The sequence below is a fragment of the Dactylosporangium aurantiacum genome (genome assembly GCF_000716715.1).
Taxonomy (GTDB): Bacteria; Actinomycetota; Actinomycetes; order Mycobacteriales; family Micromonosporaceae; genus Dactylosporangium; species Dactylosporangium aurantiacum.
This window is the reverse complement of sequence record NZ_JNYJ01000086.1, coordinates 1-49,578: the sequence shown is the minus strand read 5'-3', so window position 1 is coordinate 49,578 and position 49,578 is coordinate 1. Positions and strand designations below refer to the sequence as shown.

The window sequence follows — 49,578 nt, the reverse complement described above, 5'->3', positions numbered from 1 at the left end:
GCCGGTGACCGTACCCGTCGAAGCGTTCCACGCCAGGGAGAAGCTCGTGTTCGTCGTCGCGGTCACCCGGAAGTTCCCCGGCACACCCGGGGTCCCCGCCGGCGTGGTCGGCGGCGGTGTGGTCGGGCCGCCACCGCCGGTGCACGCGCCGAGATCCGCCCACAGCGCCGGCGTGGTCGACGGGGTCCAGCCGGCCCCGGGGTAGGCGGTGTGCGTCTGCAGCGCCTGGTACGTGTGGCCCTGGTACGTGACCTGGGTGCCCACCGTGTACGTGTTGCCCTCCGCCCAGGCCGGCGCGGTGCACGCGGCCTGGACGGCGGCGCTGCCGGCCTGCGCCTGAATCGTGGGCACCAGCACCATCGCCGAGGCGATGGTCAGGGCCACACCTGCGGCCAGTGCGAACTTGCGACGTTGAGCGGTCATCGGACTCCTCGTCATCGACGGGTCGGGGGAAGGTGGGAGGTGCTCAGGTGGGTGACAGGCCGGCGTCGGCGAAGACGTGCCGGGCCAGGGCGGAGCCGAGGAAGGCCACCAACGCGTCCGCGCCGACCGGGTTGCGGCCGGAGGAGACCTTGATGGCGGTGTACTGGTCGGCGATCAGCAGTGCCTGGGCGAAGTCGAGGGCGCGCAGGTCGGCACCGGACGCGACGACGTCGGTGCGGTAGACGAGCGCGGCGTCCGCGGCACCCGCGCGGACCTGGGCCAGCGCGGCGGCCGGGTCCGGCTCGACGGCGGAGGGGCGCACGTCGACCGCGGCGGCGGTGAGCGCGGCACGGCCTACCCGGCCGCACGGGATGCTCTCGGCGCACAACGCGACCCGGGTACCGCGAAGGTCGGCGACCCCGGCGATCCCGGTGCCCGGTGGGACGGCGATGACGATCGGGTTGCGCGCGACGACCGCCGGTGCGCCACGGGCGTGGCCGGCCGCGACCTGCGCGACGGCGACGGAGTCCCCGGTCACGAACACGTCGACCGGCGCACCGGCGAGGATGTGCCCGGCGTGCTCGGCCGCCGGCCCGTACTCCACCGCGACCCGGACGTCCGGGAACGCCTCCTCGAACTTCGGCACGAGGACGGTCAGCGTCGCGCGCAGTTCGTCGGCGGCGTGCACGACGAGCGTCCCGCCCGGCGCGCCGGTCCCGGCCGGGCCGCCGGCGGGGTGCTGGTGGTCGTGGCCGGCCGAAGCCGTCGCCGCGGCAGGGGCCGGCGCGCCGGAGCACGCCACCAGGACGGGACCGGCGACGGCCATCGCGGCCACGGCCACGACACTCACGCTGCGCAGGTGCATCGGGGCGGGCTCCGCTCGTTCGGATGCTCGGAGCCGTCCGGCCCCGGGGTGCCCGGGGCCGGCGGTCCTCTTCAGGAGGTGCTGCGGATCAGCAGGCGCCGTTGTCCTGCCACACGCCCCACTCGCCGGTGGTCCCGGGCTCCTCGCCCTGGGTCCACCACCGCGCGGTGTACTTGCGGCTCTTGTGCGAGACCGTCATGCCCCCGGTGTAGACCGCCGAGGCGCTCCACGCCGCGGGGCAGTTGCCGGTCGGCGGCGGCGGGGTGGTGGTGCCACCGCCGCTGCCCACGTTGACGTCGACGCACGCGTAGAACGCCATCGCGGTGTCGTAGATGTTCCAGACGGCGAGGATCTTGTGCCGCCCGCTGGGCAGGCCGGTCACGTTGTGGTTGACGACCTGCGGCGGTTGCGTGTTGCCGTTGGTGAACGTCTGGTGCAGGTTGCCGTCGACGTAGTACTGCCAGTTGAGCGTGCGGTGCATGGCGGTGTTGCGCCACGAGAACGTCGTCGAGCTGTTGATGTTCGTGACGCGCCAGCCCTTGTCGTCCTGGTCGAGCACCGTGTAGCTGCTGCCGCCGCTGCACAGGCGGGATCCCTTGGGGGCCTCGACGCTCTGCGGCTCGTACTGGATCTGGCCGCAGTTCGCCACGACACCGGTGGCGCACTGGTCCTGGCGGCTCGGTGGACTCGTGACCCAGCCGTGGGCGCTGGCCGGCGAGGCCGAGACGATCACGGTGATCAGCGGGGCGGCGAGGAGGGCGGCGGCGAGGACCGCCAGTCTTCTTCGGAGGGTCATGTCGCTCCTTCGGCAGGCGAGAGCCATCTGTTGACGACCGGTCCGCCCACCGGCGTCGACCTTTCCATCAGGGAACGTCAATCAGTAAGGTTTGTCAACAGTTAGTTCTCCACGCGGGTGCGCGAAGATGGTGGCGTGCAGGCGATGTACCCGGACGACAGCGACGGCGACCCGCGGGCCGTGCCCGGCGTGTGCCCGGAGCCCGGCGACGCGGCCGGGTCGGTCACGCTCGACGTCGACGGCGAACGGTTCGCCCTGCGCCCGAACGCCTTCGGAGGCACCGACTACACGTGGCTGAGCGGCCCGAATCCCGGCTACGGATTCGGCGTGAGCCCGACCCCGGACCCGTCGCTCGACGAGCACCTGGAGCACATCCGCGGCTTCCTGGCCCAGATCGACCCCGCCACCGGCTACCTCGGGGACGACTGAGCCGTCCAGCCGGCGCCGTGCCGCGCCCCGGTTCCTGCCCGGCGAGCGCGTGCCAGCTGTGCAGGTTGGTGGTGCCGATCGCCGTCCCCTCGGCCAGGCTCAGCACGGCGAACGCCACGCGCCTGCCGTCCTCGACGTCCTTGCGCCGGCGGGCCCGCGGCGTCGCGACTAGGATGGGCTCCATCTCGGCCTGCGGTCGGCAGGGACCATGGCCCTTCCGGTGATTTCGGAGGCACCGTGAAGCTCCTGCTCACCTCCGGTGGGGTCACGAACCCGAGCATCCGGTCGGCGCTCGTGCGGCTGCTCGGCAAGCCGATCGCCGAGTGTCACGCCCTGTGCGTCCCGACCGCGCAGTGGGGGCACCCGATGTGCGGTCCGGCAACGGTCCGGAGCTTCGTGGCCGCCGGGCCGGGGTTCGACCACCTGTCCGGCCTGGGCTGGGCGTCGCTCGGGGTGCTGGAGCTGACCGCGCTGCCCAGCGTCGGCGCCGAGCGGTGGGTTCCCTGGGTCCGGCAGGCCGACGTGCTGCTGGTCGACGGCGGCGATGCGACGTACCTGTGCCACTGGATGCGGGAGTCCGGCCTGGCCGAGCTGCTGCCTGCACTGCCCGACAAGGTCTGGGTGGGAGTGAGCGCCGGCAGCATGGTGATGACGCCCAGGATCGGTGGCTCCTTCGTCGAGTGGCCGTCGGCGCCGGACGACCGCACCCTGGGGGTCGTCGACTTCTCGATCTTTCCGCACCTGGACGCGTTCCCGACGAACACCATGGCCCACGCGGCGCGGTGGGGGGCCGACATCGGCGGTCCGGCGTACGCCATCGACGAGCAGACGGCGATCGCGGTCGTCGACGGCGCCGTCGAGGTGGTCTCCGAAGGGCAGTGGACGAAGTTCGGGTGACGCCCGGCACCGCCCACCGGGCCGGTCGGCGCCGGCGGGCGGGGGTCAGCGGGCCAGGATGAGGGTGATGCCGGCCAGGACGACGGCCGCCGCGACGGCCCTCGGTGCGCCGAAGCGCTCCCGGAAGCAGAACGTGGCGATGGCCGCGCCGACGAGGATGCTCGACTCGCGCAGCACCGCGACCGGCGCCAGCTGCGCGTTCGCCTGTGCCCACAGGATCAGGCCGTAGGACAGCACGGACAGGGCACCGGCGGTGAGGCCCTTGGCGGCGACCGGACGGGCCCGGCGGACCATCGCCGTGCCGTGCCGCGCGAGGGCGTAGGCGGGCACCGCGACGCCGTCGCTGATCATCAGCCAGGCCACGTAGCCGGCGGTGGCGACCGCCGCGCGCACGCCCACGCCGTCCACGACGGTGTACGCCGCGATGGTGAGCCCGGTGCCGAGCGCCGCCACGATCCCCGGCCACGACGGCGGGGCGTCGGCCTGGCGGGCGCGGAAACCCCACACGGCGAGCCCGACCAGGCCGGCCATGGTCACCGCGACCCCGGCGAGCGTCAGCGGGTGCAGCCGCTCGCCGAGGACCGTCGTGGCCACCAGCGTCACCACGATCGGCGCCGTGCCGCGGGCGATCGGGTACACCTGCCCGAAGTCGCCGAGCGCGAACGAGCGCACCAGCAGCACCTGGTACACGACGTGCAGCAGCGCCGATGCGGCCAGCCACGGCCACGACGCCGGGTCGGGTGCCGGCGCCGCCGCCGCGAGGGCGAGACCGCACACCACCCGCCCGGCCCCGACGAGGCTCAGCCCGGCCAGCTCGTCGTCGATGGTGTGCGCCACCGCGTTCCAGCTGGCGTGGACGACCGCCGCGACCAGCACCGCCAGCAGCACCGCCGCCGTCACGCGGCCACCAAGCGCGACACCAGGCCCGACACCAGGCCCGACACCGAAAGCGACACCGAAAGCGACACCGAAAGCGACACCAAGGCCGACACCGAAGGCGACACCAAGCCCGACACCGGAGGCGACACCAGCAGCACGCCGCTCACGGCAGCGGCGCGGCGAGCTCGGCGAGCACGGCGGCCCGGTGCGTGGCGTCGTGCATGTCCACCGTGGCCCGGTAGCAGCGCGCCGCCGACACCAGGTCGTGCAGGCGGCGGCGCATGTCCCGCACGATGCCGGCGAAGCGCAGCGCGTCACCGCCGCCGTGCGCCAGCACGTCGTCCTTCAGCCCGTACATCGTCAGCGCCGAGGCGAACTGCTCGCAGAACGCCTCCGCGTCCGCCGCGCCGATCCGGTCGAACGCGAAGGGCGCCCCCGGCCGGTAGTTGGCGATGACGACGTTGCGGACCGGGGCCGAGGCGACCGGGTCGCCGCCGAACAGCTCCGCCGGGTCCACGATGTAGTCGCCGGCCTCGATGTGCCGGCGCGCCCGCCCGGACGCCAGCAGCTCCGGTGCGACCTCGCGGACCCGTACCGCCGACGGCACCCCCACCGCGACGCCCGCCCCGGGACCGGGCAGGACCAGCGTGTGGGTGTTGCTCAGGAAGCGGGCGCCGGCCCGGCACGCCTGCTCCAGGAACACCGTCTTGCCGCCGGCGTTCGCGCCCACCAGCAGGGTCGCCGCCCCGCCGGCCGTGAAGCCGGCGGCCTTGAGGTGCAGCCGGCCGTGGTCGATGGCGTGCGCGGTGAGGATGGTCTTGACGAAGTACGGCCACACCGTGCGTTCCAGCCGGCGGCCGAAGACGAACCGGCGCCGCCCCCGGGTCACGAGGTAGGCGGGTGCGCCGAAGACGTGGCTGAGGTAGTAGCCCGTCCGGAAACGTTTGGCGCGCAGGGTCCGGTCCGCCAGCGCCTCGAGCTCGGCGACGTCCACCGGGTCGCGGTCGAGGTCGACGCAGACGAGCTCCTCGTCGGGCTCCGCACCGGGGACCGCCGGTCGGGGGAAGTACGCGTACCCGTCGAACTCCTCCAGGTTGGAGGAGATCCGCAGCGTCAGCACACCCAGGTCCACGGTCCTCGACGAGCGCAGCACCGGGTCGAGCACGTCCACGCCGACCCGCATCAGGCAGCCGCCTCGGCGAACCTGGCCACGATCTGCTGCGGCGTCCACCGCACCCGCGCGCCCGCCGACTTCCCGCGCGGCGTGCACCGGATGTGCACGAGCGTCGGGCCGTCCGCGGGGGTCAGCGCCTCGAGGGCGTCGAGGCTGTCGATGGTGTACGCGGCGGCGTACCCGGCCGCGAGGGCGAGCCCGGCCGGGTCACCGACGTGGACCGGCCGCTGGCCGCCGGTGCTCTCGTGCACGCCGTTGTCCAGCACCACGTGCACGAGGTTGGGCCGGTGCTCGGCGAGCATCGGCAGCACCGACAGGTTCATCGCGAACGAGCCGTCGCCGTCGAGCACCACGACCTGCCGCCCGGGGACGGCCAGGGCGATGCCGAGCCCGACCGGCGCGGCCATGCCCATCGAGCCGACGAGGTAGAAGTTCTGCGGCCGGTCCGCGACGTTGTACAGGTCACGGGTGATGAAGCCGCAGGTGGACACGGTGAGCGCGGCCGGGAACCGGCGGGTCACCGCGAGGATCGCCTCGGTGATGCCTGGCGTGGTCATATCCTCTCCTTGACGATGAGCACCGGGGTGGCCTTCCCGTCGGCGGTCGCGGCGAGGCAGTCCAGCACGCTGTCGTGCGGGCGGGCCGGGTCCAGCACGCTCCAGCGCAGCCCGAAGACGTCGAGCAGGTTGGTCAGCTCCCGGCCGATGATGTCGTGCTCGACGGCGTCGTTGCCGTCGTGGCCGCGCCAGCTCACGATGAGCGGCACGTGCACGTCGTAGATGAGGTTGAGCGAGGTCAGCACGTTGAGGCAGTAGCCGAGGCCGGAGTTCTGCATCATCACGACCGGCCGGGCGCCGGCGACGGCGAGGCCGGTGGCGACGCCGACGGCCGCGTCCTCGCGGGGCGCCGGCAGGTAGGTCACCTGCCGGGTCAGCTCGGTCGGCGGGCCTTCCAGCAGCTTGAACAGGCCCTTGAGCAGCGAGCACGGCACCCCGGTGAAGTGCGTGTACCCCTGCCCGGTATAGGCCCTGACCACCTCCTCGGCGGTGCTCAGGGCTGGCGGCGCGGCCGCTTGCAGTGCGTCAGTGGGCACGGTGAACCTTTCGACGAGGGGTTGGTCACGGCCAGGCGTGCAGCAGCGGCAGCGGCCCGGGCGGCGTCACCGTCGGGGCGACCCCCGGCCGGCCGGAGATCCAGGCGGCGAGCGCGGTCAGCGGCGCGGTGACGGTGACGGCGCCGTCCGGGTTCCAGGTGAGCCCCGCGTCGGTGGCGTCCATGCGCACGCCGGTGCCGGGGCCGAGCCGCGGCTGGAGGTAGGTGACGACGTGCTCGGCCAGCGCGGGGCTCCACTGCTCGCTGGTGCGGCCGAGGGCGAGGTCCACACCGTGCAGCTCCGACTCCCGCCACCACGCGTACTGGGTGGCGATGAGCGGCGAGTCGCGGTACGCGCACGGCCGCTGCCAGTCCTGCGGCGTGAGGCCGGACCAGGCGTCGCGCAGGTCCGCGAGACCGGAGACGGCGTGCTCGACGAGCCAGGCGGCGTCGCGGGTGTGGTTCTCCTCGATCGACTTGTCCCGGGTGGACCGGCCGCCGTCGTACACCTCGATGGTCTCGCCGCGCACCGCGTAGCGCGCCTGGCGGGCGAACGCCCGGGACAGGTCGCCGAGGTGGACCAGCACGTGCGCGCGGGTCCAGTCCGGCAGGCCGCTCGGGGCGCGGACACCGTCCTCGTCGAGCCCGGCGGTCGCCGAGCGGATCCAGGCGTGCACGGCGTCGATCTCGGCCAGCCGGCCGGCGATGTCCTGGCCGGGCTGTTGGTCGGTCATGGTGAAACCCTTTCCGGGGTGCGGGCCGCCGCGTGCGGCAGGAATGCGTTGGTCCAGCTGAGGATGTCGCGGATCACGTGGTGGTCCTTGTTGGGGCGCAGTGCGCCGATCTGGTGGTACATGACGCCCTCGCTCGGCGGGCCGAGCACGGTGACGCGCCGTTCGACGGTGCCGTCGGCGCGCACCGGGTGGAACTGCGGCGTCAGGTCGAGCCCGCCGGGGGTGAAGTCGGGTTCGTCGATGCCCGGGTTGGTCCACTGCCGGATGAGGCCGCGGCGCAGCAGGTTCGGGTAGAGGGCGCTGACGTCGCGGGCGGCGTCGAAGCGCTGCACGCGCGCGTCGACGAGCGCGTCGGCGAGGCGGTGCACGCCGGTGACCGGCCCGCTGATGCGGAACTTGCCGGTCTCCTCGTCGCAGGTGACCCGCGCCTGCGGGCCGACGGTGACGTCGACGTAGCCGGCACGGATGAGGGCGACGACCTTCTCCATCGCCTCGCAGGAGGCGCCCTGGCAGAGCCGGTTGTGGTGGCCGGTGTACACGTCGAGGAAGACCCGGTGCGAGCCGGCGCGCAGCCCGCCGAAGTCGACCGCGTCGATCATGACGCCGCGCAGGTCGCGCCAGACGGCGTCGGCGGCGGCCTTGCCGGGGTTGCTGAGGTTGCCCTGCGCGGCCCAGCGGATGTCGGCGTCGAGGAAGTCCAGGAACTTGCGGTGGTACTCCTCCGCGGTGGCGTACCCGTTCGCCGGCACCGGTTCGATGGCCTCGGCCCAGGAGAAGCGGTGCCGCGCCGCCGACAGCGGATGCCGGTGCGGCGAGCCGGCGGCGGCGACCGCATCGGCCAGCGCGGCGGGCCGGTCGGCGTGGGCGAGCAGCTCGGCGGCGCGGGCGGGGTCGTGCAGGACGGTGAGGAACGCGGTCACCGCCTCGCGCAGCGCGGCGTCGTCGCCGAGGACCCGCCGGCCGGTGAGGACGGCGTCGACGTCGGCGGCGACGGCCGCGGCGAGGTCCTGCACCGGCGCGGTCAGCTCGGCGCAGGCGGCGTGGTGGTCGGGGTACTCGTCGGCGGTGGCGAGGAACCGTTCGTAGGCGGGTCCGGCGGCGGCGATCGCGGCGGCGCGGAACCGGTCGCCGTACAGGGTGCTGTAGTAGATGAGCGCCATCTCCAGCACGGCGAGCGGGAACACGTGCCGTTCGAAGTCCAGCTGCGGCCGGGTGAGCGTCGGCACCGGGTGCACCAGCCCGAACGCGTCGCGCAGCCGCTGCACGGCGGCGTTGGTGAGGAACACGCCGCGGTACTCGTACTTGGCGATGTCGCGTTCCTTCTGGTTGTACGGCCGGGCGAAGGTGAACAGCCCGTTGCGGCTGAACGCGACGATCTCGTCGGGCTCCTGGCCGCACGGCTGGTACCTGAGCGTGCCGTCCTCGCCGCGGGTGAACCGGCCGCCGCGGCCCTCGGTGAGGTACAGCAGCACGTCGATGCCGGTGAGGCCCATGCCGAGGCAGGCGACGGTGGAGCCGGGTCCGGTGTGCGGGCCGTGCAGCGTCTCCTCCATCGGGTACGCCGACGGGATGAGCCGCGCGTCGTGGCGGGCCGTGAACCGCGCCCATTCGGCCTGCATGGGGTCGGTCTCGGGGCGGTTGGTGGAGTGCCCGGTGAGCAGCAGCACGTAGTCGGCCCGGAAGGGGTCGTCGCCGTCGGCGGTGACGACGAGGAACCCGTCGCCGTCCTCGACGAGGTCGGTGACGTCGGCGCGGCGCAGGTCGACGCTGACGCCGGGGGCGCCCCGCAGCATGTCGATGTAGCAGGTGAACTGGTCCTGCAGGGCGAGGCCGTGCAGGTACCGTTTCGGCCAGTCCTCGGCGACGAGGTCGTAGGCGGGGTCGCCGGTCGCGGCGTACCTGGCCCGGCACCAGTCCAGCAGGGTGGGCCGGGCGTCGCGGGGCAGCAGCGGACCGGCGTCGATGACGCTCTCGTCGGCGGCGAAGGCGACCTGCCCGACGATCCGGTTGAGGTAGCTCGTCGTGGTCTGTTTCGGGCTGTGGACCGCGCCGGAGCCGAACTCGCCGGAGTGGTCGTAGATGACCAGGTCGAGGGCGAGGTCGCCGGACCGGTCCAGGGTGAGCGCGGCGAGGCGCTCCAGTACGTAGGTGCACGTCGGTCCGCCGCCGACGATCGCGAGCCCGATGCGGGGCATGGTGTCCTCCCTCGTGCCGGTCACTGTCCGGCCCCCACGGCCGCGACGGTGGGCCGGGCGGTCACGGCGTCGAACGCGGTGAAGAATCGGTCGATGTCCGCCGCGGTGAGCTGGCCCATGTTGGCCAGCCGGAACGAGCCCGCGACGCGGTCCTGGACGGCGTAGATGACGAACCCGTGCTGTTTGAGCCCGTCGTGCAGCTGGTCGTAGGTGAGGTCGCCGCCGAGCCAGGCGTTGGTGATCGAGGCGGCCCGGTGCGGTGGTGGCAGCAGCAGCGCCACGCCGCGGTCGGTGAGCCCGGTCCGGAGCTGTTCGGCGCGGGCCCGGTACCGTTCGCCGCGGCCCGTGACCGTCTCGGCGAGGGTCAGGTCGAGGGCGACGTCCAGGGCGCGCAGCACCTGCAGCGCCGGGGTGAACTGGGGCGCGCCGCCGGCGACCTGCGCCCGGTAGCCGGCGTGCAGGTCCAGGTAGAAGGTGCGGGCCGGGATCGCGGCGAGCGCGTCGAACCCGGCTCGGGTACCGAGGACGAAGCTGATGCCGGGCAGGCCTTCCAGGCATTTGTTGGCCGTGCCGACGCACCAGTCGACGTGGTCGGCGACGACGTCGAGGTCCTCGGCGCCGATGCTGGAGATGGCGTCGAGGATGAGGGAGCGGCCGTGCCGGGCGGTGAGCCGGCCGACGTCGCCGGCGGGGTTGAGCATGCCGGTGCTGGTCTCGTGGTGGACCAGCCCGACGTGGCTGAGCCACGGCTCGGCGGTCAGGGCCCGCTCGACGGCGTCGAGGTCGACGGGGTTGGCCCAGCCGAACTCGAGGCGCCGCACGGGAATGCCGTGCACCTGGGCGATGCGGTGCAGCCGCTCGCCGTAGTGGCCGTTGTCGAGCACGAGGAGCCCGCCGGTGGCCGGCACGACGGAGGAGACCGTCGCCTCCAGCGCGGCGGTGCCGGATCCGGTGAGCAGCACCGCGGTGTGCGCGTCGCCGCCGCCGGCGACGGTGGCGAGCTTGCCGCGGACCCGGGCGAGCAGTTCGCGGGTCTCGGGCTCGCGGTGGCACTCGTCCGGCGAGGCGATGGCGGCCCGGACCCGTTCGTCGACGTTGACGGGTCCGGGGTTCATCAGCACGACACGGGTCATCGGTGCGCTCCAACGGCGATCAGGGTGCGAGGGGTGGCCGGCGGCCACTCGGACATGGGGGCGAGCAGGTGCCGCATCGGGCGGGTCCGCTCGCCGCGGGCGATGACGCATTCGACGCCGTCGCGGGCCAGCGCGGCGAGTGCGGCGACCTTGCCGTCCATGGCGCCGGTGGCGTTGCCGGGCTTGTTCCACAGCAGGCCGCGGATCTCGTCGAGCCGGTGCGGGTCGACCTCGGGAAGGACGTCGCCGCCGCCGGTGAGGATGCCGGGCACGTCGCTGAGCGCGACGACCCGCAGCGGCCGGAACCGTTCGGCGGTGAACAGCGCGGGGACCTCGTCGCTGCTGAAGATGCGCAGGGTGCCGCCGGCGGTGACGACGAAGTCGCTGGACAGCACCGGCAGCGCGCCGGCGCGCAGGAGCCGCTCGACGGCCTCGGTCTGCACGACGGTGCCGTCCGGGCGTTCGGTGTACATGGCGGACACCTGCAGCGGCACCGCCCGCACGCCGTGCGCCCGCAGCCGGGTCGTCCACGCCCACCGCATCGCGAACGCGGGCTCGGTGAGGGCGACGGCGGCGTACGCGTCGGCGCGGTCGGCCTTGATGCGCATGCCGACCGGGTGGCACAGCGGCCCGCCGCCGGTGACGAGCACGATCCGGCCGGGCTGCTCGGCGTGCAGGTCGGCGATGCGGGCGGCGAAGTCGTCGATCGCCGCGTAGTCGGTCCCGCCGGTGCTGTACTTGTCGGTCAGGACGCTGCCGCCGACCTTCAGCACCAGCAGTGTCGGTTCCCCCGTGATCCCGCTCATGTCGTCTCCTCCGCTGCGCTCCGGCGCCGACCTGAGCTCCACCCTGCGCCGCTCATGTCGTCTCCTCCGCTGCGCTCCGGCGCCGACCTGAGCTCCACCCTGCGCCCATGATTCGCAGCCCTCCGCTCCGCTGCGGGCCGCTCATGTCCGCGGCACGTTCGAGGCGGCGGCGCCGGTGTGCCGGTGCACGTCGAAGAGACGGGCGAGGAACGGCTGTTGCCAGGTCGCGGTCCGGCCGTCCATGGCGCCGTAGCTGTCCAGGTAGGACAGGTCGGCGGGGCGCAGCACGTCGAGCACGTCGGCGGGGATCGAGGCGGGGAACAGGATCGCGGTGAAGTGCAGCGCGTAGTACGCGATGGCCTCCGCGCCCAGCTCCTGGACCCGCTTGACGAACTGGGCCCAGTCGTCGGGCCCGCGCTGCGCGGCGACGAGGCTCAGGTCCAGGAACTTGCTGAGCTGCAGGTCCTGGCTGTCCTCGATGAAGTGCAGGCTGGTGGCCTCCTTCTGCAGGTGCGAGCACAGGTCCAGCAGCCGGTCGTCGGGGGCGGGCACGGCGGCGAGGGTGCCGCACAGCACCGCCGGGACGGCCCGGTCCAGCAGCTCCGCGGCGGTGGCGGAGATCCCGGAGCGCTGCTGGAAGATGTCGTGGCACAGGTCGACGTTGAAGTCGAGCACGTCGGGGCGGCCGGCCGGCTTGCGGTAGGGCAGCTGGTTGCTGAGGTTCACCCGCCAGAACACCTGCGTCTGGCGGCTGAACGGCTCGATGCGTTCGCCGTCGTCGGCGACGGTGCCCTGGGCGTACCCGAGCCGCACCAGGACCTCGTGCGCGGCGGGGGCGTCGGCGCGGTCGATGAGCACGTCGAGGTCGGCGATGCGGCGCAGCGCGGGGTCGTGGTACTCCCCTTCGCCGAGTGAGAAGCCCTTGCGCACGGCGAAGCGGATGCCGGCGGCGTTGAGCTCGTCGAAGACCCGGCCGAACTCGTCGGCGAGGGCGAGGTTGCGGGTGCGGTTGCCCAGGTACGCGGTGGTGAACACCCACGGGTAGGGGAACGCTCCGCCGGCGGCGGTCTTGCGGTCCAGGCGGTGCCGGTCCACGAGCCGCCCGACGAGCGGCAGCATCTTGTGCCGGGCGGACGCCTCCAGGAACGCGCCCCAGTCGAGGTCGGGGCGGGCGGCGAGGGCGCGCACGGCGGCGACCTCGTCCGGGGTCAGCCGCAGCGTGGCGAGGGCGAGCAGGAGCTGGGCGTGCGGCGGCAGGCCGGACACGGTCAGTTCAGCGGTGTGGTCGGGCATGGTCACTGCGCCTCTCGGGTGACGAGCCCGGCCAGGGCCCGGTGGTCGGTCTTGCCGTTGCCGGTGAGCGGCAACGCGTCCAGCACGAGCAGGTGCTTGGGCACCATCGCGTCGGGGAGCTCCTCGGCGAGGAACTTGAGCAGCTCGGTGTCGTCGGTGCCGGCGGTGCGCAGCGTGACGAACGCGGCGAGGGCGGGGCGCCCGTCGGCGGTGGTGACGACGGTGACGGCGCACGCGTCGACGGCGGCGTGGCGGCGCAGGACGACCTCGATCTCGTCCAGTTCCATGCGCACGCCGGCGACCTTGACCTGCCGGTCGATGCGGCCGAGGTAGAAGACCAGGCCGTCGGCGATGCGGGCGGCGTCGCCGGTGCGGTACAGCCGGCCGGTCGGCGAGTGCGGGTCGAACGGGTCGGCGAAGAACGCGCCGGCGGTGGTGTCCGGGTCGTTGACGTAGCCGAGGCCGACGGCGACGCCGCCGACGAACAGCTGCCCGGTCTCGCCGGGTTCGGCGGCGCGCCAGCCGGCGCTGTCGTCGTCCTCGGTGAGCAGGTACAGCACGGCGTTGGGCACGGGGGCGCCGACCGGCAGCCGGGGCAGGTCCAGGTCGGCGGGGCGCACCTCGTGGTGGGTGACGTCGTCGGAGCATTCCGTCGGCCCGTACGCGTTGAGCAGCCGTACGTGCGGGGCGATGGTGAGCACCCGCCGGGCCAGTCCGGGGTGCAGCTCCTCGCCGGTGGAGATGAGCCAGCGCAGCCGCGCCAGCGACCCGGCGCCGCGCCGCTCGGCGTCGTCGGCGACCCAGCCGACCATCGTCGGCACCAGCTCCACGACGGACACGGCGCCCCGGTCGAGCAGGCCGGTGAGGCGGCGCGGGAACGCCAGGTCGGCGTCGCGGGCGACGACGACGGTGGCGCCGGCGACCAGCGGGGTGAGCATCTGCCAGATCGAGATGTCGAAGACCAGCGGCGCGCTGAACGCGACCCGGTCCCCGTCGGTGATGCCGAGGTCGTGGACCTTCGCCCACAGGTGGTTGGCCATCCCCTGGTGCTCGACGAGGGCGCCCTTCGGCCGTCCGGTGGTGCCGGAGGTGAAGATGCAGTAGCGGGGCTCCCGGGCGTGGTCGCGCCGCGCCGGGCGCGCCGGCTCGTCGCCGGGCGCGCCGTCGCGGATCAGCTCGCCGAACACGTGCACGGTCGCGCCGGCGTCGGCGGCGGCCGCCCTGGCCGCGGCGGTGTCGGCGGTGCCGTCGGCGTAGTCCAGCAGGTGCCGGGCGCCGCTGACGGTGAGCACGGCCGCGGTGCGCCGCTGCGGCCACTGCGGGTCCACCGGCAGGTAGACGGCGCCGAGGCGCTCCAGGGCCAGGAACGTCACGATGGTGTCGGCGCTGCGGGGGCCGGCGGCGGCGACGAGGTCACCGGCGTGCACGCCGGCCGCGGCGAGCGCGCCGGCCAGCCGCCGGGCGTGCCCGGCCAGTTCGGCGTAGCCGAGCACCCGGTCGCCGTCGGTGACGGCGGGCGCGTCGGGGCGGGCGGCGGCGTGGCGGGTGACGTGCTGCAGGACGCCGGTGGTGAGGTCGACGTCGAGCGGGTTGCGCAGGGCGAGGGCGGTGGCCCGGCCGGCGGCGCCGGGGGTGAGCGGCAGGGCGGCGCACACGGCCGTGCCGGGTGCGGTGGCGGGTGGCGGCGGGTTCATCGGGCCGCCCCGTGCCGGCTCAGCTCGTGGAAGAACCCGTCGACGGTGGTGACGTCGCCGTGGTCGGTGGCGTGGCGGTGCACGGTGGCGCCGACGACGAGGTCGAGCACGCCGAGGCCGAACGGTGAGAAGATCACCGGCCGGTCCGCGGGCACGGTCACCGCGCCGGTGAGCACGTCGTACAGGGTGCCGTCGATGAAGTCGCGGTGGCCGGTGCGCTGCTCGGTGAGGTGCACGGAGGTGTTGGCCTTGAGCACGTGCTCGACGTCGTCGACGATGTTGGCGGCGCCGAGGACGACGTCCTCGCCGAGGTCGCGCAGCGACACGTGCAGCACCAGCGGGTGGTGCGCGAACAGCGCCGGGTCGTGCAGGTGCGGCGTGGCCGCGGTGGTGGCGAGCACGACGACGTCGCTGTCGCGGATCAGCGCCGCGGCGCTGTCGTGGACGCGGACGTCGGCGCCGCCGCCGAGCACCCGCTCGGCGAATGAGGTGGCGTAGCCGGCGTCGAGGTCGTGCACCGCGTACTGCTCGACCTTCCAGTCCAGCTCGGACAGGTAGGCGTGGATGTAGCGGGCGATGAGCCCGGCGCCGATGTAGCCGACGCGGCGGGGGGTGTCCCGGCCGGCGACCAGGGCGCGGGCGGCGACCGCGGCGGACGCGGCGGTGCGCACGGCGCTGATGATGGAGCCTTCCAGGCACGCGAACGGCACGCCGGTGCGGGCGTCGTTGAGGATCAGCAGCGCCGAGGCGCGCGGGATGCCCAGCGCCAGGTTCGTCGGGAAGCTGGAGATCCACTTGATGCCGTCCACGGCGACGTCGCCGCCGACGGACGCGGGCAGCGCGATGATCCTGGCGCTGGGCCGGTCCGGGAAGCGCAGGAAGTACGACGGCGGGTTGACCGTGTCGCCCTGGCCGTGCAGGCGGTACGCGTGCTCGACGAGGTCGATGAGCTCCCGGCGCCGGCCGTGCAGGGCCCGCTCGACGGCGGCGCCGGACACGACCGAGAAGGCGGGGATGGTGTCGTCAGCGGCCACGGTCGTCCTCCAGTTCGCCGTACAGCCCGGTGATCCATGCGTCGTCGTAGATGGTGTCGACGTACCGCTCGCCCATGTCGGCGGAGATGGCGACGGTGGTGAGCCGCTGGGCGGGGTCGTGCTCGCGCAGCCACCGCTCGGCGCCGGCGACGACGGTGCCGGTGGAGCCGCCGAACAGGAACCCGCGGCCGGCGAGCCGGCGGCACATGCGCACCGAGGCCGGCTCCTCGACCCGCACCAGGTCGTCGATGAGGTCGGCGGTGACCAGCGGCATCGGCTCGCTGGCGCCCAGGCCGGGGATGTGCCGGGGTGCGGCGGGCAGGCCGAAGTTGATCGAGCCGACGCTGTCGACGCCGACAATACGCACGCCGGCGCGGTTCTCCCGGAAGTAGCGGGAGCAGCCGGCTAGGGTGCCGCCGGTGCCGACGCCGACGAACAGCACGTCGAGGTCGGGGAACTCCTTGGCGATCATCGGGGCGGTCGACTCCTGGTGGGCGATCCAGTTCGCCGGGTTCTCGTACTGGTTGAGCCACGTGTACCGCGGGTCGGCGGCGCACAGCTCGCGGATGCGGGCCTTGCGGGCGGTGAGGTAGCTGCCGGTGGCGTCGGGCTCGGCGACGACCTCGACCACGCTGCCGAAGGCGCGCATGAGCTTCAGCGCGGTCGGGTTGCACTTCGGGTCGGTGACGCAGTGGAAGCGCAGCCGGTTCGCCGCCGCGACCAGGCTCAGCGCGACGCCGAGGTTGCCCGAGGAGGACTCCACGAGCACCGAGTCGCTGGTGATGGCGCCGCTGGCGAGGCCCTGCGCCACCATCGCGACGGCCGGGCGCAGCTTGACCGACCCGGCGAGGTTGAGCCCGTCGCAGCGCAGCCGCAGGTTCAGGCCGAGCTCGGCGCGCAGGTCGACGTACAGGTCGCTGTCATGGAGCTCGTCGGCTCGGGAGATGACGGCCACCGCGCTCAGGCCTCGAGCTTCTGCCACTCGGCGAGGCGCTGCAGGTCGAAGATGTCACGCACCGAGGCGATCGAGCCCTCCACGACGGTCGAGTCGCCGTGGCGCAGGATCGCCGCGTACGTGTCGCGCAGCGCGGCGACGGTGGCGCGCAGCCCCTGGTTGGCGTAGATGACGACGGAGACGCCGGCGGCGCGCATGTCGTCGATCTGCCAGTCGGGGTAGGTGGTCGGCACGACCACGACGGGGACGCGGAAGTCCCAGCCGTCCAGGAACGCCATGATCTGGTCGCGGGTCTTGGCCTTGGAGTGGATGAGGACCGCGTCGGCGCCGCTGTCGGCGTAGGCGCGGCAGCGTTCGAGGGCCTCGGCGACCGGCTGGCCGACGATGAGCGCCTCGGTGCGGGCGATGAAGAACGTCTCGGGTGAGGTCTGCGCCCGCTTGGCGACGCTGATCTTGGTGGTGAACTCGCCGGTGTCCAGCAGGTGCTGGCCGGTGCCGACGAAGCTGTTCATCTTCGGGAAGCGCTTGTCCTCCAGGCAGACGGCGGTGATCCCGGCGGCCTCGTACTCGTGCATCATGTGCGCGACGTTCATCGTGCCGCCGTAGCCGGTGTCGCAGTCGGCGACGACCGGGATCTGCAGCACCTTCTGGATGTTGGCCGCCGCCTCCAGGTACTCCGACATCGTCAGGATGCTGGCGTCGGGCACCCCGCGGCAGGCGGAGACCTCCAGGCTGGAGGACCACACGGCGTCGCACCCGGCCTCCTCCGCGAGCAGCCCGCCGAGCGCGTGGTTGACGCCCGCGACGCGCACGAAGGCCCGCTCTTCGAGCACGGTGCGGAAGGACGGGTAGGTCAATCGCTGCATTTCGATCCCCCGGTTCGCTGGTCGGCTGTGACGTCCGCCGAAGTTAGTGATGTCCGACGATTTAGTCAAGCTTGACAAACACCTTGTCAATAATTGCCAACCGCTGTTACGTTCGGCGCGAGCACCGAGCAGACAGCGACCACAGGGGGACGTCACGACCATGACCAGTGCGACCATCGCGACCCAGCCACGCACCCTCGCCGCACCGCCGCAGACGTTCCACACGTTCTCCGCCGGGGCGCAGGAGGAACTCGCGTCCTATGTGGACATGCTGGACCGCGGCCAGCCCGAAGGGCGCGTCGACGACCTGGCGGTCGACCTGGGCGCCGTGCCGGCCTTCACGGCGGAGGTCGAGGCCACCCGCGCGGTCATCGACGCGTCGCCGCACTTCATCGTCTACGACCGGGTGTCCGGTGTGGACACCCTGCGCGGGCAGGCCATCTACACGTGGGTGCTCGGCCACGCGCTCGGTACGCCCATGGTGCAGAACACCGACGGCTGGCGGCTCATCGAGGTCTACGACCGCGGCACCGGCCGCACGATCGCCGAGGGCGCCCGCTACCACCAGACCCGCCAGGGCTCCTACATGCACAACGACGCGGTCAACGACGTCGACCCGATCGACTACCTGCTGCTGTCCTGCGGCCAGGCGGCCCTCGTCGGCGGCGAGAGCATCCTGGTCGACGCCGTGGCCGTGCACGAGGCGCTGCGGGCGCACCCGGAGGTGCTGGCCGAGCTGGAGCGGGAGTTCTGGTTCGAGAAGCGCGGCATGGCGCTGGAGCCGGAGTTCTTCCGTTCGCCGATCATCCGGTACTCCCCCGACGGGGCCGCACTGGTCCGCTACTTCCGCACCTACATCGAGGTGGCCCACGAGAAGCTCGGCGAGCCGCTGAGCGAGGCCACCGCCGCCGCGCTGGACATCTTCGACGCCGTGATGGACCAGTCCTCGGTGCAGATCCGGGTCCGGCTCGACCAGGGCCAGATCCTCGTCTCCGCCGACGACCGGTTCCTGCACACCCGCACCGCGTTCGCCGACCGCCGCCCGCCGCGCCCGATCGACATGCGCACCGACCGGCCGGAGGACGTCAACCGGTACATGTTCCGCATGTGGTCGACGAAGCAGCCGGCGAGCTAGCCCGATGGAGATCACCTCGGCCGAGGAGCTGCGGGCGCTGACCGGCGAGGCGAACCCGGTCGTGTACCGCAAGGCGACCGCGGTCCTCGGCCCGCTGGAGCGGGAGTGGTTGGCGCACTCCCCGCTGTGCCTGCTGGCCACGTCGGCCGCCGACGGCACCTGCGACGTGTCGCCGCGCGGCGACCCGCCCGGCTTCGCGCTGGTGCTGGACGAGCACACCGTCGCCCTGCCCGACCGGCCCGGCAACCGCCGCCTCGACAGCTGGCTCAACGTGCTGGGCAACCCGCACGTCGGGCTGCTCTTCCTGATCCCGGGTCGGGGCGACACGCTGCGGGTCAACGGCCGCGCCGCGCTGGTGCGCGACGAGCCGTGGTTCGAGCGGATGGTGGTGCGTGGCCGTCGGCCGCAGCTCGCGCTGCGGGTGCGCGTCCAGGAGGCCTACTTCCACTGCGCGAAGGCGTTCCTGCGTGGCGACGTGTGGCGGCCCGAGACCTGGGCGCCGGATGCGGTGTCCTCGCGGGCCCGCATCGCCCAGGCGACGGAGTGGACGGACAAGTCGCTGGCCGAACTGGAGGAACGGTACGGCCCGCAGTACGAGCAGCGGCTGTACTGACGTGGACGGTCACGGCCAGTCGATGGATCGCAGCATGTCGGCCCCCCTGCCTGCCACCGGGCTACCGGCCGGCGGGCAGCAGCGGGTGGACGACGGCCCACAACCCGCCGGGCGTCGCGAAGCTCTCCCGGGTCAGCGACTCGTCGGGCAGCAACACCCCGTAGGCGTCCTCCAGGTCGGCGGCGAGCTGCACCACGGCGAGCGAGTCCAGGCCCAGCTCGAACAGCCGGTCGTCGGGGCGCAGCGGCGGCGTGCCCGGCGCGAGGTGCACCCGCAGCACCTCCTCGAACCGGTCGTCCCAGGCCCTTCCGGTCGTGCTGCCGGTCGTGCTGTCCAACGGCGTCGTCATCGCACGTCTCCCAGTCGTGAACGGGGTCCGTCGTGCGCCGGTCCCGGCTACGGGCGCGCACGACCCAGGTCTCGCCCGGTGACGCCGACGCAGCGTTGAGTCCTTGCCCCCGTGGCGTGCGGCCGGCGAACACATCGATGAACTGCGTTGCGGCCCTCGGTGCACTGTATGACGGCACGATGTTGACCTGCAAGCATCCGAAATGTGAACGTAAAAAGCTGACGACGAACATCATGTTTCTGACCAGCGGATCCACGATCCGACAAGATCTCTCATGATTTTTCGAGGAGAGTCGCCAGATGTGGACATTTCACTCCATCATGCCACGCCACGTATCCAGAACGTCTCACCCCGTTAACGCAACGGATTGCGGGACCGTACGCACAGACATAGCATCTGCCGATGCCTGATCGGATGCCCGTCCGCTTCACCGGCAACCACGGCAGCGGACCACTCATGTGGGGACAGATCGCGATCTGGGACGTCTTCGTCTGGCTGTCGCCGGACGAGTGGCACACGCTCAACCTCATCCGCCGTGTCGAGGTCCCGCCCGGCACCACCCTCGACACGGTCCGCGACGCGCTGCGCGCGCTGCTGGAGCGGCACGACGTGCTGCACAGCCGCTGGCACCCCGGCGAGCCCGACCCGACGCAGACCGTCGAGGGCGAGGGCGAGGTCCTCGTCGAGCTGATCGAGACGGCCGACCTCGACGGCACCGCCGACGCGACCGCCGCCCGGCTGCTGGCGCCGCCGTTCGACCACGCCGCCGACCAGCCCGTCCGCCTCGCCGTGCTCACCGGCGACGGGCAGCCGCGGCTGATCGTCATGGTCGTGTCGCACATGGCCGTGGACGGCTGGAGCATCCAGATCGTCGCCGACGACCTGCGCGAGCTGCTGCGCGACCCGACCGGCGGCACCCTGGAGCCGGCCGGGCAGCAGCCCCTGCAGCGGGCCGCCTACGAGCGCGGCGACCTCGCCCAGCAGCGGCAGGAGCGGGCGCTCGCCTTCTGGGCCAGGCACATGACGACGCTGCCCGCCGCGATGCTCACCCCGCTGCCGTCCACATCGGACGGTGGGCCGGACTGGGGCGAGATCCGCTCCCCCGCGCTTGCCGTCGCCGCCCGCGCGCTCGCCCGGCGCAACGGCCTCAGCGACTCCCAGGTCGTGCTCGCCGGCGCCGGGCTGCTGCTCGCCCTGTACACCGGCAGCGACGGCGCCGGGCTGCGGGTGCTGGTCGCGACCCGCTTCCAGCCGCAGAGCCGCCGCCTCGTCGGCGCCTTCAACCAGAACGCGCTCTTCCGCGTCGACGTCCCCGGGTCAGGCACCGCCGGCGACTACTTCCGCCACGCCGGCGCCGCCGCCCTCGCCGCCAGCCGCAACAGCGAGTACCACCCGCGGCGCCTGGAGGAGCTCGTCGCCGGGATCGCCGCACAGCGCGGCATCGAGGTCGGCGGCTACTGCTTCTTCAACGACGTGCGCTACGACACCGGCCCCGCCGGTGAGGACCCGCCGGACGGCGACGCGCTCGCCGACGTGCTCGCCAAGGCCCAGGCCGCGACCGAGCTCATCCGCCTCGATGACACCCGCACCCAGATGACCAGCAAGTTCTTCCTGTTTCTCAGGGAGCTCGGCGACCGGGCCGTGCTCCAGCTCAGCGCCCACCCGGCGTTCCTGCACCCCCGCACGGCCGCCGACGCCCTCGGTGACCTCGAGCGCGTGCTCGTCATGGCCGCCGCGGACGACACCCTCACCATCGCCACCCTGCGCGGCGAGTTCGGAGCACAGCCGTGAAGACCGACGAGATCCTGGTCGACGCCCGCGACCTGGTGAAGACGTACAACAGCGGGCTGCGCGCCGTGGACGGCATCACCTTCCAGGTCCGCCGCGGCGAGGCCTTCGGCGTCCTCGGCGCCAACGGCGCGGGCAAGTCCTCCACGATGCGCATGGTCGCGTGCACCTCCCCGGTGTCCGGCGGCACGCTGCGCGTCCTCGGCGGCGACCCCGACCGCGACGGCGCCGCGGTCCGCGCGCGTCTCGGCGTCGTGCCGCAGGAGGACAGCGTCGACACCGACCTGACCGTGCGGGAGAACCTGCTCATCTACGGCCGCTACTTCGGCATGCGCTGGGCCGACATCACGCGGCGCACCACCGAGCTGCTGGAGTTCGCCCGGCTCACCGAACGCGCCGACGAGCAGGTCAGCAACCTGTCCGGCGGGATGCGCCGGCGGCTCACCATCGCCCGCGCCCTCATCAACGACCCGGCGATCGTGCTGCTCGACGAGCCCACCACCGGCCTGGACCCGCAGGCGCGGCACCTGCTCTGGGAACGGCTCTTCCAGCTCAAGCAGGACGGCGTGACGCTGCTGCTCACCACGCACTACATGGACGAGGCCGAGCAGCTGTGCGACCGGCTCATCATCATGGACGGCGGGAAGATCATCGCCGAGGGCACCCCGGCCGACCTCATCGCCCGGTACAGCACCCGCGAGGTCCTCGAGCTGCGCTTCCCCGCCGCCGAGCGGGAGGTCGCCGCGGAGAAGCTGCAGGGCCTCACCGACCGCGTCGACGTGTTCGCCGACCGGGTCCTGCTGTACACCGCCAACGGTGAGGAGACCCTGGCCGCCGTGCACGAGCGCAAGGTCACCCCGCTGACCGCGCTGGTGCGCCGCTCCACCCTCGAGGACGTGTTCCTCACCCTGACCGGCCGGACGCTGGTGGACTGATGAGCACCCTCGCCCTCACCAACCAGACGTTCCGCGAGACCCGCTACTGGCTGCTGCGGTACCGCCGCACCTGGCGCGGCAGCATCGTCATCAGCGTCGTCAACCCGCTGCTGTTCCTGATCGCCATCGGCGTCGGTCTCGGCGAGCTCGTCGCCGACCCGCAGGCCCTACCGGGCGGCACCTACCTGCGCTTCGTCGTGCCCGGGCTGCTCATCGCCGCCGCCATGCAGACCACCTACGTCGAGTCCGCCGGACCGGTCTTCCAGTCCATCCGCGGCCGGCACAACTACCAGGCCGCCGCGGCGACCCCCATGTGGCCGGAGACCATCTTCTACGGCCACCTCGTGTTCATCATCCTGCGCGTGGCGGTGACCTCGCTGCTCTTCGCCGTCGTCGCGGCCGCGATGGGCGCCCTGGACCCGCTGCGCGGGCTGCTGGTCGTCGGCTGTGCCGTGCTCGTCGGCTGCGCGTTCGCCCCGTGCGTGGCCGCGATGGCGGTCCGGGTGCGGCGGCTGTCCACGATGGTGGCGATCCTGCGGTTCATCGTCATGCCCATGTACATGCTGTCCGGCACGTTCTTCCCGCTCGGCACGGTCACCCCGATGCTGCGCTGGATCGCCCAGGCCACCCCGCTGTGGCACGGCGTCGAGCTGGCCCGCGACGCCGCCGTCGGCACCGCCACGCCCACCGGCGTCGCCGTCCACGCCGGCTACCTCACCGCCATGACCTTCGCCGGGCTGTACTTCGCCCGCCGCAACTTCCGCCGAAACCTCTACGTCTGACGGGGGCCAGCATGCCGACGACAGCCAGCACCCTGCTCAACCCGCTCAGCGGGCCGCTGCGCCGGGGACGCGCCGCGGCCATGGTCGAACGCAACCTGTTCATCTACCGGCACACCTGGTTCGTCCTGGCCGCCGAGGTCTTCGAGCCGCTGCTGTACCTGCTCGCCTTCGGCGTCGGCATGGGCCTGCTCATCGACGGCGTGCCGGGCCTTTCCGACAGCGCCGTCAGCTACCCGCAGTTCGTCGCGCCCGCCCTGCTGGCCACCGCCGCCATGAACGGCGCGATGAACGAGACCACGTTCAACATGTTCGGCAAGCTCAAGACCGACCACACCTACGAGTCGATCCTCACCACCCCGATGACCGTGCGGCTCGTCGCGTTCGGCGAGGTCTGGTGGGCGCTGCTGCGCGGGTTCATCGTCGCCACCGGCTTCCTCGCCGTGGTGTCCGCGTTCGGCCTGGCCCACTCCCCGTGGGTGCTGCTCGCCCTGCCGGGCGCCCTGCTCACCGGGTACGCCTTCGCCGCCGTCGGCCTGCTCGTCGTCACCTATCTGCGCACGTTCCAGGACTTCCAGCTCATCCAGCTGGTCATGCTGCCCATGTTCCTGTTCGCCACCACGTTCTACCCGCTGACGGTGTACCCGCGCCCGATCCAGCTGCTCGTGGAGGTGCTGCCGCTGTACCACAGCATCGAGCTGGTCCGTCAGCCGTTCCTCGGCGCGCCCGGCCCGCAGCTGCTGGTCTCCGCCGCGTACCTCGCCATCCTGGGCACGGCCGCGCTGGCCCTCGCCGTGCGCCGCCTGGGCGCCACCCTGCGCCGGTGACACGGCCCCGCGACGCCGTGCGGGCCGGTACCGAGCTTTCCGAGCTGGTCGTGCCGCCTCACCTGGTGGTGAAGGCGCCCCCGTTCAGGTGCAGGGTCTGGCCGGTGAGGTGCCCGGCGTGCGGGGACAGCAGGAACAGCGCGGTGCCGACCACGTCGTCCGGGGTGCCGGTGCGGCCGCTCATCGTCTGCAGACGTAGCTGCTGTTCCCGGTCGGCCGTCATGCCGCCGCGGAAGAACTCGGTGTCCGCGATGTAGCCGGGCGACACGCAGTTGACCCGGATGCCGCGCGGGCCCAGCCGGCCGGCCAGACCGACCGCGTACGCCGAGACGGCCGCCTTGGCCGGGCCGTAGAACCCCACGCCGCGCTCCGCGGCGATCGATCCGAACAGCACCACGGATGCCCCGTCGGCCAGGTGCGGCTCCAGCGCGGCACAGGTCAGCACGGCGGACCGCAGGTTGCTGGCAAGAGTCTCGTCCAGCAGGGCGGCAACGCCCTTGAGGTCGCCCGGATCAGGCCGGCCGATGGCCGGATTGCCGCCGGCGCACAGCACCAGGCCGCGTACCGGCTCGTCGATGGTCGCGGCCATCTTCGCGGCGTCGTCCGGGTCGGCGTTGTCGCAGACCAGGTGGCGGACCCGGCCGCCGGACCCGTGGGACACCGCGGCCAGCGGGCCGGCGCGCCGCCCAGTGATCAGCACGGGTTCGTCCAGCGCCAGCGCGATCGCCCGGCCGATACCCGTACCGCCTCCGGTGATCACGTACATGACTCCTCCGTTAAGGTCTAAACGATCGATTGGTTAAGACCTTAACGTAGACTTCCGGCATGAGCACAAGTCCCGACCGGGCCGGCGGGATCGAGGCGGCATGGCGCCGCGAGCGCCCCGACCTGGATCCCTCGTCGATCGCGGTGATCACCCGCATCTGGCACCTGGCGAAGGTCTTCGCCGACGAGCGGCGCCGCCTGCTCGTCACCCTCGACATCGATCCGGCGCTGCTCGACCTGCTCGGGACGCTGCGGCGCTCCGGCGAACCGTACACACTCACGACCCGCGAGCTGGCCGAACACACCCTGGTCACGGCCGCCGCGATCTCCCAGCGCCTCAACCGGGCGGAACGGCACGGGTGGGTGATGCGGGAACCCGGTGACGGCCGCCGGGTGCTGGTGCACCTGACTGCCGCCGGCCGGGAACTGGTCGACCGCGTGGCCAGCCGCGTCTTCGACCGGGAGAACGAGCTGCTCGCTGCGCTCACCCCCGAGCAACGGCGGGATCTCGCCGGCCACCTGGAACGCCTGGTGCACGCGGTCGCCGGTCCCGGCCCCATGCCACCGGTCGGGTGAGCCGGCCGTACATCTCGGACGGGGCGTGACCCCGCCCGGATGACCCGCGGCGCGTACCCTCGATCCGTGCCGACCGCCCCTCCCTCGCCGCCGACTTCCTCACCGCCGGCGACGTGGTGCAGGCCGATCATCCCGCCGTCCGCGCGGCGGCGGCGCGGCTGCGCGCCGGGCACCCGGACGACACCGGCTTCGCCCGGGCTGCCTTCGAGTTCGTCCGCGACGAGGTGCGGCACTCCTTCGACGCCGGCGACCCGCGCGTCACCGTCAGCGCCGCGGAGGTGCTCGAGCACCGCGTCGGGCTCTGCTACGCCAAATCGCACCTGCTCGCCGCGCTGCTGCGGGCGCAGGGCGTCCCGGCGGGGCTGTGCTATCAGCGCCTCGCCACGGGCGGCGGCGGGTTCGTCGTGCACGGCCTCGTCGCGGTCCACCTCGACGGGCGCTGGCACCGGCAGGACCCGCGCGGCAACAAGCCCGGCGTCGACGCCCAGTTCTCCCTCGACGTGCCGCGGCTGGCGTTCACCCTCGACCCGGCCGCCGGCGAGCGCGACTACGAGCCGGTGCACGCCGCACCGGACCCGGGTGTCGTCGCCGCGCTGCGCGCCACCACCGACGTGCTGAGCCTGCGCACCGCGGGCCTGCCGTCCACCACCGCGACCGACGCCGCCGCGGAGCGCGAGCTGACCGACCTCATCCGTGGCAGCGCGTGGATGACGCGGGTGCTCGCCGCGGTCCGGGACGCCCGCGTCCCCGACGCCTGGACCGGCGCCGGGGCGCTCCGGGACCTCGTGTGGGGTCCGCGGTACGGGTCAGGCTTCGACCCCGGGCGGGTCCGTGACGTGGACGTCGCGTTCTTCGACCCGGCCGACCTGAGCCCCGGCAACGAGGACCGGGTGACCGAGCGGCTGCGCCGGCGGCTGCCCGGCGTGCCGTGGGAGGCGAAGAACCAGACGGCCGTGCACACCTGGTACGCGGCGACCTTCGGCGGCGGACCCGTCGCGCCGCTCACCTCGATCCGGGACGCGATCGGGACCTGGCCGGAGACCGCGACGGCCGTCGTGGTGCGGCTGCGCGACGACGACGGCATCGAGGTGTGCGCGCCCTTCGGCCTCGCCGACCTCCTCGACGGCGTCTGGCGCCGCAACCCGCGCAGTGTCACCGCCGAGCGGTCCCGGGCCCGGCTGGCCCGCCACGACCCGGGTACGCGCTGGCCCGGGGTGACCGTCTTCGCCCCCTGACGGGCCGACCGGCGCGTTACGCGCGCTCCAGGCGCCCGGCCAGGTCCTCGATCGCCGCGTCGACCTGTGCCCGGTCGAACCCGCGCAGCACGACGCGCAGGCTCGCCCGGCGCAGCGCGGCGGCGGCGTCCGCACGCGCGGCCCGGTCGGCGCCGGTGAGTGCGGCGCTCGCCGACGCCAGCAACGCGTCGACGGCGCGGGGATCGTATCCGCGCAGCACCACGGAGAACACGAAGGAGTCCACGGCATCAGTCTCGCGGCCGTGTCAACCGCGGTCAGTCGCGCGGCGGGGGGCACGGCGCGGCGGAGCATCCGCGGCCGGGCCGGTCACCGCGCCGGCTCAGCGTCCGGCCCGGTAGAACGCGACCCGGCCGAACCGGACGCGTCCGTGACCGTCCACTGCCGGGTCGCTGAGGCCCGCGGCGGCCATCGCGGCGATGACCCGCTCCGGCTGGACGGCGGCGAGCCGGGGGTGCCGGCCGTGCCCACCGGCGATGTCGACGACGTGCAGCTGGCCTCCGGGCCGCAACACCCGCCGCACCTCCCGCAGCGCCCGGCCGCGTTCGTCGTCGTCGAGGTGGTGCAGCATCAGTGACGACAGGACGCGGTCGACGCTGCCGTCGGGCAGCGGCAGCCGGCCGGCGTAGGCGCGCTCGAAGCTGATCTGCAGGCCGGCCCTGGCGGCCTTGGCGCGGGCGCGGCGCAGCGAGGCGGCGTCCGGGTCGATGCCGATGGCCTCCACGGTGGGGCTGCGGCGCACGAGCGCGCCCAGCAGTGTGCCCGTGCCGCAGCCGACGTCCAGCACCCGCTGCCCGGGCTGCGGGTCGGCCCGCTCCAGCAGCTGCGCGTGGACGCGGCGGACGCCCGCGAGCCGGCAGAACGGGTCGTAGAAGGGCAGCAGCCACCGCACGCCCATGGCGGGCAGATACGCCTGTTCGGTCATGTCACGCTCCTGAGAGTCCGACGATCGTTGGGTCGTACGCTCAGTCTCATGGCCGGTGAAGCCGCCGACAGTGGTGCATCTGCGGTGATGATGCGACGATCCTTGGTGCCGGTCGGTCGGACCGGGGACGGCACGCCCGTCTATGGGCTCGGCCGTGCGCCCGGCGTGGTGCCGGTCGCGGCGTCCCGCCTGCCGGGCCCGGTCCCGCAGCCGGGGGTCGGCACGCACGCGCACGACTTCCTCGTGCTGCTGTATGCGCACCGGGCCGACGCCACCGTGTCGATCGACCACCGCACGTGGACGGTCACCGACGGCGACCTGTTCGTCCTCGCACCGGGGCAGGTGGTCGGGTTCACCGGCACGCAGCGGGTCGCCGAGGACGGCTGGGTGGTGTGGTTCCCGGCGGACGCCGTGCGCCACGGCGCGTCCGCGTCGTGGCGGTCCCACCCGCTGCTGTTCCCGTTCGCCCGCGGCGCGGACCGGGCGCAGCGGCTACGGGTGCCGTCCGCCGACCGGCCCGACTGGATGGCGCGGTTCGCGGCGCTGGACACGGAGCTGCACACCCGCCGGGACGGCCACCAGGAGGCCGCGCTCGCCCATCTGACGCTGCTGCTGGTCGGGGCCGCCAGGCTCTCGGCCGACGTCGCCGGCGAGCTGCGCTCGGCCGACGAGCCGCTGCTCGCCGCCGTCTTCGACGTCATCGAACAGCGCTACCACGAGCCCATCTCGCTCGCCGACGTCGCCGCCGAGCTCGCCCTCACCGCCGGTCACCTCACGACGGTCGTGCGCCGCCGGACCGGCCGGACCGTCCAGCAGTGGATCACCCAGCGTCGCCTGCAGGAGGCGCGGGCGCTGCTGGCCGAGACCGACCTGACGGTGGCGGCGATCAGCCGCCGCGTCGGATACCCGGACGCCAGCTACTTCATCAAACGGTTCCGCGCCGAGCACCGGGTGACCCCGGCGCGATGGCGCGGCACAGGCTGACGGCCGCCTGGTCAGTCGCGCAGCGGGGTGCGGCGGGGGCGCACGACGCGGTGGGTGATGCGCCATCCGGCGGGAGTGCGCTCGACGGTGTCCTCGTAGGTGACGCTGTCGACCGAGCCGTCGGTCCTGACGCCGAGGCCCTTGGACAGGGCGTGCACGACGCCGTCGTCAATCTCGCGCAGCACGATGTTGGTGACGTGGTGCGCGACGGGGTTGCCGTCGCCGAGGGCCAGGGCGGCCTCGCGGGCGCCGGCGAGCCCGGCGAGGGGTGTGCCGCCGAGAGCGGACACGTCGTAGACGACGTCCTCGGTGAACAGCGCCGTCAGGCCGTCGAAGTCGCCGCGGTCGGTGAGGTGGCCGTGCAGCTTGATCAGGTCCGTGATGGTGGTCCGGTCGTCCACGCTGATGCTCATGACAGTCCCTCCGCCGTAAGTGGGGACCTCCCCACTTAGTCGCCGGTACCGTATACGGGGATGTCCCCGGACAGCAAGCGCGGCCCGCGGGCCGACGCGTCCCGCAACGCCGCCCGGCTCGTCGCCGCGGCGCGCGAGGTGCTGGCCGAGGCCGGCAACGACGCCGCGTTCGACGTGATCGCCCGCCGCGCCGGCGTCGGCAACGCGACCCTGTACCGGCACTTCCCGACCCGCGCTGATCTGCTCGTGGCCGTCTACGCCGACGAGGTCGCCGCCCTGTGCGACCGCGGCACGCGGCTGCTGGAGGCGCCCGAGCCGGTGGACGCGCTGTTCGCCTGGCTCGACGAGTTCACCGTGCACGTCGCCACCAAGCGTGCGCTCGCGCTGGCCGCCACCGAGGAGACCGCCGAACGCCGCACCGCCCTGTTCCACCAGTGGCACGCGGCGATCACCTCCACCGCCGACCGCCTCGTCGACCGGGCCCGGCCCGCCCTGCGCGACGAGGTCACCGCCCTGGACCTGCTGACCCTCGCCAGCGGCGCCGCCGCCACCACCGGCGCCGCCCACGCCCGCCGCCTCGTGGCGCTGCTGCGCACCGGGGTCACCACCGGCGGCTGACGACGCGGCGGCCCGGCGCCGCGGGGCCGTTTCGGCCGGCACGCACGGGTAGTCATCCCCCGGCGAGGCCGGCGGTGTCGCACCGGCCGGCACCGACGCGTGCGAGGAGGGCATGATGCGCTCGTTGCTGTTTCCGGACGACCAGCAGTTCTGGTACGAGACCCTGCGCTGCCTCGGCCACACCGCATACGGCGGCGCGGACATCGGCGAGGTCGTGAGCACCGCCGAGGCCATCACCGGCGGCGATTACGACGGCTGGCACGACCAGTGGCTTTCGACCGCCGACCGGATCGCGCACGCCGCGGACAAGTCGGCGATGGCCGGGCACCGGCACAGCGCGCGCGACGGGTACCTGCGCGCCTCGAACTACTACCGGACCGCCGAGTTCTTCCTGCACGGGCGGCCCGACGATCCCCGCATCCCGCACGCCTACGACCGCAGCGTCGCCTGCTTCCAGACCGCGGCCGGACTCATGACGCCGGCGATCGAACCGCTCGAGATCCCCTACGAGGGCACCACGCTGCCCGGGTACTTCTACCAGGGCGGCGCGACCGGCGAGCCGCGCCCGACCGTCGTGATGTGCCACGGCTTCGACGGCCCGGTCGAGGAGCTGTACTTCTACGGGGCCGCGGCCGCCGCCGAGCGCGGCTACCACGTGCTGGCCTTCGCCGGGCCCGGCCATCCGGGTCCCCGGCACCGGCAGGGCCTGGGCTTCCGGCCCGACTGGGAGCACGTGGTCGGCCCGGTCATCGACTACGCGCTGACCCGCACCGAGATCGACCCGAACCACATCGCGCTGCTCGGTCTCAGCATGGGCGGCTACCTCATGCCCCGCGCCGCCGCCTTCGAACCCCGCCCGAACGCGCTCATCGCCCTGGACGGCGTCTACGACCTCGGCGACTGGGTCACCACGGCGGTGCCCGGCGACCGCGCCGACATCGACCCCCGGCTGCGCGCCGCGGAGGACCGTGAGATCGACGCCGTGATCGCCGAGCGGGCCGCGGCCGACCCGACCGTCAGATGGGCGGTCGACCAGGGCATGTGGAGCACGAACGCGCCGACGCCGCGGGCGTTCTGCGCGGCCTTCCTCGACTACCACCTCCGCGACGGCCCGCGTCTTCGGGCGGGGCGGGGTGGGCCCCCGGCCGGGGGCGCCCGCCCCCCCCCCCCCCCCCGGGGGGCCGGGCCGGCGGGCCGCCCCCCCCCCCCGGCCCGGGGGGCCCGCGAAGGGGCCCCCCCCCGCCGTGACGCCGTTGCGGCTGGAGCCGACGGCCGGCCAGGGCGCGGCGCGGGTCTCACGCGTCGACCGGACGGCCGAACGTGACCGCGTCGCGCACGGCGGCCGGGGTGCTGTCGTGCAGGCCCCGGTCCGGGCCCGCGCCGAGCGCGTCGTTGACCGTGGAGAACGCCAGGCGCAGCGCGACGAGCACCGTCATGGTGAAGATCTGCGGGTCGGTGAAGCCGGCGTCGCGCAGCTGCTGCACGTCCTCGGCGGTGGTGCCGTTCGGGGCGCGGGCGACCTTGCGCGCCCAGCCGGCCATCGCCCGTTCGGCGGGGCTGAGCCGCTCGTCGGTGCCGGCGACGACGCCGGCGGCGGTCCGCTCGTCGGTGAGCTCGGCGAGCTTGCGGCCCCAGGCGAGGGTGCAGTACGCGTCGCCGAACGCCGACGTGGCGGCGGTGACGAGGATGCCGCGCTGGCGCAGGTCGAACCGGTCCACCGCGTTGGCCACGCCCATCAGCTCGAACAGCCCGGTGACCGTGGCCGGCTGGTAGTTCCACAGGCGGGTGCAGTTCATCACGTACCCCAGCTCGGCGAGGTCCTCGTCCAGCAGGCGTTGCGCGTCGGTGGTCGCCTCGGGGGCGGCGAGAAACCCGGCGGTGTCCACGGTTGCTCCAGTGCTCGGCGGTGCGGTGACCGTCCCAGCGTCGCCGCCGCCGCACGCCGGCACATCCGTGCGGGGCACGGAAAAGCGGCACGGATGGGATGTCCGCGCCGGACGCCGCCCAGCAGAATGCGGACATGACCGTTGAGGGGGCCGGCATCACCGCGCGTGAGGCGGAGGTGCTGCGCGCGATCGGGGAGCGGTTACGCAACCGGGAGATCGCCGAGCGGCTGCACGTGTCGGTGCGCACCGTGGAGAGCCACGTCGCGGCGCTGCTGCGCAAGCTCGGCGCCGCCGACCGGGCGGCGCTGGTCGAGGCCGGTGCCGCGCTGCGCCGCCCGCCGCGGCCCGCGCTGCCGGCGCCGCTGACCACGCTCGTCGGCCGGGAGCGGGAGTCCGCGGAGGTCGGTGCGCTGCTCGCCGGGCACCGGCTGGTCACGCTCACCGGGCCGGGCGGGGTCGGCAAGACCCGGCTGGCGTTCCACGTGGCCGGGGCCGGCGGTGACGTGCGCCTCGCCGACCTCGCCCCGGTCGCGCCGGACCTCGTCGGTGACGTCGTCGCGCGGGCGCTGGGCGTCGTGCCGGAGCCCGGCTGGTCCCTGCCGGAGGTCCTCGGCGACGCCGCGGCCGGCCTGCGCGGCCTGTTGCTCGTCGACAACTGCGAGCACGTCGTGGCGGCCGCCGCCGAGGTCGTCGCCGCGCTGCTGCGGGCCGGTGGGGGGTTGCGGGTGCTGGCCACCAGCCGGGAGCCGCTGGGCGTGCCCGGCGAGGTCACGTACCAGCTGCGCACCCTGGACGTGCCGCCGGACGGTGCCGACACGACCGCCGGCATCGCCGGGCTGGCGGCCGTGCGGCTGTTCGTCGACCGGGCGGCGACCGCGGCGCCGGGCTTCGCCCTCACCGACGCCGTCGCCCCCGCGGTCGCGGCGCTGTGCCGGCGCGTCGACGGGCTGCCGCTGGCGATCGAGCTGGCCGCGTCGCGGCTGCGCACGTTCGGCCCGGCCGAGCTGGTCGAGCACCTCGACCAGCGCTTCGACCTGCTGTCCGCGGGCGCCCGGACCAGCGGGCCGCGGCACCGCACACTGCGCGGCGCCGTCGACTGGAGCTACGAGCTGCTCGACGCCGACGAGCGGGCCCTGTTCGACCGGCTCGGCGTGTTCCCCGCCGACTTCGACTTCGACGCGGTGCGGGCGGTGCACGGCCCCGGCGGCGAGGCGGCGCTCACGGTGCTGCCGCGGCTGGTCGACAAGTCGCTGGTGACCGTGGTCGGCGGGGAGCCCAGGAGGTTCCGGCTGCTGGAGACGCTGCGGGCGTACGCCGCGGAGCGCCTCGCGGCCGGTGGCGGCGAGCCCGCCGCCCGGGCCCGGCACGCCGCGCACTACCTGGCGTTCGCCGGCCGCGCCGCCGACGGGCTGCGGCACGCCGGGCAGCGCGACTGGTTCCGGCGGGCCGCGGCCGAGCAGCCGAACCTGCGCGCGGCGCTGGCGTACCGCGTCGGGACCGGCGACACGGACGCCGCCTGGCGCTGCGTCGCCGACCTGGAACGGTTCTGGGACCTGGCCGGGCAGCGTCGGGAGGCGCACGAGTGGATCCAGCGGATCCTGGAGCTCGGCGACCCGGCCCCGACGCCCGCCGCCGTGGCCGGGCTCGCCGCCGCCGCTGCGCTGCTGCACCCCGGCGACGCCCGCACCGCCCTGGACCTCGCCGAACGGGCGGCGCGGCTCGCCCGGGGCCAGGACCGGCCGACCCGGGCCGTGGCGGCCCGCGCGGTCGGCATGTGCGCGATGTGGATCCGCCCGGACGCGGCACGGCCCGCGCTGCACGACGCGCTGGCCGGGTTCGACGACCCGTGGGACCGGGCGCTCACGATGCAGGGGCTCGTGCCGATCTCGCCGGCGCTCAGCGAGGCGCTGCAGTGGGGCCGCGACAGCGTCACGCTGTTCCAGCGCGCGGGCGACCAGGTGTACGCCGCCAACACGCTGTTCATGATGGCGCAGCGGGCCATGTCGGCCGGGATCGCCGACGAGGACGTCCGCGGCTGGCTGGCGCGCAGCCGGGCGATGGCCGAGGCGGCCGGCAGCGAGGCCGACGTCGCGCACGCCGGGGTCGGCCTGGCGAACCTGGCCTGGGTCCGCGGCGAGGACGCCGACGCGGCGGACCGGATGCGGGACCTGCTGCCGACGCTGCGCCGCCTCGGCGACCGCCGCTGCGCGGGCCGCGCCCTGTACGTCCTCGGCGAGCACGCCCGGCGCACCGGCGACCTGGCCCGGGCGGCGGAGCTGCTGCCCGCCGCCGCCGGGGCGATCCTGGTCGCGGGGCAGTCGGTGGTGCTGGTGCAGGCCCTGGAGGCGCTCGCCGCGCTCGCCGCCGACCAGGAGCGGCCCGGGACCGCCGCGGTCCTGCTCGGCGCCGCCGCCCGGCAGCGCGAGTCGGCCGGGGCACACCTGCGGCCGTTCCGGCCGGCGGACGAGGACCTGCGCCGCCGCCTGGCCGGGGCCCTCGGCGCCGAGGCGTTCGGCAGCGCGTACGCGCAGGGCCGCGAGCTGGCCCCGGCGGAGGCCTTGCGGAGATATACCCTACTAAGTCTATAGTATTTACCGAGATGCCCGGCCCCGAGCCACGGACAGGCGTGATGACAGACCTCAAATTCCACTGGTTCCTGCCCACCAACGGCGGGGACGGCCGGCAGGTCGTCGGCGGCGGCCACGGCACGCCCGCCGGCGCGGCCGGGCGGCCCGCCTCCGTCGCCTACCTCGGCCAGATCGCCCGCTCCGCGGAGCAGCTCGGCTTCGAGGCCGCGCTGACCCCGACCGGCGCGTGGTGCGAGGACGCCTGGATCACCACCGCCATGCTGGCCGGCGTCTCCGAGCGGCTGAAGTTCCTCGTCGCCTTCCGCCCCGGGCTCATCGCACCGTTCCTCGCCGCCCAGATGGCCGGCACCTTCCAGAACCTCTCCGGCGGCCGGCTGCTGCTCAACGTCGTCCCGGCGGGGAGAGCCACGAGCAGCGCATGTACGGCGACTACCTCGACAAGGACGCCCGCTACGCCCGCTGCGCGGAGTTCCTGACGATCGTGCGGGCCCTCTGGTCCGGCCAGCCCGTCACCGTCGACGGCGAGCACTACCAGCTGTCCGACGCGGTCCTGGCGCAGCTGCCGGATCCGTTGCCGCTGGTGTACTTCGGCGGCTCCTCCCCGGCCGCGCTGCAGGTCGCGGCCCGCCACGCCGACGTGTACCTGACCTGGGGCGAGCCGCCGTCCGCGGTCGCGGAGAAGGTCGCCCGGGTGCGGGACCTCGCCGCGCGCCAGGGCCGGGCGCCGGCCTTCGGCCTGCGGGTGCACACCATCGCCCGGGACACCGCCGAGGAGGCGTGGGCGGAGGCCGACCGGCTGCTCGCCGGGATCTCCGAGGAGCGGATCCGCACCGTCCAGGACGGGCTGCGCCGCAGCGAGTCCGAGGGGCAGCGGCGGATGCTCGCCCTCAACGGCGGCACCAAGGTCGGCCTGGAGATCCACCCCAACCTGTGGGCCGGCGTCGGCCTGGTCCGCGGCGGTGCCGGCACCGCCCTCGTCGGCAGCCACCAGCAGGTCGCCGACCTCATCGAGGAGTATGCCGAGGCCGGCGTCACCGAGTTCGTCCTGTCCGGCTACCCGCACCTGGAGGAGGCGTACCGCTTCGGCGAGGGGGTCCTGCCCGAGCTGACCCGACGCGGGCGCTGGCGGCATCCCGCACCGGGCCGGCACGCGACGGCCGCGGTGCCGTTCGGCGTGCCCGCGACGGCCGCCGGGCGGGCGTCGTGACCGCCCCGGACGGCGGGGGCCGGATCGCCGTCGTCGTCGGCAACCCGCGCCCGCGGAGCCGGACGCTGTCGGCCGCCACGTACGTCGCGCGGGAGCTGGCCGGCGCCGAACCGGACCTGGTCGTCGACCTCGCCACCCTCGGCGCCACGCTGCTGGACTGGGCCGACCCGGCCGTCACCGAACTGGTCGCCTCCGTCGGCGCCGCCGACCTCGTCGTGGCCGCCAGCCCCACGTACAAGGGGACCTACACCGGCCTGCTGAAGCTGTTCCTGGACCGGTTCGCCGGCGGCACCGGCCTGCGCGGCCTCGCGGTGCCGATGCTGCTCGGCGCCGGCCCGCAGCACGCCCTCGCCGCCGAGCTGACCCTGCGCCCGGTGCTCACCGAGATCGGCGCCACCGTCCCCGGCCGCGGCCTGTTCGTCATCGACAAGCAGCACGACGACCCGGCCGCCTACGCCGACTGGCTCACCGCGACCCGGCCCGTCGTCGCCGGCTTCCTGCACGCCCGCCGGGAGGGCCCGCGATGACGGGACTGCGGACCAACCAGGACCTCGACCCCGACCGGCTGCGTGAGGTGTTCGGCAGCTACCCCAGCGGCGTGGTCGCCGTCGCCGCCCTCGTCGACGGCGTGCCGGTCGGGCTCGCCGCCAGCTCGTTCACGTCGGTGAGCCTCGACCCGCCGCTGGTCTCCTTCTGCATCGCCAACACCTCGAAGACGTGGCCGGACCTGCGCCGCGCGCCGCACCTCGGGGTCACGATCCTCGCCGACCACCACTCCGCGGTGGCCCGCCAGCTCGCCGGCGCCGTCGAGCACCGCTTCGACGGCCTGCCGCTGATCGTGACCGCCGAGGGCGCGGTCACGCTCGAAGACGGCCTGGCACACTTCGACACCACCATCCACCACGAGGTCCCGGCCGGCGACCACACCATCGTGCTGCTGCGGCTCATCGCCGCCGGCCGGTCCCAGCTGCCGGACCCGTCGCCGCTGGTGTTCCACCGCAGCCGCTTCGGCCGGCTGCACTCCGCCTGAGCCCCGGCGGGGCGTCAGACCCGGCGCCGCAGCCAGCCGAGCCCGAACCCGGCCAGCAGCAGCGACAGCAGCAGGTACAGCGACAGCTCGATCCACTGGAACGTCCAGTAGCGGCCGGCCGGCTGGTAGGTGTGCTCGAAGCGCAGCCGCTGGGCGGCGGTGCAGGCGATGGTGGCGTCCATGTCGCCGATGTCGGCGACGCAGGGTTTCGCGTCGTCGCCGGTGTACGCCGAGCCGTCCGACTTGACCACCGGCGACGAGTCCCGCAGCGCCCAGCCGCCGGGGACGGTGTAGCCGCGGATGGTGAACGTGCCGTCATCCTCCAGGCTGAGGCCGATGTCGCCGCGCAGGACCGTGGTGTCCATGGCGACGGTCTCGGTGACCGGGGGCATCAGGTGCTGCCGTACGACCGCCGGGACCAGCACCTGCAGGGCGGTGAACACGACGAGGGTCACCGCCATCGCCGGCAGCGTCCGGCGCACCAGCATGCCGGCGACGGCGCCGAGCACGAACGCGAACACCCCGTAGCCGACGGGCACGACGTCGCGGGCGGCGAAGTTCACGGCCGCGAACCGCTCGCCCGTCACCGCGTCGTACGGGCCGGCGCTCCACGTCAGCAGCAGGCTGAACGCGCCGGTGACCAGGGCGCTGCACAGGCCGACGACGGTGAGCTTGACCGCGAGCCAGCGGGTGCGGGTGACGCTCTGGTTCCACACCAGCCGGTCGGTGCGTTCCTCCAGCTCCCGGGCGACCAGCGGCGCGCCCCAGAAGACGCCGATCAGGGCGGGCACGACGAGCAGGAGCAGCCCGAGGAGCGCGACGGTGTCGCCGTAGTCGCCGCGCAGCTGCATCCGGGCGAGGCGGCACGCGTCACCGGCGCAGCCGGCGATCCTCGTGTCATGGAAGGCACGGATGCCGCGGCCCAGGTGGATGAGGTACAGCGCCAGCAGCGTCAGCGCGGCGGCGGCCGCCACGCTCTGGGCACGCAACTGCCGCCACGTCAGCCAGATCATCGCGGTGCTCCCGTCGGGGTGGGCGTGGCGGCGGTCAGGTAGGCCAGGGTCATGCCCTCCAGGCCGACGGGCGTGCCGCCGGGCACCGGCCCGGCGCAGCGCACGATCATCGACGTCTCGTGGCGGGTCTGCTCGGCGTGGATCAGCCGCGCGCCGGCCGGCAGCCGGTCCGGGTCCGGGGCTCCGGTCACCCGGTGGTGCTCGGCGAGCAGGTCGGCGACGTCGCCGGCGAGCTGGACCCGGCCGCCGGCCAGCACGATCAGGTGGTCGCAGACCTGCTCCAGGTCGCCGAGCAGGTGGGAGGAGAGCACGACGCCGACGGCGAGCTCGTCGACGAAGTCGAGCAGATCGTCCAGGAACGCGCGGCGCGCCAGCGGGTCCAGGGCCGCGACCGGCTCGTCGAGCACGAGCAGGTCACCGCGTTTCGCGGCGGCGACGGTCAGGGCGAGCTGGGCGCGCTGCCCGCCGGACAGCGCGCCCGCCTTCTGGTCCGGGTCCAGGCCGCGCCGGCGGATGCGCCGCTGCGCGAGGTCGTCGTCCCAGTTCGGGTTCAGCCGGGCACCGAGCCGCAGGTGCTCGGCGACGGTCAGCCTGCTGTACACCGGCGCGTCCTGGGCGACGAACCCGACGCGGGACAGCTGGGCGGCCCCGGCGGCGGGCCGGTGGCCGAGGACCTCGATGCTGCCGCTGGTCGGGGTGATCATGCCGCAGACGAGACCGAGGAGCGTCGACTTGCCGGCGCCGTTGGGGCCGACCAGGCCGACGATCCGGCCCGCCGGGACGGTCACCGTGCAGTCGTGCAGGGCGAGCCGGCGGCGGTAGCGTTTCGTGAGCGCCGCTGTGCGGATTGCTGGGTTCATGGGCTCCCTTTGTAGGCGCCGGACGGTCACAGCACGGTCCGGACCGCTGTGACCGGGCTGTGACGGGCCCGCCGGTAGCGTCGGGGCGGACGGGAAGGTGCGTGATGCGGGTACTCGTGGTCGAAGACCAGCCGGACCTGGCCGACTCCGTGGCCCGGGTGCTGCGGCGCGAGGGCATGGCCGTCGACGTCGCCTACGACGGCGGCGCGGCCCTGGAGCGGGCGGCCGTCGTCGGGTACGACGTCATCGTGCTGGACCGGGACCTGCCCGTGGTGCACGGCGACGACGTGTGCCGCACCCTCGCCGGGCAGGCGTCGCTGAGCCGGGTGCTCATGCTCACCGCGTCCGGCACCGTCGCGCAGCGGGTCGAAGGGCTCGGCCTCGGCGCCGACGACTACCTGCCCAAACCGTTCGCCTACGCCGAGCTGGTCGCGCGGATCCGGGCCCTGGGCCGCCGCGCGCAGCCGCCGACGCCGCCGGTGCTGGTCCACGGCGACCTGCGCCTCGACCCCGCGCAGCGCACCGCCACCCGGGCCGGTGCCCGCCTGCCGCTGAGCCCGAAGGAGTTCGCCGTGCTGGAGTACCTGATGGCCAGCGGGAGCCGGGTCGTGCCGGCCGAGGAGCTGCTGGAGCGGGTCTGGGACGAGGCCGCGGACCCGTTCACCACCACCGTCAAGGCGACCATGAACCGGCTGCGGGCCAAGCTGGGCGATCCCCCGCTCATCGAGACGGTGCCGCGGGCCGGATACCGGATCTGAGCATGCGACACCCGCTGCGGCTGCGGCTCACCCTGCTGTACTGCCTCGTCTCGGTCATGTCCAGCGCGGTGCTGCTGGGCATCATGTGGGCCCTGGCCAAGAGCCTCGGCGGGGCGGTGGCGCCGCCGGCGCTGGACCCGGTGCCGCCGGTCCCGGCCGTGCCCGGTGCGGGGCCGCCGGTGCCGGCCCCGGTCGTGGAAGAGGTCGCCGGCGCCGGCGGCCGGCTCGCGCAGCCGCTGATCGCGCTGGCCATCATGGCGGTGCTGTCGCTGCTGCTCGGCTGGCTCATCGCCGGCCGGGTGCTGCGCCCGGTGCTGACCATGACCGAACGCCTGCACCGCATCTCGGACCGCAACGTGCACGAGCGGCTCGCGCTGTCCGGCCGCCGCACCGAGCTCAAGGACCTGGCCGACACCGTCGACGGGCTGCTCGGCCGGCTCGAGGCCGCGCTCGACGCGCAGAAACGGTTCGTGGCCAACGCCGCCCACGAGATGCGCACCCCGCTGACCGTCGAACGCGCGCTGCTGGAGGAGCCGCTCATCGACCCGGACGCGAGCCTCGCGTCGTTCCGGTCGAACTTCGCGCGGCTGCTGGCCATCAGCGAGCAGCGCGGGCAGCTGCTGGAGTCGCTGCTGACCCTGGCCGGCAGCGAGCACGGCCGCGGCGGCGACGAGCCGGTCGACCTCGCCGGCCTGCTCGAACTGACGCTGCGCGAGCGGGCGCCCGAGGCGCGGCGGCGCGGGCTGCGGGTCACGGCGTCGCTGCCGCCGGCGGTGGTGCCCGGCGACCCGCTGCTGCTCGGCCGGCTGCTGGTCAACCTGTGCGACAACGCGATCCACCACAACGTGCCCGGCGGCCTGGTCGAGGCCGGCCTGCACGTCGCGGCGGACCGGGTCGTGCTCAACGTCGCCAACACCGGCGAGGTCATCCCCGACGACCAGGTCGATCGGCTGTTCGAGCCGTTCCAGCGGCTGCACCGCACCGCCGACGCCGGGCACCACGGCCTCGGCCTGTCGATCGTGCGGGCGGTCGCGCGGGCCCACGGCGCGACGCTGACCGCCCGCCCGCGCCCCGGCGGCGGCCTGGCCGTCGAGGTGGGGTTCCCGGCGTCGGCCTAGCCTGATCGGGCTAGCCGCCGTGCGTGCTCACCGACGCCGTCGGGACGGTGCCGTCGCAGGTGACGGTCATGTCGACGGTGAGGTTGCCGCGGGTGAACGCGGCGACGGCGGCGGTGGCCGGGCCGGGGTTGACCCAGTCGGTCCGGTACGGGGTCACGGGCGTCCACGACAGCAGCTCGGCGAGCGCGGCGCCGGTGCACTGGGCCCGGACGGTGCCGCCGTCGGACGTGAACGACCGCGGCCCGGCCGGTGCGGTGCCTGGCTGGTCGGTCGGCGCGTCCGAGCCGGCCGGTGTCGCCACGGCCTCGGGGGTGGCGGGTGCCGACGCGGCGGGGGTGCCGGCGCCGACGCCGGTCGCGGGGGCGGTGCCCGGCGGCTGGGCGGCGGGCGTGCCGCCGGTGGCCGGCGCGCTCGCCGGTGCGCTCGGCCGGGCGCCCGGCCGGCCGCTCGCGTCGGCCGGCACGGTGGCGGGGCGCGCGTCGGCGGGCTGCGAGTGCTCGGGTGCCGGGACGAGCAGCCAGGTCACGCTGGCCGCCGTGACAGCGCCGGCGGCGGCCAGGGCGAGGCCGCTGCGGCGCCGGCCGCCGGCACCCTCCCGCTGGGAACGGCCGGCCCGGTCGGCGGCAGCGGTGGCCGCAGCGGACGCGGCGGCGGAGATCGCGGCGGCGGACGTGGCGGCGGCGGTCAGGGTGGCGGCCACCTCGGCGGCGGTGGGCCGGCGGGCCGGGTCCTTGTCCAGGCAGCGCAGGCACAGCTCCACGACGCCGGGTGGGACGCCGGGCAGGTCGGGGATCGGCTCCGGGGTCGCGTGCAGGTGGGCGTGGAGGATCTCGGCGGCCCCCGACGCCCGCCACGGCTGGCGGCCGGTGAGCAGCTTGTACAGCAGGACACCGAGGGAGTACACGTCGGAGGCGGGGGTGACGGTGTCGTCGACGAGCCGCTCCGGTGCGATGTAGTCGGCGGTGCCGAGCAGGCCCCCGTTCGCGTCGGTGCCCTCCCGGCCGGCCGAGGCGGCGATGCCGAAGTCGACGACCTTCGCCCCGGTCGGGGCCAGGATCACGTTCGCGGGCTTGACGTCGCGGTGCACCAGCCCGTCGGTGTGCGCGGCGGCCAGTGCGGCGGCGACCTCGGCGCAGACGCGGACCACCGCGGTGGGCGGCAGCGGGCCGGCCGCGGCGTGCTCCTCGAGGGTCGGCCCCGGCACCAGCTCCATGACCACGTACGGGGTGCGCTGCCCGCCCTCGACCGTCTCGCCGAAGTCGTGGACCTGCGCGACGTTGGGGTGGGCGAGCGCGGCGGCCGACCTGGCCTCGACGCGGATGCGGTGCCGGGCGGCCCGGTCGACGGCGTGCGGGCCGGACAGCAGCTTCACCGCCACGTCACGGTCGAGCACCTCGTCGCGGGCACGCCACACCACCGACATGCCGCCCGAGCCGAGCACGTCGTAGAGGTGATACCGCCCGCCCAGCACCTGCCCACGCACGTACCCTCTTCTGCCCCATCGGCGCCCGAATCAATATCACGGTTCGATCACGATCACGGTTGTACGGATACTTGCCGCATGACCACTGGGACGGACCGGGCCGGCACCACGGGGACGGCATGGCGGGTGGTCGTCGGGTTCGGGGTGGTCAGCCTCGCCGCGGACATGGTGTACGAGGGCGCCCGGTCCCTGTACGGGCCGCTGCTCGCGTCGCTCGGCGCGTCCGCCGTGGTCGTCGGCCTGGTCACCGGCGCGGGGGAAGCCGCGGCGCTGCTGTTGCGGCTGGTGTCGGGGCCGCTGGCCGACCGGACCCGCCGGTACTGGACGCTGACGATCGCCGGCTACGGGCTGACCGCGGTCTGCGTGCCGCTGCTCGCCGTCACCCCGGCGCTGGGCGGCGCCGGCCTGGCCGTGGCTGCCGGGCTGATCCTCGCCGAGCGGCTGGGCAAGGCGGTCCGCAGCCCCGCGAAGTCGGCGCTGCTGGCCGACGCCGCCGGGCAGGTCGGCATGGGCCGGGGACTCGGTGTGCACAAGGCCCTGGACCAGGTCGGCGCGTTCGCCGGTCCGCTGCTCGTCGCCGCGGTCGTCGCGGCCTCGGCCGGCGCCCTGTGGCCCGGGCTGGCGGTCCTGGCCGCGCCGGCCGCGGCCGCGATGCTGCTGCTGGTCACGATCCGGGCGCGGGCCCGCACGGCACCGCCACCGGGCGGTTCGGCGCCACCACCGGCCGGTCAGGCACCGGCACCAGCACCGGCACCGGCACCGGCACCGGCACCGGCACCGGCACCGGCACCGGCAGATCCTGCGCCCGCCGCGCCGGTACTGGACCGGGACCGGCTGCCTCGCCGGTTCCACTGGTTCGCCGCGGCGACGGCGTTGTGCACCGCGGGTCTGGTGACGTTCGGGCTGATCGGGTTCCACCTCGTCGCGGCCGGGGTGGTCGCGACCGCGGCGGTGCCGGTCATGTACGCGGCGGCGATGGCCGCCGGTGCCCTCGCCGCCCTGGCCACCGGGGCCCTGTACGACCGGACGGGCCCATGGGTGCTGATCGCGCTGCCGGCGCTGGTCGCCGCCGTACCGCCGCTGCTGTTCGACGGCGCCGTGTACCTGGCGGTGGCGGCGGTGCTGCTGTGGGGGACGGCCGTGGGCGTGCAGGACTCCACCGTCAAGGCGCTCGTCGCCGACCTCGTGCCGCGGCACCGCCGGGCCACCGCGTACGGCGTGTTCGCCGCGGTCCAGGGCGCCGGCGCGCTCGCCGGCGGCACCGCGGCCGGGCTGCTCTACAGCCGGTCGCCGGCGCACCTGACCGTGGCCGTGCTCACCATCCAGGTGGCCGCGGTGATCATGCTGGCCGGTGTCCTGGCGGCGAGCCGGCGCGGCTGACGGCGCCGCCGCGCACCGCACGGTGGTGGGCGGTGGCCGGATGGTTGCGTATGGTGTTGCGGTGACCGATCGCGTGACGAACCCGCAGCCTGGGACGGGCTCCAAGCGTCCCAGCACCATCCAGGTGGACAAGTCCAAGGCCGCGAAACGCGCGGCGGCGAAGGCCGCGAAGGCGCGCGCGGTCGCGGCGGAGAAGCGCCGGCGGATGCTGAGCATCGTCGGTGCGGCCGCCGCCGTGCTTGTGCTGATCGTCGGCATCACGCTGTGGGTCCGCTCCGGCGACTCGTCCCCGCGAGACAACACCAGCACCGGCAGCACCACCTCCGGCGCCGCCACGCAGGGCACCGACGCGCAGACCGCGCCCGCGCAGGGCGACACCGCGCCGCCCGCCGCGTTCCCGCCGGTGCCCGCGGGCGCCGACCCGGCGCTGAGCACCAAGCCGGCGGCGAAGGCCGGCACCGGCACCGTGTCGAAGCTGGTGGTGACCACCCTCATCGAGGGCAAGGGCGCGCCGGCCCAGGCCGGGCAGAACATCACGGTGAACTACGTCGGTGTCACGTACGCCGACGGCAAGGAGTTCGACTCGTCCTGGAAGCGGTCGCAGCCGCTGGACTTCCAGCTCGGCACCGGCATGGTCATCAAGGGCTGGGACGAGGGCCTGGTCGGCGTGAAGGTCGGCAGCCGGGTGCAGCTCGACATCCCCGCCTCGATGGCCTACGGCGACAACCCCGGCAACGGGGCACCGGGCGGCACGCTGCGGTTCGTCGTGGATCTGCTGGCCGCCAAGTAGCCACGTTTCGCGGTGCCGCCCGGCCGGTAGGCTCGGCGGCATCGTGCGGTTCATCGACGGGGTGCACCGGCTCGCGCGGCGGCGGGTCCGGCGGTATCTGCTGCACGCCCTCGACGTCATCGAGTCCACCGCGCTGCACCGGGACACGGTCGACTGGCCGGCGACCCGGGCCGACGCTCTCGCCGGGTGTGCGGATGCGGTCACGTACGCCGGCACGCACGACACCATCGCCGCCGTGCTGCGGCGGGCGGGCGGGGCGCACAGTGGGCTGCGCCGTCCCGGCGTCCGGGGCGCCGGCGGGCCGGCCACGGCGGTGCCGACCGGGGACGTGGTCGGCGGTGCCGGGCACCTGCGGCTGCCCTCCTGCGCCGGTGAGCACCGCGCGTACCGCGACGCCGGCCTCCGGACGGTGCGTGGGCTGGCCGCCGCCGGGGTGACGGGGTGGGTCGTCGACCTGCGCGGCAACCAGGGCGGCAACATGTGGCCGATGCTCGCCGTGCTCGCCCCGCTGCTGCCCGACGGCGTCCTCGGCCACTTCGTGCCGCCGGACGGCCCGGACCGGACGTGGACGCTGCGCCGGGGGCGGGTGCTGCTCGACGGCCGCACCCTGGCCCGCGCGCCCGTCGGGGGCGTATCCGGCACGGGCCGCATCGCGGTGCTCACCGACGGGCGCACCGCCAGCTCCGGCGAGGCGGTCGCGGTCGCGCTGCGGGGCCGGCCGCACGTGCGCGGGTTCGGCGCCGCGACGGCCGGGATGACCAGCGCCAACGAGACGCACCTGCTGCGCGACGGCGCCCGCATGCACGTGACGGTCGCCTGGTTCGCCGATCACCGGCGCACCGTCCACCGCGGCCCGCTGCCGCCCGACGAGCCCGGCGGCGCGGACCCGCTCGCCGCGGCCGTGGTCTGGCTGCGCGCCTGAACCTCTCCCGCGCCGAAAACGTTTCGGCGCGGCGCCGAGTTGTGCCTGCGCTTAAGTCCTTGGCACAACTTGTCACATCATTGACATGCGGCGATGCATCTTGGCACCCTGCGAAAAGGTTTTCGTCGATGTGTCGCACCCCGCCCGGTGCGCGCATCGGTCCCGATCCCGCTTCGCTTCGTGAAGGGAGCCGCACACCATGCCCGGATCCGTATCCGCCGTGCGAAGACTCGCCGGGCGCCGTCCCCGCCGGACCGCCCTCGCATCCGCCACCGCCGTCGCCGTCGCGACGGCCGTCGTCGGCCTCAACGCCTTCGCCGGCACCGCGCTGGCCGGCGACCGGGACGGCCGGCGCGCCGACCCGGCCGCCGTGCCCGCGAACGACGCCGCGCGCGGGCTGGTCTACCACGGCCTGCGACGCCGCCCCGCCGGTCCGTGCGGCAGCGCGCTGCTGGAGGTGCAGGGGACCAGCCCGGTCATGTGCACGCACGGCCCCGACGCCCCACCGGCCGGCCTGTCGGTGTCGACCAGCGTGCCGGCCCTCGCCGCCGCCGCGGCCGGGCCGGCCGCCGCCCAGTCACTCGCGGCCTGCGAGGGCGACGGCACCAGCGGCCGCCGGGTCGAGGTCCTGTACATCCACGGCTCGACCAGCCGCTACACGCAGTACCTGGAGACGTTCCGCACCCTTGCCGAGGGCGTCGACACGATCTTCATCGAGAGCGCGAAGGAGACCGGCGGCGAGCGGCACGTCCGGTACGTCACCGAGACCGTCAACGGCGCGTGCCGCCCGGTCGTGCGCAATGTCCAGATCGCCGACTCGGCCCTCAACGCCAACGACTGGGCGCCGCTGCTCAACGCGGTGAAGGCCGCCGGCTACAACCGCACCGACCGCAAGTACCTGCAGTTCGTCGACGCCAACGTGTACTGCGGCATCGGCGGTCTGGCCGGCGACACCCGTAAGAGCGACGCGAACCGCTCCAACACCGGCCCCGAGTACGCCCGCGCCGACAACGGCTGCTGGACCGCCGGCGTCGCCGCGCACGAGCTCGGCCACACCTTGGGCGCCGTCAACAACAACGCGCCCAACGCGTCCGGCTACGGCCACTGCACCGACGAGTGGGACGTCATGTGCTACAAGGACGGCGATGACGTCGTGGTCCGCACGGTCTGCACCAACCGGTCCCACGACGACCGGCTCGACTGCAACCACGACGACTACTACAGCACCGACCCGCCGGCCGGGTCCTACCTGTCGCAGTACTACAACGTCGCGGACAACCTGTTCCTCATCAAGGGCACCGGCGGCAACCCGCAGCCCGACCCCAACCTCGCCCGGTCCGCGACCGTGTCGGCGTCCTACACCTCCGCGTGGGAGTCGGTCACGGCCATCAACGACGGCATCGACCCGCCGTCGTCCAGCGACACCGTCAACCCGCGCTGGGGCACCTGGCCCAACAGCGGCCAGCAGTGGGCCGAGCTGACCTGGCCCGCCGCGGTCTCGCTGCGCCGCGCCCAGGTCTACCTGTTCGACGACAACCAGGGCATCGACCTGCCGTCGAGCTGGCGGCTGCAGTACTGGACGGGCAGCGCCTACGCCGACGTGCCGGGCGCCAGCGGCTACCCGGTGACCGCGAACGCGTACATCACGGTCACGTTCACCGCGGTCAGCACGACCCGGCTGCGCGTGCTGCTGCAGGCCAACGGCACGAGCTCGGTCGGCCTGCTGGAGGTCAAGGCCTTCGCCGGCTGACCGCCGGACGCCAGCACGCCCGACCCTCGGCGTGCTGGCGCCACCGGCCGCGCTCCGGTGCGCGTCACCTCACAGGTGCGCGGCGGCGGCGAGGATGGTCGCGGCGGCGGCGAGCATCAGGCCGTGCAGGATCATGTGCTCGAGGTTGGGCCGGGGGCGCTCGCCGATGCGGGGCAGCACGATCAGGGTCTGGGCGTACGTGCGGGCGTGCAGCTCCGCCCAGGTCGTGCCGGTGCCGGCGGTCGCCCACGGGGCGGGGACACCGGTGAGGTACGGCATCCACCACAGGACCAGGCCGCCCGCGGCGAAGAGCAGCTCCAGGGCGCCGGCCACGTAGCCGAGCGCCGGCACGGACAGCGTCGCCGCGAGGGCGAGCAGCACCGCGGGCAGCGTCATCATCGGCGCGTTGACCGCGACCTCCGTGCGCTGCTCGGACGGCTTGGCGTCGCGGACGTTGTTCAGCGGGTACAGGTCGACGAGCGTGACGAGCAGGAAGTACGCCACGGCGGCCAGGGTCAGGGTCAGCGCGAGCACGAACATGGGGCGGCCTCCACACGGTAAGAATGATGCTTACGGTGTAAGCATCGGCGCGTGCTGCTATGGTTGCTTACGCTGTAAGCATGGTCAAGGGGGTGTGGGTGAAGGCCGGGTTGAGCCGGGAGCGGGTCCTGGACGGCGCGCTGGAGTACCTCGACGCGCACGGGCTGCCGGCGCTGTCGATGCGCAAGCTCGGCACCCACCTCGGCGTCGAGGCGATGTCGCTCTACCGGCACGTACCGAACAAGGCCGCCCTTCTCGACGGGCTCGTCGACCGGGTCATGGAGCTGGCGTTCGCCGGCCTGCAGGACCCGCCGCCCGGCCGCACCGGCGCGTGGGTGCCGTGGATGCGGCAGTTCGCGCACGCGCTGCGCGCCGCCCTGCGGGCCCACCCCGGCGTGCTGCCGCTCGCCGCCACCCGGCCGGTGAACTCCCCCGACGCGCTGCGGATGTCCGAGCGGTGGCTCGCCACGATGCGCGCCGCCGGGCTGCCGCTGGGCCGGGCGATGGACGTGGTCAACGTCGTGGCCACGTTCACCATCGGGCACACCCTCGCCGAGGTCGGGCAGACCCCCGGCCACGAGGGCACCGAACCGGACCTCGACCAGCGCGCCGACGAGCTGGACCCGGCGCTGTTCCCGAACCTGGCCGAGGTCATCGCGACCCGCGCCGGCCTCGACTTCGACAGCCGCTTCGCCGAGGCGATCGACATCCTGCTCGCCGGCTACGCCGCGCTCCCCCTCAAGGAGGCACCGTGATCATGCTGGAGCACCTGGCCCGGGCCGGGATGCACGACGTCCTCACGGTCGAACCGGCCACCGGTGGGCTGGCGGCGCTCGCCGGCATCGCCACCCGCCGGGACGCGCCGCCGGTGTTCGTCAAGGCGTTCGACGAGCCGCCCGCCGAGGACGTGTTCGACGCCGAGGCCGAGGGCCTGGCCGCGCTGCGCGACCTCGGCGGCATGGCCACGCCGGACGTGGTGCTGGCCAACCACGAGCTGCTCGTGCTGTCGGTGCTGCGGCCCCGACCGTCCACCGAGGACTTCTGGGAGCGGTTCGCGCACGCCCTTGCCCACCTGCACACGAGCACGACGCATCCGCGGTTCGGCTGGCACCGCGACAACTGGCTCGGTCGCCGCCGGCAGCGCAACACCTGGACCGGCGACGGTTTCGCGTTCTTCGCGCAGCACCGGCTGCTGCGGTGGCTCGGCGAGCCCCGGGTCGACGCGGCCCTGGACAGCGCGGACCGGGCGGCGCTGGAGCGGCTGTGCGACCGGCTGCCCGAGCTGCTGCCGGACCGGCCGGCCTGCCTGACCCACGGTGACCTGTGGGCGCAGAACGTCCTGGCCACCCCGGACGGCCGGCCCGCGCTGATCGACCCGGCCGTGTCGTACATGTGGGCCGAGGTCGACCTCGCGCACGTGTGGACGACCGCGCCGCCGCCCGAGGCGCGGCGGTGCTTCGCCGTCTACGCGGAACTGACCGGCCTGGACGCCGGGTGGCCCGACCGCATGCCGATCATCCAGCTGCGGCAGCACCTCGCCGTGGTGGCCCAGTTCGACGACGACTGGGGCGCGGGCGACCAGATCCGGGCCACCCTCGCCCCGTTCCGCACGCGCGGCTGACCCCGGCGGTCGCGCGCGGGGCGGTCAGTGACCGAACGCGTCGGAGTCCGCCCCGGCGGCGTCGCCCCGGTCGAGCGCGCTGAGCGCGGCCACCTCGTCGGTGGTGAGCGCGAAGTCGAAGACGTCGAGGTTCTGCCGGAGCCGTTGCGGGTCGCTCGACTTCGGTACGGCCGTCAACCCGAGCTCCATGTGCCACCGCAGCACCACCTGGGCGGGCGTGCGCCCGTGCCGCTCGGCGATCGTGGTGACGACCGGCTCGCGCAGCACGTCGTTGTGTTCCCCGCCGATCGGCGACCATGACTGGGTGACGATCCCGTGCCGGGCGTGGAAGGCGCGGGTGGACTCGCGGGTCACCATCGGGCTGAGCTGGACCTGGTTGACGTCCGGCACGACGCCGGTCTCGGCGATGACGCGCTCCAGGTGGGCGGGCTTGAAGTTCGACGTGCCGATCGCGCGGACCCGGCCGTCCTCCAGCAGCCGGACCAGGCCCTGCCAGGCCTGCACGTACCGGTCCTGCCCCGGGTTGGGCCAGTGGATGAGCAGCAGGTCGGCGTGGTCGAGGCCGAGCCGGTCCAGGCTGCGCTCGCACGCCTCGGCGGCCAGGTCGACGCCGTGCCAGCGCTTGTTGAACTTGGTCGTGACGAACAGCTCCTCGCGCGGCACCCCGGACGCCTTGAGCCCACGACCGACGCCGCGCTCGTTGCCGTAGTTCTCGGCGGTGTCGACGAGCCGGTAGCCCAGCTCGATCGCGGTGGCGACGGTCGTCTCGGCCGCCGCGTCGTCCATCGGCCACGTGCCCAGGCCCAGGCGGGGCATCGCGGCCCCGTGCGGCAGCGCCACCGTCGGCGCGGGAGTCACGGTCATGTCCCCATCCAACCGCACCGGCCGCCGCGCCGGATCCGTACCCCCAGAAATGAACATCTCCGCAATGTAAGTTTCATTTCCGTCGCTTTCACGAATACATTCCTCGCCTTTCGAAATATATTGACGGCGACACCGCCGGGAATGAGACTGCCGCCATCGACGCGAGTCGAGCACTGCACGAAGGGACGCAGGCATGAATGACATTTCCGCACACCCCCGGCGCCGCCTACGCCGGGGCAGGCTGCTCATCGCCGGCGCGTGCGCCGTCGCGCTGGCCGCGGCCACACTGGCGCTGACCGGCACGGCCCACGCCGAGGCCGACCGGACCGTCACCTCGAACACCACCGGCACCCACAACGGCTACTTCTTCTCGTACTGGAAGGACAACGGCAACGTCAACATGACGTTGGGGGCCGGCGGCTCGTACAGTGTCCAGTGGAGCAACATCAACAACACCGTCGTCGGCAAGGGTTGGAAACCCGGCTCCAGTCACACGGTGAACTACTCCGGCACGTTCAACGTCAACGGCAACGGCTACCTGGC

The 49,578-nt window shown here is 74.1% G+C and carries 53 protein-coding genes and 1 pseudogene; 26 read left to right on the top strand and 28 right to left on the bottom strand.

Translation table 11 applies throughout. The features are described 5' to 3' along the window. The 3 genes from OP18_RS60115 to OP18_RS48940 all read right to left on the bottom strand — a co-directional run. On the bottom strand, window positions 1–423 hold a 423-nt coding region (locus tag OP18_RS60115; protein ID WP_342668971.1), incomplete at its 3' end, for a carbohydrate-binding protein. A gap of 43 nt (window positions 424–466) precedes the next feature. Continuing rightward, a complete protein-coding gene (locus OP18_RS48945; RefSeq protein ID WP_052388511.1) occupies window positions 467–1,288 on the bottom strand; it encodes a substrate-binding domain-containing protein in 822 nt (273 codons plus the stop codon). An 88-nt stretch (window positions 1,289–1,376) separates the two neighbouring features. Then, window positions 1,377–2,084, bottom strand: a complete 708-nt coding sequence (locus OP18_RS48940) for a lytic polysaccharide monooxygenase (RefSeq protein ID WP_033367354.1) — start codon at window positions 2,082–2,084, stop codon at window positions 1,377–1,379. Between the two features lie 144 nt (window positions 2,085–2,228). Between OP18_RS48940 and OP18_RS48935 the strand changes: the two genes are divergently transcribed. Then, window positions 2,229–2,513, top strand: coding sequence for a hypothetical protein (locus OP18_RS48935; protein ID WP_156090329.1), 285 nt, complete (start codon window positions 2,229–2,231; stop codon window positions 2,511–2,513). Window positions 2,514–2,750: 237 nt separating this feature from the next. Beyond that, the gene (locus tag OP18_RS48930) at window positions 2,751–3,410 is read left to right on the top strand and encodes a Type 1 glutamine amidotransferase-like domain-containing protein (RefSeq protein WP_033367352.1); all 660 of its coding nucleotides are present in this window, start codon (window positions 2,751–2,753) and stop codon (window positions 3,408–3,410) included. Window positions 3,411–3,455: 45 nt separating this feature from the next. Here the strand turns inward: OP18_RS48930 and OP18_RS48925 are convergent, their stop codons facing one another. From OP18_RS48925 to OP18_RS48865, 14 genes are all read right to left on the bottom strand, one after another. Further along, window positions 3,456–4,310 (bottom strand): DMT family transporter, encoded by an 855-nt coding sequence (locus tag OP18_RS48925; protein WP_033367351.1) that lies wholly within the window; start codon window positions 4,308–4,310, stop codon window positions 3,456–3,458. Beyond that, window positions 4,307–4,447 carry a hypothetical protein gene (locus tag OP18_RS62250; RefSeq protein WP_156090327.1) on the bottom strand — a complete coding sequence of 47 codons (141 nt, stop codon included), beginning with the start codon at window positions 4,445–4,447 and terminating at the stop codon, window positions 4,307–4,309. Before OP18_RS62250 ends, OP18_RS48925 begins: the two co-directional genes overlap by 4 nt. Before the next feature lie 5 nt (window positions 4,448–4,452). Then, window positions 4,453–5,472: a FomB family phosphonate monophosphate kinase gene (locus OP18_RS48920; RefSeq protein WP_033367350.1), complete on the bottom strand. Its 1,020-nt coding sequence runs from the start codon at window positions 5,470–5,472 to the stop codon at window positions 4,453–4,455. Further along, complete coding sequence (locus OP18_RS48915) at window positions 5,472–6,020, bottom strand: thiamine pyrophosphate-dependent enzyme (RefSeq protein ID WP_033367348.1); 549 nt, start codon at window positions 6,018–6,020, stop codon at window positions 5,472–5,474. The genes OP18_RS48920 and OP18_RS48915 overlap by 1 nt, the downstream gene beginning before the upstream one ends. After that, window positions 6,017–6,556 (bottom strand): thiamine pyrophosphate-binding protein, encoded by a 540-nt coding sequence (locus OP18_RS48910; protein ID WP_211273915.1) that lies wholly within the window; start codon window positions 6,554–6,556, stop codon window positions 6,017–6,019. Before OP18_RS48910 ends, OP18_RS48915 begins: the two co-directional genes overlap by 4 nt. A 25-nt stretch (window positions 6,557–6,581) precedes the next feature. After that, the gene (locus OP18_RS48905; protein WP_052388510.1) at window positions 6,582–7,289 is read right to left on the bottom strand and encodes a maleylpyruvate isomerase family mycothiol-dependent enzyme; all 708 of its coding nucleotides are present in this window, start codon (window positions 7,287–7,289) and stop codon (window positions 6,582–6,584) included. Beyond that, complete coding sequence (locus tag OP18_RS48900) at window positions 7,286–9,484, bottom strand: FAD/NAD(P)-binding protein (RefSeq protein ID WP_052388514.1); 2,199 nt, start codon at window positions 9,482–9,484, stop codon at window positions 7,286–7,288. Before OP18_RS48900 ends, OP18_RS48905 begins: the two co-directional genes overlap by 4 nt. A gap of 20 nt (window positions 9,485–9,504) precedes the next feature. Continuing rightward, entirely contained in the window at window positions 9,505–10,617 is a 1,113-nt protein-coding gene (locus OP18_RS48895; RefSeq protein ID WP_033367347.1) for a pyridoxal-phosphate-dependent aminotransferase family protein, read from the bottom strand. Continuing rightward, on the bottom strand, window positions 10,614–11,423 hold the full coding sequence (locus OP18_RS48890; RefSeq protein WP_033367346.1) for an amino acid kinase family protein: 810 nt from the start codon (window positions 11,421–11,423) through the stop codon (window positions 10,614–10,616). Before OP18_RS48890 ends, OP18_RS48895 begins: the two co-directional genes overlap by 4 nt. Before the next feature lie 141 nt (window positions 11,424–11,564). After that, entirely contained in the window at window positions 11,565–12,716 is a 1,152-nt protein-coding gene (locus OP18_RS48885) for a nucleotidyltransferase domain-containing protein (protein WP_052388509.1), read from the bottom strand. A 2-nt stretch (window positions 12,717–12,718) separates the two neighbouring features. Beyond that, complete coding sequence (locus OP18_RS48880) at window positions 12,719–14,410, bottom strand: amino acid adenylation domain-containing protein (RefSeq protein ID WP_033367345.1); 1,692 nt, start codon at window positions 14,408–14,410, stop codon at window positions 12,719–12,721. Continuing rightward, window positions 14,407–15,444, bottom strand: coding sequence for a 2,3-diaminopropionate biosynthesis protein SbnB (gene sbnB / locus OP18_RS48875; RefSeq protein ID WP_033367344.1), 1,038 nt, complete (start codon window positions 15,442–15,444; stop codon window positions 14,407–14,409). Before sbnB ends, OP18_RS48880 begins: the two co-directional genes overlap by 4 nt. Beyond that, entirely contained in the window at window positions 15,434–16,426 is a 993-nt protein-coding gene (gene sbnA / locus OP18_RS48870; RefSeq protein WP_211273914.1) for a 2,3-diaminopropionate biosynthesis protein SbnA, read from the bottom strand. The genes sbnB and sbnA overlap by 11 nt, the downstream gene beginning before the upstream one ends. Next, window positions 16,405–17,265 (bottom strand): isocitrate lyase/phosphoenolpyruvate mutase family protein, encoded by an 861-nt coding sequence (locus OP18_RS48865; RefSeq protein WP_033367342.1) that lies wholly within the window; start codon window positions 17,263–17,265, stop codon window positions 16,405–16,407. The genes sbnA and OP18_RS48865 overlap by 22 nt, the downstream gene beginning before the upstream one ends. Window positions 17,266–17,425: 160 nt before the next feature. Here OP18_RS48865 and OP18_RS48860 point away from each other — a divergent pair, with 160 nt between their 5' ends. After that, window positions 17,426–18,400: a TauD/TfdA family dioxygenase gene (locus OP18_RS48860; protein WP_033367340.1), complete on the top strand. Its 975-nt coding sequence runs from the start codon at window positions 17,426–17,428 to the stop codon at window positions 18,398–18,400. A gap of 4 nt (window positions 18,401–18,404) precedes the next feature. Further along, window positions 18,405–19,013 carry a pyridoxamine 5'-phosphate oxidase family protein gene (locus OP18_RS48855; RefSeq protein ID WP_033367338.1) on the top strand — a complete coding sequence of 203 codons (609 nt, stop codon included), beginning with the start codon at window positions 18,405–18,407 and terminating at the stop codon, window positions 19,011–19,013. Between the two features lie 61 nt (window positions 19,014–19,074). Here OP18_RS48855 and OP18_RS48850 read toward each other — a convergent pair whose 3' ends face one another. Beyond that, window positions 19,075–19,362, bottom strand: a complete 288-nt coding sequence (locus tag OP18_RS48850) for a phosphopantetheine-binding protein (protein ID WP_052388508.1) — start codon at window positions 19,360–19,362, stop codon at window positions 19,075–19,077. A 402-nt stretch (window positions 19,363–19,764) separates the two neighbouring features. Between OP18_RS48850 and OP18_RS48845 the strand changes: the two genes are divergently transcribed. Genes OP18_RS48845 through OP18_RS48830 form a run of 4 tightly spaced genes read left to right on the top strand, consistent with a single transcriptional unit; the run spans window position 19,765 to window position 23,691 of the window. Then, window positions 19,765–21,153 carry a condensation domain-containing protein gene (locus OP18_RS48845; protein WP_081971795.1) on the top strand — a complete coding sequence of 463 codons (1,389 nt, stop codon included), beginning with the start codon at window positions 19,765–19,767 and terminating at the stop codon, window positions 21,151–21,153. Then, the gene (locus OP18_RS48840) at window positions 21,150–22,085 is read left to right on the top strand and encodes an ABC transporter ATP-binding protein (RefSeq protein ID WP_033367336.1); all 936 of its coding nucleotides are present in this window, start codon (window positions 21,150–21,152) and stop codon (window positions 22,083–22,085) included. The genes OP18_RS48845 and OP18_RS48840 overlap by 4 nt, the downstream gene beginning before the upstream one ends. Continuing rightward, window positions 22,085–22,867, top strand: a complete 783-nt coding sequence (locus OP18_RS48835) for an ABC transporter permease (RefSeq protein WP_033367333.1) — start codon at window positions 22,085–22,087, stop codon at window positions 22,865–22,867. The genes OP18_RS48840 and OP18_RS48835 overlap by 1 nt, the downstream gene beginning before the upstream one ends. 11 nt (window positions 22,868–22,878) lie before the next feature. Beyond that, window positions 22,879–23,691 (top strand): ABC transporter permease, encoded by an 813-nt coding sequence (locus OP18_RS48830; RefSeq protein WP_052388506.1) that lies wholly within the window; start codon window positions 22,879–22,881, stop codon window positions 23,689–23,691. A 58-nt stretch (window positions 23,692–23,749) separates the two neighbouring features. Here the strand turns inward: OP18_RS48830 and OP18_RS48825 are convergent, their stop codons facing one another. Further along, window positions 23,750–24,457, bottom strand: coding sequence for an SDR family NAD(P)-dependent oxidoreductase (locus tag OP18_RS48825; RefSeq protein WP_033367331.1), 708 nt, complete (start codon window positions 24,455–24,457; stop codon window positions 23,750–23,752). 59 nt (window positions 24,458–24,516) lie between these two features. Here OP18_RS48825 and OP18_RS48820 point away from each other — a divergent pair, with 59 nt between their 5' ends. After that, window positions 24,517–25,032 carry a MarR family winged helix-turn-helix transcriptional regulator gene (locus OP18_RS48820; RefSeq protein ID WP_033367329.1) on the top strand — a complete coding sequence of 172 codons (516 nt, stop codon included), beginning with the start codon at window positions 24,517–24,519 and terminating at the stop codon, window positions 25,030–25,032. 113 nt (window positions 25,033–25,145) lie between these two features. After that, window positions 25,146–26,267: a nucleotidyltransferase family protein gene (locus tag OP18_RS60110; protein WP_211273913.1), complete on the top strand. Its 1,122-nt coding sequence runs from the start codon at window positions 25,146–25,148 to the stop codon at window positions 26,265–26,267. A gap of 16 nt (window positions 26,268–26,283) precedes the next feature. Here the strand turns inward: OP18_RS60110 and OP18_RS48805 are convergent, their stop codons facing one another. Together OP18_RS48805 and OP18_RS48800 are read right to left on the bottom strand one after the other, a co-directional pair. Further along, window positions 26,284–26,511 carry a DivIVA domain-containing protein gene (locus OP18_RS48805; protein ID WP_033367327.1) on the bottom strand — a complete coding sequence of 76 codons (228 nt, stop codon included), beginning with the start codon at window positions 26,509–26,511 and terminating at the stop codon, window positions 26,284–26,286. Between the two features lie 96 nt (window positions 26,512–26,607). Beyond that, window positions 26,608–27,210, bottom strand: coding sequence for a class I SAM-dependent methyltransferase (locus OP18_RS48800; protein WP_033367325.1), 603 nt, complete (start codon window positions 27,208–27,210; stop codon window positions 26,608–26,610). Window positions 27,211–27,300: 90 nt separating this feature from the next. Between OP18_RS48800 and OP18_RS48795 the strand changes: the two genes are divergently transcribed. After that, on the top strand, window positions 27,301–28,194 hold the full coding sequence (locus OP18_RS48795; protein WP_052388512.1) for a helix-turn-helix transcriptional regulator: 894 nt from the start codon (window positions 27,301–27,303) through the stop codon (window positions 28,192–28,194). A gap of 11 nt (window positions 28,195–28,205) precedes the next feature. Here OP18_RS48795 and OP18_RS48790 read toward each other — a convergent pair whose 3' ends face one another. Next, entirely contained in the window at window positions 28,206–28,607 is a 402-nt protein-coding gene (locus OP18_RS48790; protein ID WP_033367321.1) for a nuclear transport factor 2 family protein, read from the bottom strand. A gap of 60 nt (window positions 28,608–28,667) precedes the next feature. Here OP18_RS48790 and OP18_RS48785 point away from each other — a divergent pair, with 60 nt between their 5' ends. Together OP18_RS48785 and OP18_RS48780 are read left to right on the top strand one after the other, a co-directional pair. Continuing rightward, the gene (locus tag OP18_RS48785) at window positions 28,668–29,225 is read left to right on the top strand and encodes a TetR/AcrR family transcriptional regulator (protein WP_033367319.1); all 558 of its coding nucleotides are present in this window, start codon (window positions 28,668–28,670) and stop codon (window positions 29,223–29,225) included. A 115-nt stretch (window positions 29,226–29,340) separates the two neighbouring features. Then, window positions 29,341–30,549, top strand: a complete 1,209-nt coding sequence (locus tag OP18_RS48780; RefSeq protein ID WP_211273912.1) for an alpha/beta hydrolase family protein — start codon at window positions 29,341–29,343, stop codon at window positions 30,547–30,549. Here OP18_RS48780 and OP18_RS48775 read toward each other — a convergent pair. Further along, window positions 30,521–31,111: a carboxymuconolactone decarboxylase family protein gene (locus OP18_RS48775; protein WP_033367316.1), complete on the bottom strand. Its 591-nt coding sequence runs from the start codon at window positions 31,109–31,111 to the stop codon at window positions 30,521–30,523. The genes OP18_RS48780 and OP18_RS48775 overlap by 29 nt on opposite strands. 134 nt (window positions 31,112–31,245) lie before the next feature. Between OP18_RS48775 and OP18_RS48770 the strand changes: the two genes are divergently transcribed. The 4 genes and pseudogenes from OP18_RS48770 to OP18_RS48755 all read left to right on the top strand — a co-directional run bounded on the left by OP18_RS48770 (window position 31,246) and on the right by OP18_RS48755 (window position 35,936). Continuing rightward, window positions 31,246–33,699: an ATP-binding protein gene (locus OP18_RS48770; protein ID WP_162189939.1), complete on the top strand. Its 2,454-nt coding sequence runs from the start codon at window positions 31,246–31,248 to the stop codon at window positions 33,697–33,699. 11 nt (window positions 33,700–33,710) lie between these two features. After that, a pseudogene (locus OP18_RS51780) lies at window positions 33,711–34,906 on the top strand (LLM class flavin-dependent oxidoreductase). Then, on the top strand, window positions 34,903–35,433 hold the full coding sequence (locus OP18_RS48760) for an NAD(P)H-dependent oxidoreductase (protein WP_211273911.1): 531 nt from the start codon (window positions 34,903–34,905) through the stop codon (window positions 35,431–35,433). Before OP18_RS51780 ends, OP18_RS48760 begins: the two are co-directional and overlap by 4 nt. Further along, window positions 35,430–35,936 carry a flavin reductase family protein gene (locus tag OP18_RS48755; RefSeq protein WP_033367314.1) on the top strand — a complete coding sequence of 169 codons (507 nt, stop codon included), beginning with the start codon at window positions 35,430–35,432 and terminating at the stop codon, window positions 35,934–35,936. The genes OP18_RS48760 and OP18_RS48755 overlap by 4 nt, the downstream gene beginning before the upstream one ends. Window positions 35,937–35,950: 14 nt before the next feature. On the opposite strand, the gene OP18_RS48750 is transcribed toward OP18_RS48755, so the two are convergent. Beyond that, window positions 35,951–36,949 (bottom strand): ABC transporter permease subunit, encoded by a 999-nt coding sequence (locus OP18_RS48750; RefSeq protein ID WP_033367312.1) that lies wholly within the window; start codon window positions 36,947–36,949, stop codon window positions 35,951–35,953. Further along, window positions 36,946–37,809 (bottom strand): ABC transporter ATP-binding protein, encoded by an 864-nt coding sequence (locus OP18_RS48745; protein ID WP_033367310.1) that lies wholly within the window; start codon window positions 37,807–37,809, stop codon window positions 36,946–36,948. Before OP18_RS48745 ends, OP18_RS48750 begins: the two co-directional genes overlap by 4 nt. A gap of 104 nt (window positions 37,810–37,913) precedes the next feature. Here OP18_RS48745 and OP18_RS48740 point away from each other — a divergent pair, with 104 nt between their 5' ends. After that, a complete protein-coding gene (locus OP18_RS48740) occupies window positions 37,914–38,567 on the top strand; it encodes a response regulator transcription factor (RefSeq protein ID WP_033367308.1) in 654 nt (217 codons plus the stop codon). A gap of 2 nt (window positions 38,568–38,569) precedes the next feature. Then, window positions 38,570–39,685, top strand: coding sequence for a sensor histidine kinase (locus OP18_RS48735; RefSeq protein WP_033367306.1), 1,116 nt, complete (start codon window positions 38,570–38,572; stop codon window positions 39,683–39,685). Window positions 39,686–39,695: 10 nt separating this feature from the next. On the opposite strand, the gene OP18_RS48730 is transcribed toward OP18_RS48735, so the two are convergent. Further along, window positions 39,696–41,168, bottom strand: a complete 1,473-nt coding sequence (locus tag OP18_RS48730; protein WP_033367304.1) for a serine/threonine-protein kinase — start codon at window positions 41,166–41,168, stop codon at window positions 39,696–39,698. A 78-nt stretch (window positions 41,169–41,246) separates the two neighbouring features. On the opposite strand from OP18_RS48730, the gene OP18_RS48725 reads away from it, so the two are divergent. From OP18_RS48725 to OP18_RS61560, 4 genes are all read left to right on the top strand, one after another. Beyond that, window positions 41,247–42,548: an MFS transporter gene (locus OP18_RS48725; protein WP_052388503.1), complete on the top strand. Its 1,302-nt coding sequence runs from the start codon at window positions 41,247–41,249 to the stop codon at window positions 42,546–42,548. 61 nt (window positions 42,549–42,609) lie between these two features. Then, a complete protein-coding gene (locus tag OP18_RS48720) occupies window positions 42,610–43,338 on the top strand; it encodes an FKBP-type peptidyl-prolyl cis-trans isomerase (RefSeq protein WP_245635798.1) in 729 nt (242 codons plus the stop codon). A 43-nt stretch (window positions 43,339–43,381) separates the two neighbouring features. Next, on the top strand, window positions 43,382–44,260 hold the full coding sequence (locus OP18_RS48715; protein ID WP_052388502.1) for a S41 family peptidase: 879 nt from the start codon (window positions 43,382–43,384) through the stop codon (window positions 44,258–44,260). 199 nt (window positions 44,261–44,459) lie between these two features. Beyond that, window positions 44,460–46,010, top strand: coding sequence for a DUF7402 domain-containing protein (locus OP18_RS61560; RefSeq protein WP_245635797.1), 1,551 nt, complete (start codon window positions 44,460–44,462; stop codon window positions 46,008–46,010). A gap of 69 nt (window positions 46,011–46,079) precedes the next feature. Here the strand turns inward: OP18_RS61560 and OP18_RS48705 are convergent, their stop codons facing one another. Further along, window positions 46,080–46,550 (bottom strand): hypothetical protein, encoded by a 471-nt coding sequence (locus OP18_RS48705; RefSeq protein ID WP_033367299.1) that lies wholly within the window; start codon window positions 46,548–46,550, stop codon window positions 46,080–46,082. A gap of 80 nt (window positions 46,551–46,630) precedes the next feature. Here OP18_RS48705 and OP18_RS48700 point away from each other — a divergent pair, with 80 nt between their 5' ends. Further along, window positions 46,631–47,305, top strand: coding sequence for a TetR/AcrR family transcriptional regulator C-terminal domain-containing protein (locus OP18_RS48700; protein WP_033367297.1), 675 nt, complete (start codon window positions 46,631–46,633; stop codon window positions 47,303–47,305). Between the two features lie 2 nt (window positions 47,306–47,307). Beyond that, window positions 47,308–48,171 carry a fructosamine kinase family protein gene (locus OP18_RS48695; protein WP_033367356.1) on the top strand — a complete coding sequence of 288 codons (864 nt, stop codon included), beginning with the start codon at window positions 47,308–47,310 and terminating at the stop codon, window positions 48,169–48,171. 24 nt (window positions 48,172–48,195) lie between these two features. Here OP18_RS48695 and OP18_RS48690 read toward each other — a convergent pair whose 3' ends face one another. Next, window positions 48,196–49,035, bottom strand: a complete 840-nt coding sequence (locus OP18_RS48690) for an aldo/keto reductase (RefSeq protein ID WP_033367295.1) — start codon at window positions 49,033–49,035, stop codon at window positions 48,196–48,198. Window positions 49,036–49,228: 193 nt separating this feature from the next. On the opposite strand from OP18_RS48690, the gene OP18_RS48685 reads away from it, so the two are divergent. Then, window positions 49,229–49,578: glycoside hydrolase family 11 protein (locus tag OP18_RS48685; RefSeq protein ID WP_033367293.1), on the top strand; the 350-nt coding region annotated here is incomplete at its 3' end.

Bases quoted from the DNA above. Each gene is read 5' to 3' on its own strand.
- OP18_RS48820 (WP_033367329.1), top strand. From the start codon at position 24,517: ATGAGCACAAGTCCCGACCGGGCCGGCGGGATCGAGGCGGCATGGCGC.
- OP18_RS48880 (WP_033367345.1), bottom strand. From the start codon at position 14,410: ATGAACCCGCCGCCACCCGCCACCGCACCCGGCACGGCCGTGTGCGCC.
- OP18_RS48705 (WP_033367299.1), bottom strand. From the start codon at position 46,550: ATGTTCGTGCTCGCGCTGACCCTGACCCTGGCCGCCGTGGCGTACTTC.
- OP18_RS48835 (WP_033367333.1), top strand. From the start codon at position 22,085: ATGAGCACCCTCGCCCTCACCAACCAGACGTTCCGCGAGACCCGCTAC.
- OP18_RS48755 (WP_033367314.1), top strand. From the start codon at position 35,430: ATGACGGGACTGCGGACCAACCAGGACCTCGACCCCGACCGGCTGCGT.
- OP18_RS48905 (WP_052388510.1), bottom strand. From the start codon at position 7,289: ATGACCGACCAACAGCCCGGCCAGGACATCGCCGGCCGGCTGGCCGAG.
- OP18_RS48920 (WP_033367350.1), bottom strand. From the start codon at position 5,472: ATGCGGGTCGGCGTGGACGTGCTCGACCCGGTGCTGCGCTCGTCGAGG.
- OP18_RS48740 (WP_033367308.1), top strand. From the start codon at position 37,914: ATGCGGGTACTCGTGGTCGAAGACCAGCCGGACCTGGCCGACTCCGTG.
- OP18_RS48935 (WP_156090329.1), top strand. From the start codon at position 2,229: ATGTACCCGGACGACAGCGACGGCGACCCGCGGGCCGTGCCCGGCGTG.
- OP18_RS48830 (WP_052388506.1), top strand. From the start codon at position 22,879: ATGCCGACGACAGCCAGCACCCTGCTCAACCCGCTCAGCGGGCCGCTG.
- OP18_RS48865 (WP_033367342.1), bottom strand. From the start codon at position 17,265: ATGCAGCGATTGACCTACCCGTCCTTCCGCACCGTGCTCGAAGAGCGG.
- OP18_RS48845 (WP_081971795.1), top strand. From the start codon at position 19,765: ATGCCTGATCGGATGCCCGTCCGCTTCACCGGCAACCACGGCAGCGGA.
- OP18_RS48850 (WP_052388508.1), bottom strand. From the start codon at position 19,362: ATGACGACGCCGTTGGACAGCACGACCGGCAGCACGACCGGAAGGGCC.
- OP18_RS48785 (WP_033367319.1), top strand. From the start codon at position 28,668: ATGTCCCCGGACAGCAAGCGCGGCCCGCGGGCCGACGCGTCCCGCAAC.
- OP18_RS48725 (WP_052388503.1), top strand. From the start codon at position 41,247: ATGACCACTGGGACGGACCGGGCCGGCACCACGGGGACGGCATGGCGG.
- OP18_RS48915 (WP_033367348.1), bottom strand. From the start codon at position 6,020: ATGACCACGCCAGGCATCACCGAGGCGATCCTCGCGGTGACCCGCCGG.
- OP18_RS48735 (WP_033367306.1), top strand. From the start codon at position 38,570: ATGCGACACCCGCTGCGGCTGCGGCTCACCCTGCTGTACTGCCTCGTC.
- OP18_RS48780 (WP_211273912.1), top strand. From the start codon at position 29,341: ATGCGCTCGTTGCTGTTTCCGGACGACCAGCAGTTCTGGTACGAGACC.
- OP18_RS48895 (WP_033367347.1), bottom strand. From the start codon at position 10,617: ATGACCCGTGTCGTGCTGATGAACCCCGGACCCGTCAACGTCGACGAA.
- OP18_RS48860 (WP_033367340.1), top strand. From the start codon at position 17,426: ATGACCAGTGCGACCATCGCGACCCAGCCACGCACCCTCGCCGCACCG.
- OP18_RS48890 (WP_033367346.1), bottom strand. From the start codon at position 11,423: ATGAGCGGGATCACGGGGGAACCGACACTGCTGGTGCTGAAGGTCGGC.
- OP18_RS48945 (WP_052388511.1), bottom strand. From the start codon at position 1,288: ATGCACCTGCGCAGCGTGAGTGTCGTGGCCGTGGCCGCGATGGCCGTC.
- OP18_RS48690 (WP_033367295.1), bottom strand. From the start codon at position 49,035: ATGACCGTGACTCCCGCGCCGACGGTGGCGCTGCCGCACGGGGCCGCG.
- OP18_RS48795 (WP_052388512.1), top strand. From the start codon at position 27,301: ATGCGACGATCCTTGGTGCCGGTCGGTCGGACCGGGGACGGCACGCCC.
- OP18_RS61560 (WP_245635797.1), top strand. From the start codon at position 44,460: ATGCCCGGATCCGTATCCGCCGTGCGAAGACTCGCCGGGCGCCGTCCC.
- OP18_RS48700 (WP_033367297.1), top strand. From the start codon at position 46,631: ATGGTCAAGGGGGTGTGGGTGAAGGCCGGGTTGAGCCGGGAGCGGGTC.
- OP18_RS48800 (WP_033367325.1), bottom strand. From the start codon at position 27,210: ATGACCGAACAGGCGTATCTGCCCGCCATGGGCGTGCGGTGGCTGCTG.
- OP18_RS48745 (WP_033367310.1), bottom strand. From the start codon at position 37,809: ATGAACCCAGCAATCCGCACAGCGGCGCTCACGAAACGCTACCGCCGC.
- OP18_RS48855 (WP_033367338.1), top strand. From the start codon at position 18,405: ATGGAGATCACCTCGGCCGAGGAGCTGCGGGCGCTGACCGGCGAGGCG.
- OP18_RS48770 (WP_162189939.1), top strand. From the start codon at position 31,246: ATGACCGTTGAGGGGGCCGGCATCACCGCGCGTGAGGCGGAGGTGCTG.
- OP18_RS48695 (WP_033367356.1), top strand. From the start codon at position 47,308: ATGCTGGAGCACCTGGCCCGGGCCGGGATGCACGACGTCCTCACGGTC.
- OP18_RS48750 (WP_033367312.1), bottom strand. From the start codon at position 36,949: ATGATCTGGCTGACGTGGCGGCAGTTGCGTGCCCAGAGCGTGGCGGCC.
- OP18_RS48885 (WP_052388509.1), bottom strand. From the start codon at position 12,716: ATGCCCGACCACACCGCTGAACTGACCGTGTCCGGCCTGCCGCCGCAC.
- OP18_RS48825 (WP_033367331.1), bottom strand. From the start codon at position 24,457: ATGTACGTGATCACCGGAGGCGGTACGGGTATCGGCCGGGCGATCGCG.
- OP18_RS48940 (WP_033367354.1), bottom strand. From the start codon at position 2,084: ATGACCCTCCGAAGAAGACTGGCGGTCCTCGCCGCCGCCCTCCTCGCC.
- OP18_RS48900 (WP_052388514.1), bottom strand. From the start codon at position 9,484: ATGCCCCGCATCGGGCTCGCGATCGTCGGCGGCGGACCGACGTGCACC.
- OP18_RS48790 (WP_033367321.1), bottom strand. From the start codon at position 28,607: ATGAGCATCAGCGTGGACGACCGGACCACCATCACGGACCTGATCAAG.